The sequence below is a fragment of the Pseudomonas sp. CCI4.2 genome, from assembly GCF_034350045.1.
In the GTDB taxonomy this organism is placed as follows: domain Bacteria; phylum Pseudomonadota; class Gammaproteobacteria; order Pseudomonadales; family Pseudomonadaceae; genus Aquipseudomonas.
In genome coordinates, this window is sequence record NZ_CP133781.1 from 5,337,085 (window position 1) to 5,394,755 (window position 57,671).

Annotated in this window: 49 protein-coding genes, 4 tRNA genes and 1 pseudogene (1 of these 54 running past the window's edge); 18 read left to right on the forward strand and 36 right to left on the reverse strand. The window is 55.1% G+C overall.

What is annotated here, in order from left to right; genetic code table 11:
* The 9 genes from csy2 to dapA all read right to left on the reverse strand — a co-directional run.
* A protein-coding gene (gene csy2 / locus RHM65_RS24245) for a type I-F CRISPR-associated protein Csy2 (RefSeq protein ID WP_322168158.1) crosses the window boundary here: on the reverse strand, positions 1-122 show its 5' end (the start). It extends 823 nt beyond the left edge of the window; only the first 122 of its 945 coding nucleotides appear in the window; it begins with the start codon at positions 120-122; its stop codon lies off the left edge, out of view.
* A complete protein-coding gene (csy1, locus tag RHM65_RS24250; protein ID WP_322168157.1) occupies positions 115-1,413 on the reverse strand; it encodes a type I-F CRISPR-associated protein Csy1 in 1,299 nt (432 codons plus the stop codon). The genes csy2 and csy1 overlap by 8 nt, the downstream gene beginning before the upstream one ends.
* 62 nt (positions 1,414-1,475) lie before the next feature.
* Positions 1,476-4,715 carry a type I-F CRISPR-associated helicase Cas3f gene (gene cas3f, locus RHM65_RS24255; protein ID WP_322168156.1) on the reverse strand — a complete coding sequence of 1,080 codons (3,240 nt, stop codon included), beginning with the start codon at positions 4,713-4,715 and terminating at the stop codon, positions 1,476-1,478.
* The gene (cas1f, locus tag RHM65_RS24260; RefSeq protein ID WP_322168155.1) at positions 4,712-5,689 is read right to left on the reverse strand and encodes a type I-F CRISPR-associated endonuclease Cas1f; all 978 of its coding nucleotides are present in this window, start codon (positions 5,687-5,689) and stop codon (positions 4,712-4,714) included. Before cas1f ends, cas3f begins: the two co-directional genes overlap by 4 nt.
* A gap of 518 nt (positions 5,690-6,207) precedes the next feature.
* Positions 6,208-6,297: transfer RNA gene (locus RHM65_RS24265), tRNA-Ser, on the reverse strand.
* Positions 6,298-6,390: 93 nt separating this feature from the next.
* Entirely contained in the window at positions 6,391-7,101 is a 711-nt protein-coding gene (gene purC, locus RHM65_RS24270) for a phosphoribosylaminoimidazolesuccinocarboxamide synthase (protein WP_322168154.1), read from the reverse strand.
* 28 nt (positions 7,102-7,129) lie between these two features.
* A complete protein-coding gene (locus RHM65_RS24275; RefSeq protein ID WP_322168153.1) occupies positions 7,130-7,888 on the reverse strand; it encodes an MBL fold metallo-hydrolase in 759 nt (252 codons plus the stop codon).
* On the reverse strand, positions 7,889-9,004 hold the full coding sequence (gene bamC / locus RHM65_RS24280) for an outer membrane protein assembly factor BamC (RefSeq protein WP_322168152.1): 1,116 nt from the start codon (positions 9,002-9,004) through the stop codon (positions 7,889-7,891). It abuts the gene before it with no gap.
* A gap of 17 nt (positions 9,005-9,021) precedes the next feature.
* Positions 9,022-9,900, reverse strand: coding sequence for a 4-hydroxy-tetrahydrodipicolinate synthase (dapA, locus tag RHM65_RS24285; protein ID WP_322168151.1), 879 nt, complete (start codon positions 9,898-9,900; stop codon positions 9,022-9,024).
* Between the two features lie 326 nt (positions 9,901-10,226).
* Here dapA and RHM65_RS24290 point away from each other — a divergent pair, with 326 nt between their 5' ends.
* Both RHM65_RS24290 and RHM65_RS24295 read left to right on the forward strand, forming a co-directional pair.
* The gene (locus RHM65_RS24290) at positions 10,227-10,790 is read left to right on the forward strand and encodes a glycine cleavage system protein R (RefSeq protein ID WP_297836046.1); all 564 of its coding nucleotides are present in this window, start codon (positions 10,227-10,229) and stop codon (positions 10,788-10,790) included.
* 10 nt (positions 10,791-10,800) lie between these two features.
* Positions 10,801-11,274, forward strand: a complete 474-nt coding sequence (locus RHM65_RS24295) for a peroxiredoxin (protein WP_322168150.1) — start codon at positions 10,801-10,803, stop codon at positions 11,272-11,274.
* An 81-nt stretch (positions 11,275-11,355) separates the two neighbouring features.
* Here RHM65_RS24295 and RHM65_RS24300 read toward each other — a convergent pair whose 3' ends face one another.
* Positions 11,356-12,426, reverse strand: a complete 1,071-nt coding sequence (locus RHM65_RS24300; RefSeq protein WP_322168149.1) for an AI-2E family transporter — start codon at positions 12,424-12,426, stop codon at positions 11,356-11,358.
* A gap of 66 nt (positions 12,427-12,492) precedes the next feature.
* A complete protein-coding gene (locus RHM65_RS24305) occupies positions 12,493-12,744 on the reverse strand; it encodes a sulfurtransferase TusA family protein (protein WP_322168148.1) in 252 nt (83 codons plus the stop codon).
* 151 nt (positions 12,745-12,895) lie between these two features.
* Here RHM65_RS24305 and RHM65_RS24310 point away from each other — a divergent pair, with 151 nt between their 5' ends.
* Entirely contained in the window at positions 12,896-14,329 is a 1,434-nt protein-coding gene (locus RHM65_RS24310; RefSeq protein ID WP_322168147.1) for a M48 family metalloprotease, read from the forward strand.
* Between the two features lie 240 nt (positions 14,330-14,569).
* On the opposite strand, the gene nadA is transcribed toward RHM65_RS24310, so the two are convergent.
* Positions 14,570-15,628: a quinolinate synthase NadA gene (nadA, locus tag RHM65_RS24315; RefSeq protein ID WP_322168146.1), complete on the reverse strand. Its 1,059-nt coding sequence runs from the start codon at positions 15,626-15,628 to the stop codon at positions 14,570-14,572.
* A gap of 334 nt (positions 15,629-15,962) precedes the next feature.
* Between nadA and RHM65_RS24320 the strand changes: the two genes are divergently transcribed.
* Positions 15,963-16,451 carry a LysR substrate-binding domain-containing protein gene (locus tag RHM65_RS24320; protein ID WP_322170805.1) on the forward strand — a complete coding sequence of 163 codons (489 nt, stop codon included), beginning with the start codon at positions 15,963-15,965 and terminating at the stop codon, positions 16,449-16,451.
* A gap of 391 nt (positions 16,452-16,842) precedes the next feature.
* Here RHM65_RS24320 and RHM65_RS24325 read toward each other — a convergent pair.
* The 17 genes from RHM65_RS24325 to RHM65_RS24405 all read right to left on the reverse strand — a co-directional run bounded on the left by RHM65_RS24325 (position 16,843) and on the right by RHM65_RS24405 (position 30,575).
* Positions 16,843-16,918: transfer RNA gene (locus tag RHM65_RS24325), tRNA-Lys, on the reverse strand.
* Positions 16,919-16,976: 58 nt separating this feature from the next.
* Complete coding sequence (gene queC / locus RHM65_RS24330; protein WP_322168145.1) at positions 16,977-17,657, reverse strand: 7-cyano-7-deazaguanine synthase QueC; 681 nt, start codon at positions 17,655-17,657, stop codon at positions 16,977-16,979.
* Positions 17,658-17,667: 10 nt separating this feature from the next.
* Positions 17,668-18,315 carry a 7-carboxy-7-deazaguanine synthase QueE gene (queE, locus tag RHM65_RS24335; RefSeq protein ID WP_322168144.1) on the reverse strand — a complete coding sequence of 216 codons (648 nt, stop codon included), beginning with the start codon at positions 18,313-18,315 and terminating at the stop codon, positions 17,668-17,670.
* Positions 18,316-18,502: 187 nt separating this feature from the next.
* Positions 18,503-19,336: a tol-pal system protein YbgF gene (ybgF, locus tag RHM65_RS24340; protein WP_322168143.1), complete on the reverse strand. Its 834-nt coding sequence runs from the start codon at positions 19,334-19,336 to the stop codon at positions 18,503-18,505.
* 6 nt (positions 19,337-19,342) lie between these two features.
* Positions 19,343-19,843 (reverse strand): peptidoglycan-associated lipoprotein Pal, encoded by a 501-nt coding sequence (gene pal, locus RHM65_RS24345; RefSeq protein ID WP_322168142.1) that lies wholly within the window; start codon positions 19,841-19,843, stop codon positions 19,343-19,345.
* A 53-nt stretch (positions 19,844-19,896) separates the two neighbouring features.
* Positions 19,897-21,156: a Tol-Pal system beta propeller repeat protein TolB gene (gene tolB, locus RHM65_RS24350; RefSeq protein ID WP_322170803.1), complete on the reverse strand. Its 1,260-nt coding sequence runs from the start codon at positions 21,154-21,156 to the stop codon at positions 19,897-19,899.
* Positions 21,157-21,194: 38 nt separating this feature from the next.
* Entirely contained in the window at positions 21,195-22,286 is a 1,092-nt protein-coding gene (gene tolA, locus RHM65_RS24355) for a cell envelope integrity protein TolA (RefSeq protein ID WP_322168141.1), read from the reverse strand.
* Complete coding sequence (tolR, locus tag RHM65_RS24360; protein ID WP_322170801.1) at positions 22,286-22,741, reverse strand: protein TolR; 456 nt, start codon at positions 22,739-22,741, stop codon at positions 22,286-22,288. The genes tolA and tolR overlap by 1 nt, the downstream gene beginning before the upstream one ends.
* 23 nt (positions 22,742-22,764) lie before the next feature.
* A complete protein-coding gene (gene tolQ / locus RHM65_RS24365) occupies positions 22,765-23,460 on the reverse strand; it encodes a protein TolQ (RefSeq protein ID WP_322168140.1) in 696 nt (231 codons plus the stop codon).
* On the reverse strand, positions 23,450-23,917 hold the full coding sequence (ybgC, locus tag RHM65_RS24370; protein WP_322168139.1) for a tol-pal system-associated acyl-CoA thioesterase: 468 nt from the start codon (positions 23,915-23,917) through the stop codon (positions 23,450-23,452). Before ybgC ends, tolQ begins: the two co-directional genes overlap by 11 nt.
* 139 nt (positions 23,918-24,056) lie before the next feature.
* Positions 24,057-25,112, reverse strand: a complete 1,056-nt coding sequence (gene ruvB / locus RHM65_RS24375) for a Holliday junction branch migration DNA helicase RuvB (RefSeq protein WP_322168138.1) — start codon at positions 25,110-25,112, stop codon at positions 24,057-24,059.
* On the reverse strand, positions 25,113-25,721 hold the full coding sequence (gene ruvA, locus RHM65_RS24380) for a Holliday junction branch migration protein RuvA (RefSeq protein ID WP_322168137.1): 609 nt from the start codon (positions 25,719-25,721) through the stop codon (positions 25,113-25,115). It abuts the gene before it with no gap.
* A gap of 111 nt (positions 25,722-25,832) precedes the next feature.
* The gene (gene ruvC, locus RHM65_RS24385; RefSeq protein ID WP_299833790.1) at positions 25,833-26,357 is read right to left on the reverse strand and encodes a crossover junction endodeoxyribonuclease RuvC; all 525 of its coding nucleotides are present in this window, start codon (positions 26,355-26,357) and stop codon (positions 25,833-25,835) included.
* A gap of 125 nt (positions 26,358-26,482) precedes the next feature.
* Positions 26,483-27,229 (reverse strand): YebC/PmpR family DNA-binding transcriptional regulator, encoded by a 747-nt coding sequence (locus RHM65_RS24390; RefSeq protein WP_322168136.1) that lies wholly within the window; start codon positions 27,227-27,229, stop codon positions 26,483-26,485.
* Between the two features lie 137 nt (positions 27,230-27,366).
* The gene (gene aspS / locus RHM65_RS24395) at positions 27,367-29,142 is read right to left on the reverse strand and encodes an aspartate--tRNA ligase (protein WP_322168135.1); all 1,776 of its coding nucleotides are present in this window, start codon (positions 29,140-29,142) and stop codon (positions 27,367-27,369) included.
* Positions 29,143-29,385: 243 nt separating this feature from the next.
* Positions 29,386-29,727 carry a ribbon-helix-helix domain-containing protein gene (locus tag RHM65_RS24400; protein WP_322168134.1) on the reverse strand — a complete coding sequence of 114 codons (342 nt, stop codon included), beginning with the start codon at positions 29,725-29,727 and terminating at the stop codon, positions 29,386-29,388.
* 374 nt (positions 29,728-30,101) lie between these two features.
* Entirely contained in the window at positions 30,102-30,575 is a 474-nt protein-coding gene (locus RHM65_RS24405; RefSeq protein ID WP_322168133.1) for a Dps family protein, read from the reverse strand.
* 478 nt (positions 30,576-31,053) lie between these two features.
* Between RHM65_RS24405 and RHM65_RS24410 the strand changes: the two genes are divergently transcribed.
* Positions 31,054-31,659 carry a cold-shock protein gene (locus tag RHM65_RS24410; RefSeq protein WP_322168132.1) on the forward strand — a complete coding sequence of 202 codons (606 nt, stop codon included), beginning with the start codon at positions 31,054-31,056 and terminating at the stop codon, positions 31,657-31,659.
* Positions 31,660-31,738: 79 nt separating this feature from the next.
* On the opposite strand, the gene RHM65_RS24415 is transcribed toward RHM65_RS24410, so the two are convergent.
* Positions 31,739-31,945, reverse strand: a complete 207-nt coding sequence (locus tag RHM65_RS24415; RefSeq protein ID WP_299833777.1) for a SlyX family protein — start codon at positions 31,943-31,945, stop codon at positions 31,739-31,741.
* Positions 31,942-32,373: an HIT domain-containing protein gene (locus RHM65_RS24420; protein ID WP_322168131.1), complete on the reverse strand. Its 432-nt coding sequence runs from the start codon at positions 32,371-32,373 to the stop codon at positions 31,942-31,944. The genes RHM65_RS24415 and RHM65_RS24420 overlap by 4 nt, the downstream gene beginning before the upstream one ends.
* A 1,020-nt stretch (positions 32,374-33,393) precedes the next feature.
* On the opposite strand from RHM65_RS24420, the gene RHM65_RS24425 reads away from it, so the two are divergent.
* From RHM65_RS24425 to RHM65_RS24435, 3 genes are all read left to right on the forward strand, one after another.
* Entirely contained in the window at positions 33,394-34,737 is a 1,344-nt protein-coding gene (locus tag RHM65_RS24425; protein ID WP_322168130.1) for an OprD family porin, read from the forward strand.
* 169 nt (positions 34,738-34,906) lie between these two features.
* Positions 34,907-36,622, forward strand: coding sequence for a proline--tRNA ligase (locus RHM65_RS24430; RefSeq protein ID WP_322168129.1), 1,716 nt, complete (start codon positions 34,907-34,909; stop codon positions 36,620-36,622).
* 86 nt (positions 36,623-36,708) lie between these two features.
* Complete coding sequence (locus tag RHM65_RS24435; RefSeq protein ID WP_322168128.1) at positions 36,709-37,665, forward strand: hypothetical protein; 957 nt, start codon at positions 36,709-36,711, stop codon at positions 37,663-37,665.
* On the opposite strand, the gene dinB is transcribed toward RHM65_RS24435, so the two are convergent.
* On the reverse strand, positions 37,662-38,723 hold the full coding sequence (dinB, locus tag RHM65_RS24440; protein WP_322168127.1) for a DNA polymerase IV: 1,062 nt from the start codon (positions 38,721-38,723) through the stop codon (positions 37,662-37,664). The two genes, RHM65_RS24435 and dinB, sit on opposite strands and share 4 nt — an antisense overlap.
* Before the next feature lie 248 nt (positions 38,724-38,971).
* On the opposite strand from dinB, the gene RHM65_RS24445 reads away from it, so the two are divergent.
* From RHM65_RS24445 to RHM65_RS24460, 4 genes are all read left to right on the forward strand, one after another.
* Positions 38,972-39,048: transfer RNA gene (locus RHM65_RS24445), tRNA-Met, on the forward strand.
* 271 nt (positions 39,049-39,319) lie between these two features.
* Positions 39,320-39,396: transfer RNA gene (locus RHM65_RS24450), tRNA-Met, on the forward strand.
* Positions 39,397-39,666: 270 nt separating this feature from the next.
* A complete protein-coding gene (mprF, locus tag RHM65_RS24455; RefSeq protein WP_322168126.1) occupies positions 39,667-42,309 on the forward strand; it encodes a bifunctional lysylphosphatidylglycerol flippase/synthetase MprF in 2,643 nt (880 codons plus the stop codon).
* The gene (locus RHM65_RS24460) at positions 42,309-43,592 is read left to right on the forward strand and encodes a virulence factor family protein (protein WP_322168125.1); all 1,284 of its coding nucleotides are present in this window, start codon (positions 42,309-42,311) and stop codon (positions 43,590-43,592) included. Before mprF ends, RHM65_RS24460 begins: the two co-directional genes overlap by 1 nt.
* A gap of 103 nt (positions 43,593-43,695) precedes the next feature.
* Here the strand turns inward: RHM65_RS24460 and RHM65_RS24465 are convergent, their stop codons facing one another.
* Complete coding sequence (locus RHM65_RS24465; protein ID WP_322168124.1) at positions 43,696-45,594, reverse strand: potassium transporter Kup; 1,899 nt, start codon at positions 45,592-45,594, stop codon at positions 43,696-43,698.
* 268 nt (positions 45,595-45,862) lie between these two features.
* Between RHM65_RS24465 and rimO the strand changes: the two genes are divergently transcribed.
* From rimO to RHM65_RS24485, 4 genes are all read left to right on the forward strand, one after another.
* Positions 45,863-47,200 (forward strand): 30S ribosomal protein S12 methylthiotransferase RimO, encoded by a 1,338-nt coding sequence (rimO, locus tag RHM65_RS24470; RefSeq protein ID WP_322168123.1) that lies wholly within the window; start codon positions 45,863-45,865, stop codon positions 47,198-47,200.
* A gap of 151 nt (positions 47,201-47,351) precedes the next feature.
* Positions 47,352-48,224: a DUF4123 domain-containing protein gene (locus RHM65_RS24475; protein ID WP_322168122.1), complete on the forward strand. Its 873-nt coding sequence runs from the start codon at positions 47,352-47,354 to the stop codon at positions 48,222-48,224.
* Positions 48,221-51,757: a toxin VasX gene (locus RHM65_RS24480; RefSeq protein WP_322168121.1), complete on the forward strand. Its 3,537-nt coding sequence runs from the start codon at positions 48,221-48,223 to the stop codon at positions 51,755-51,757. Before RHM65_RS24475 ends, RHM65_RS24480 begins: the two co-directional genes overlap by 4 nt.
* Position 51,758: 1 nt before the next feature.
* Complete coding sequence (locus RHM65_RS24485; RefSeq protein WP_322184125.1) at positions 51,759-52,886, forward strand: hypothetical protein; 1,128 nt, start codon at positions 51,759-51,761, stop codon at positions 52,884-52,886.
* Positions 52,887-52,921: 35 nt separating this feature from the next.
* Here RHM65_RS24485 and tssI read toward each other — a convergent pair whose 3' ends face one another.
* Positions 52,922-54,340 (reverse strand): type VI secretion system tip protein TssI/VgrG, encoded by a 1,419-nt coding sequence (gene tssI, locus RHM65_RS24490; RefSeq protein WP_416195115.1) that lies wholly within the window; start codon positions 54,338-54,340, stop codon positions 52,922-52,924.
* A gap of 86 nt (positions 54,341-54,426) precedes the next feature.
* Positions 54,427-54,990 (reverse strand): annotated as a pseudogene (locus RHM65_RS25570) (contractile injection system protein, VgrG/Pvc8 family); the annotation flags it as partial.
* A gap of 197 nt (positions 54,991-55,187) precedes the next feature.
* Here RHM65_RS25570 and RHM65_RS24495 point away from each other — a divergent pair.
* Positions 55,188-55,652 (forward strand): GNAT family N-acetyltransferase, encoded by a 465-nt coding sequence (locus RHM65_RS24495; RefSeq protein ID WP_322168118.1) that lies wholly within the window; start codon positions 55,188-55,190, stop codon positions 55,650-55,652.
* A gap of 68 nt (positions 55,653-55,720) precedes the next feature.
* On the opposite strand, the gene RHM65_RS24500 is transcribed toward RHM65_RS24495, so the two are convergent.
* The gene (locus RHM65_RS24500) at positions 55,721-56,722 is read right to left on the reverse strand and encodes an alpha/beta hydrolase (RefSeq protein ID WP_322168117.1); all 1,002 of its coding nucleotides are present in this window, start codon (positions 56,720-56,722) and stop codon (positions 55,721-55,723) included.
* A 187-nt stretch (positions 56,723-56,909) separates the two neighbouring features.
* On the opposite strand from RHM65_RS24500, the gene RHM65_RS24505 reads away from it, so the two are divergent.
* Positions 56,910-57,620 carry an rRNA pseudouridine synthase gene (locus RHM65_RS24505; protein WP_322168116.1) on the forward strand — a complete coding sequence of 237 codons (711 nt, stop codon included), beginning with the start codon at positions 56,910-56,912 and terminating at the stop codon, positions 57,618-57,620.
* Positions 57,621-57,671: the final 51 nt, after the last annotated feature.

Sequence of the window (57,671 nt, forward strand, 5' to 3'; positions counted from 1 at the left end):
TGGACAAATCCGGTAAACGCACTAGGTGCAGGGAAGCCCCACGTCAAAGGGCTAGAAATGGCATTGGCGTTTTGCACATACAAGCGGGGCAACAGCAAGAGTCCTTGGGGGGCGTTATTCATCGTCGGCAACTTCCAGGCGGATCATCTTTAATTCGGCTTCAAGGTCGCTAAACCACTGCTGATATTCGCCATCACCCATGGTTTTGTTCTCGCTGTGCAATGCCGCATTCAACCATTTGGAAAAACGCGAGCACACCTCATCAACCCAATCACCACGGCGCCGCAGACTGGCAAAGTGCTCATCCGTTTGCCCACGATGGGGGTCCAGCCAAAGTGCCTCGACACTGTCCAGTTGGCAGCCGCTGGCAGCACTCCAACCGGCGGGCAACTCATGCAACTCGGCCGCGCACTGCAATACCTCATCGCACAAAGCCGCGACCCGTTGCCGACGAACCTCGCGAGTGGCTAGATTGCTGCGTTCGGTGCGCGCGAGAAATTCACGTAAAGCTTTACTCTGTTCGCGCACACGCGGACGACGGGCGAACCAGCCGAGAAAGATTGACGATACTTGGCTGGGCGGTTTGAGTCCTGATCGGCGCCAAGTGGGTGGCAACGACGGCAGCAAGTAAGCCTCGCCACGCCGCTCACTATTGAGTTGGCTAATGTTTTGCGGTTTGGTGCCACCGAAATTCTGAATGACCAGATTCGGATACTCCCGATAACCATGTGCCCAAGGGCGCTTATCTTTGTATGCGATGCGTGCAGCCTTGGCCTCATCGGAAAAGCGGTCACGCTGGATATCGCCGTAAACACGGTGCACCAGCGAGGTGGGGAACAGAGGGGCCAGCAGGTGATAGCCACCGTCGGGCAGCGGAAAATAGAGTTGTTTAGCCAATCGGTGAGAGGTTGGAGGCCCTTTGCTTTCGATGATACCTGCGAAGGCGTGCAACCACTCGGCCGCTTGCTCGGGATTATCGGATAAGGCCGCGCTTAGCGTCGAATCGCGTTCGTTTACCCGTTGCAACAAGGTCTTATCGGCATGCTCGAGCTTGAGGAACTTATATACGTCCAATGCTGCAGCATTGCCTACCACGTCGTCATCACGATCACTGCCCAGACTATGGGTACCCAACAATGTTGGGGCCTGCACGCTATCGCGCAAATACACGCTGCTGCCGCGAGCATCGGGGTGAGTGAATTTTAGGCCAAAATTGACTAACTGAATCTGCCCAACACGCCGGGCAGCATCGTGCAGCCAGGCCTCTGGGCGATGGGCTTCAAGTAATTGCTGATATTTGTCTTGCTCGCCTTCGCCGAGTTTTTCCAACTTGGCCTGTAAGCGTTCTTGAATAAATCCGTGGATCAGCGCTGTAAGGGCGCTGATTTCGTGTACATCCGCTGAGCTGTCCATAATCCGATGCGTTTCCTTACTTATTCCAGTAGAGGTTTTGACTGCTCATTTTATTTCTCGCGTTAGAACCCCCTAAATCCCAATGCCGGGTGGTAGCGCCAGCCCCTGTCAGCATTATTTTTGGCCAAATCAATCACGCCATACCGTCGTGCACAGGCAGCAAGTTCGAGGCCTCTCTCGTCGGCTAATTGGCTCAGCTCTGTCAGGTAATCCGGCTCCCCCCAGAAGCCAATGCGTGGCCCAAACTCCAGCGAGAATTTCTCCAGAAGGTTATCCGCAGAAATTAGTTGCCCATCGTCTTGCTGAAACTTGAAGTGCAGCACTTCATCTTCGTCGGGCTGTAGCACATAGCGCTGATGCCCCAAAGGATCATCACGAAAGCGCTGTTTACGCTGCAATTCGCCAGACAGCGCCGCTGGAGTTTGCCACCAAAGTGGAACCGGGAAGCCTGACTTTATGCTCTCACCGAGCATCAATGCGCGAAGCCGCACATGCTCTAGGTCGACCAGGTTGCTGCGCGGTTGCAACTCCGCTCGCTCGGCAATCCTTGGCCGCGCGTCGATCGTGCTCAGTTGCTGGACGCTCAACACGTCACTTAGGTTGTGACTGGCAAGCATAAAGTCAGGGCTCTCAAATCCAGGCCTACAGAACGCTGGCGCCTTCCCCTCTAACGCTTTTACATTGCGCTCCAGCAGATACACATTGGCCGACTGACACGGCCCCGGACGATGCCGCCGAATGCGACCGGCCAACTGAATGATCGAGCGCATAGAAGAGGGTTCAACGATGCCCCAGTCATAATCGTGGTCGCGCCCGACCTCTGCGACCGGTGACGCCAGCACTACAAAAATCTGCTCCGGCTCAGGGTTGACATCCAGCCATACCCGTAACTCAGGGTCGGCAAATAATGCGTCCGGATTGTGGCGATTTAACAGCCGATCCAAGCGTCGTTCGATAGCAGAGCGCATCAGCAACAGGTGGCGTGCGTGGTAACAGCACAGATGAATTCGGCAACCTGTTTCGGCACCCAATTTGAAAAGAGCTTGAGCGACGTCGATCATCGGGTCGATATTAGCCATGCGCAGCAAGCCAAAACTGACACGCTTTTGGCTAACCGGATCAACACTGTGATGCTCCCGGTGTAACTGATGAAGCATGCGGTGCAGGTGGACTGCCAGCTCATTGCGTATTTCTGAGGCGCCGCTTATGGTTATCGGCACGGGCTGAATCTTCGCCAATCGACGTACTTCAGCCTGTCCTAACTTGGCAATACGCTTTCCAACAAAAGTACTGTGAGCATCCGAAAATGACTCGGCAGTAGCCTGCTCACTCGCCTCTGAGGCAAACTCATCAAACCATGCGCAGCAAACATTTAGCGGCTGACCGGGTACTCCCCGATTGGCTTGAAAAGAGCGGCGCCCCTCCAGATATGCAGCGAACAATCCTTGAATTAGAGCGGGCGGCAGCGTTGCCGAAGACAGCAGTACCCGGCTGCCAAGCAAGCCGGCCCAATAAACCAGCCGACTCAACGCTGGCAAGTCGTTAAGGTCGAAATCATCGGGTTCGTCCAACACCAAATCAGCGGTCATCAGCCGCAACATCGGTGCGATCTGACGCCCGCCCCGCGTACCTTCAGTAGCAGGAATCAAATGATCAACCGTGCAGACTAAAACGGGAGCATCGAGCAAACGCAGTGCTGCGGAGTTTTTGCCCAACCAGTTTTTCAGCGCACCCTCCTCCAAGCTGCCTTGATAGTGCACATAGCTGTCGTCGTCCTGAAGCTGCTCGGCCGACTCCGAGCCACTACGATCCAACGCACCATTGTCGCGGTCGAATAGTTCTTTGACCGCTATACCGCCGACCACAATAGCCAGATCGTCGTCGCCCAATTTCAGTCGATCACGGTAGGCCTGACCGGTTTGCAAGGTCAGGCTACGCAGGCCCAGAGCGATAGAGAACCGAGCACCACGCTGTGGATCGGACAGGCCGTAAAGAATCCGGCCATTAGCCAACGTTTTACCGCACCCAGTAGATGCCATGTTGACGCCGAAAAAACCTTGTCGAGTAGAGCGGGCTTGTAACGCTGTGGCGAGGTCGTAGGCTTTGTCTTGCCAACGAAAGCGCTCATCGGCACTGCGTCGTTTAAAGCCTTTGTGCCGGGCAATACTAGGCAATCTACGCTCTAATTGCGGCAAGCTGTGGGCAATACGCCCACTGTGTACCGCAACACCGATCAGATGCTCATCCAATCGCTGTTTCAACTTCCCCGTCTCACGGTCAGTATTGGCGAACAAAGGATATTCGGCATCGCCATAACGTGAGTGCGATGGCTCACTGGAGTAGTGATGATCGGCCAACATCAAAATTAGTCGGGAAACATGGGTGACGTAGGGGTTTGCCAGCCAATCCGTTTCACTGAAACCGGTGCGCGCCAGCATGCGCCCAGCCAATTTTGCGGCGTGCTCACACCAGTGTTTACTATCCAATGGAAGCGAGTTTTTAAAGGTCCAGCAGGCGGTTTTTTCCTTTAGATCGGCCTGAAGACGAGCGGCGTTCCATTCTGACGTTAGCCCCAGCGGCAGGCGTCTCAGCGTTTGCGGGTGCAACCCCTCGTCAAAAGGCTGAACCGGCAAACGATGATGGCTGAGGATCAGCCAACCGATGGCTCGAGCCAACGTCGGTAGAGTATTGAAGGGGCTACGCGGTGCGGGAGTGCTGAGGCCGTCGCGGAACGTAATTAATCGCTTTTGCCAGCCGTTGTCCACCTTGCCGCTCGCTAAATCCGCAAGACGCTGCAACCAGATTTCATCGGTATCAGTCCCTACAAAGGCTTGAAACAAACGTAACGACACCCACTCATGTCGATAAGCATCGGCAAGCGGTTTTTGACTACTGAGCTTGTTCTGGAAAGCTTCGCTGGCCTTGCCAAAGTCATGGAATAACGCAGCCAAGCCAGCCAACAGGCGAATGTCTTCACCGGTATGCCAGTCATTTTCATGCTGGCTACGCAACACGTCACGCACGGTGCTATTTGTCGGTACCGCACCTTGAGCATTGAAACGGCTTGCATCTCCAACTATCCACAGCATTTCACTGTGGTCGCGGCCACGAATCCAATGGCAGGCTACAGAGGTATTTCGCCGGGCCGTCTTCCTCAGTAACCGCCGCAGGGTATCGAGACCTTGGTGGGTAATAGGTGTTTGCCAAGTACGTTCGCCACGGCGCTCGGCAAACTGGTCGAGAATACGACGGCTCTCACTTAAAGCTCGTTTATCGCACTGGCAGATCAGCAAAACATTCACTGGTGGGAATTCCCCAACTGCTGCGCAACGGCTTTAAGGCTGTCAATCATGAAGTCCAGAGCCTCGTTACGGGTGAGGCTTTCAATGCAGGCTTGGCGAAACTCCTGCTCATCATCCCCACGCATGGCGGAAATAAACGCTTGAGGCAAAATCATCGCGTCCTTGATCAGATCCGCTGCATCGAACACCAATCCACCTCGGCGCGTCTTGCCATGTAACACCGCCAAGCCGTGAGGCAGGCCGAGCACCCACGTTGCGGTGGCGGCCAAGCCGTAGGCTAGGTAATTACCATGGTCGAGAAAGCGATTAGCCGGATCGTTACCGCCACCACGCTTGGCGCGAACAAAATCTCCATATTTCATGGCGCGCGCTGCCAGTTTGAATAGTAACTTAGTCAGCCGCGCTTCCTCGGTCAGCAAAAAGGTGTGGTCCGGCGCCGTATTTAGATACATAAGGGACTGCTGCAGCGCAGCATCCAAGGCGGCAGCATCAATTTGAAAGCCCGCCTCTTTGAGCGCACGGTTGTTCAGCCAATGCTGCCGGACTCGTTCCAGACGTAGCCGTTGAAATGCCTTGGCTGCTTCTAGGCGTAACTCATCATCAAACCAAAAGCGCACCCAATATTGAAGATACTCGGTAGGCCGATACTCACTCTGCGGTGAAAACCACGCTACCTCAATATCGATTTCGTTGGCGCTGAACAGTGGCGTGCCTCCCCCACCAGCAAACCCTACCAGCACACCCGCCTTTGCCATTTCGCGCATCGCCGCTTGGGTGACCGAGGTTCCCGTTCCCAGTAGCACCGTTGTGGTGTTGGCAATAGGGATATTCCAGTACAGCGAACGCTTTCCTTCATCCGTCACATATTCGACACGCCCGCCATTAACCAAAACCCGACAATATTCGAGGTAATAAATGTTGGCACGTTTGGAGTGCAGGATCGATTTTAGGTCTGATGCGTTTAGATCATCCATGTACACACCTAGGGGCTATTGACGTTCACTGGCACTGCAGATGATGAAAAAAAACCCGCATAACAGAGGTTACAACACCGAAAATCCAGCGGGTTTGCAACAGTCAAAATGATGCTCAGTGACTCGGCAAGCCGAAGCTGGGATACCATGTTAAGTAAGGCATCACCAGAAGTCTGGTAGGCGATTTACCGTTTACGAATGTTATACCCGATAAACGGATTGGCAGCTTCATCCATGTCCTCGAACTGGCCTTGTGTATATCCCATGGGAAGCAGGTTGTTCCCCATACGCTACCAACTAACAAACAAAGCAAAGCGTCTCGGGCGCGCCAACCTAAAGCACACCATGCGATCTGGAAGAACTTTGGCGGACAAAGTCGTGCCAAATTCACCAGATCAAAATTTGATCAAAAAAAAGCCCCAATCCGAAGACTAGAGCTATTTTTTGGTACAAAGCGTTGGTATAGACCCGCCTTACCATATCCTTATAATCTATTGAATTATAAGGGTTTTTAATAATGGCGGAGAGATAGGGATTCGAACCCTAGGTACTGTCGCCAGTACAACGGATTTCGAATCCGTCCCATTCGGCCACTCTGGCATCTCTCCAACGGCGCGCATGATAACAGTTCATCTGCCGAACGTAACCCCCCTGCGGAGGAAATTTTCGCGTGCTATCAGGCGCTTGCGTAGCTTTTTGCGTTAAAGCGGGACGCCGAGGCGTTTGGCGACTTCTTCGTAGGCTTCGATGACACCACCGAGGCCTTGGCGGAAGCGGTCTTTGTCCATTTTCTTGCGGGTTTCTTTGTCCCACAGACGGCAGCCGTCTGGGCTGAATTCGTCGCCGAGGACGATTTCGCCGTGGAAGGTACCGAATTCAAGTTTGAAGTCGACCAGCAGCAGGCCAGCGTCGTCAAACAGCTTGGTCAGCACGTCGTTGACCTTGAGCGACAGCTCTTTCATGCGGATCAGGTTTTCTGCCGTGCCCCAACCGAACGCCACGACGTGGGATTCGTTGATGAACGGGTCGCCTTTGGCGTCGTCTTTGAGGAACAGTTCGAAGGTGTAAGGGTTGAGCTTGATGCCCTCCTCCACGCCCAGGCGCTTCACCAGGCTGCCCGCTGCGTAGTTACGCACGACGCACTCGACCGGGATCATCTCAAGTTTCTTGACCAGACATTCGGTGTCGCTCAGCAACGCGTCGAATTGGGTCGGGATACCGGCTTCTTCGAGTTTTTGCATGATGAAGGCGTTGAACTTGTTGTTCACCATGCCTTTGCGATCAAGCTGTTCGATGCGCTTGCCGTCGAACGCCGAAGTGTCGTCGCGAAACAACAAAATCAAGCGGTCAGCGTCATCGGTGGTGTAAACCGATTTGGCTTTGCCGCGGTAGAGTTCTTCACGTTTTTCCATGATGGGCTCCGCTTGCTAAGTAGTTGGGCTAGGCGATGTGTCGCCAGTCGAGCCCTGAATCTTGATCGGCCAATTGCAGCCAGTCCGGGTCGCACCCGAGGGTGTCGACAAAACATTGCCGGGCCAGCTGCGGCAGGTTGTTTTTGCTGCTGAGGTGGCCCAGCACTAAATGCTGTAACGACTGCCATCCCAACTCGCTCACCAGGTTGGCAGCCTGATGATTGTTCAAATGTCCCAGTTCGCCACCTACCCGCTCTTTCAAGAAATACGGGTAGCGACCTCTGGCCAGCATGTCGCGGCAATGATTTGCTTCAATCATCAACGCATCCAGTCCGTGATAACTCTGTAACACCGCAGGGCCGTAGGAACCAAGGTCAGTCAGCAAGCCGAATCGGCGCTGGCCGTCGTTGAATACAAACTGCGTCGGCTCAAGGGCATCGTGGGCAACGCACACCACATCAATGCTCAGTGCGCCCACCTGCAATGGTTGACCGCCTGACAGAAACCCTGCGGCTTCTACAGGTTTGCGCATCCCGCGCAAGGTGCCGTTACTGAGGTAGACCGGTAGATTGTAGCGCCGTGACAGCAAACTCACGCCATGCACGTGGTCGGCATGTTCGTGGGTCACCAGAATGGCACTCAACTGATGCGGGCTAACGCCTAAACGCGCCAGACGTCGCTCGGTTTCTCGCAGTGAAAAACCACAATCCACCAGCACATACGTGTCGTTACTGGCGACCAGCGTGCCGTTCCCTCGGCTACCACTGCCTAAAACAGCGAAACGCACTTAACCGAGGTTGTCTTGAATGATACCCAGCACGCGGCGCGCTACATCAGGAGGCGCTACGGTGTTGATATTTTTCTCGACTGTCACCTGCACGCTGTCACCCACCTTGCTCAAGCGAACTTGATAACGTTCGGCACGGGCTTCGATTTGTTCTTTATCCGGCGTGCTGCTGAACAGACGGCTAAAGAATCCAGGCTCGTTACCAGGCGTCTTCGCCTTCTCGGCCAAGTTGATGTAGTAAAGACCCAGGCTGCGGTTGATGTCTTCTACGCGCCAATCACCTTGATCCAAGGCACGGCCGACGCTTGACCATGCGCGGTCCAGGTCGTCAGCGACGTTCAATACCGGGTTACCACTGCCATCGACGCTCAAGGCAACGCGTTTCGGGGTATCGAAGTCACGCGCAGCAAGCAGGGAAACCGAACCGCCTTTTTCAGCGCTGCGGCTCATGCTGGCCAACAGATCGTCGGTCAGCGCGGAATCGAGGCCCAGGTTGGTGGTGTTCGCTGGGAAGTCGACGTCCGCCGTGCTGCCCACTGGCCGCGTAACGCTGACGACGTAGATTTCACTGGTGTTGCGCTGCACACCCGGTTCGATACGAACACGCACGCGAGTTTCGGTGTCGGCGCTGGCGCCACTGCCGGTCAGGCGCTTGGCCATCGCGGAAGAAAGCCCATCGATACGCTGCCAACTGGTGTTGAATTCACCGGTCTGCGGACGTTCGTCACCGATGTGGAAACCGTTGTCTTCAAAATACTGATGCGCGATCGGCCAAACTTCGGCAGGCGAACGCTGAGCCAGGATCGAGCGCGACTCACCGGTTTTCTGCAGGCTGAAATCGCTGGCAGTTGCGGTCACTGGCAATTGCTGAGGACGCGGAACGACAAACTCGCCCCTGGTTGTTTCGCTAGCCACGTTACGCGGGATCGGCAGCAAAGGATCAAGCCGTTTCACACCGGTGATGTCGGGTGGCAATTGCATAGGCGCCGCTTGAGGCGCCGCCAGATAATCACTGCCGCGATCACGGAAGTAACCCTCAGGGCCCCAAATCCAGCCACAACCGCTGGTACTGGAGATAATCAAGGCTAGTGCGGACAGTCCGGCCAATCGCTTCATTGCGTGATACTTCCTCATTAAAGCAATACACCGGACTGGCGCAGGGCCTGACGCAGCGGTTCGTGACAGGGCTCGCTGAGCCAGGTGAGCGGCAGACGGATACCGTCCGGCATCATGCCCATCTCATGCAGCGCCCATTTCACGGGAATTGGGTTGGATTCGATAAACAGGGTTTTATTAAGCGGCATCAGTTTTTCGTGAATCGCACGAGCAGTGGCAGCATCACCACGCATCGCGGCGGCGCACAAATCGGACATGGCACGTGGCGCCACGTTTGCCGTTACTGAAATATTACCTTTGCCGCCCATCAGCATCAGCTCGACAGCCGTCGCATCATCACCGGAATACACCAGAAAGTCGCTGCTGACCCGCGCCAGAATGTCTTTGGCACGTTGCAGGTCGCCAGTGGCTTCCTTGACGCCGATGATATTTGGCACCGTGGACAGACGCACAACCGTGTCTGCCAACATGTCGCACGCCGTTCGGCCTGGCACGTTATACAGAATCTGCGGAATATCGACTGATTCAGCGATGAGCTTGAAGTGCTGATACAGCCCTTCTTGCGTCGGTTTATTGTAATACGGTGTAACCAGCAGGCACGCATCAGCGCCTGCGGTTTTCGCGTTACGCGTCAGCTCGATCGCTTCGCGAGTAGAGTTCGCGCCTGTTCCCGCGATGACGGGGATACGCCCTGCAACTTGGGCTACCACGCGGCGAATCACTTCTATGTGCTCGCTGACGTCGAGTGTGGCCGACTCACCAGTGGTGCCGACCGCAACAATCGCGTTGGTGCCCTCTTGCAGATGGAAGTCCACCAGTTTGCTCAGGCTGTCCCAGTCAAGACGACCATTTGCATCCATCGGTGTGACCAGTGCCACCATGCTGCCCGCAATCATGCGACCGCTCCTGCCGGAAAAAGAGAGCCGTAATGGTACTGGCGCTATCAGGCTTGCACAAGCGAAGTACCGTGCTACGAGCATTCCCCTAAGCGATGCTTTTCGCTACCCTTTGTTCTTTGGTCAGTACGGGTCATCTGCGCAGCGCGTTCAATCGATCGAATTTTCCGTCGAAACCCTTGTTCCAACGAGGTCGCGACCCACCATGGCCTGGCCATGAAGGCAAGCGGCACCGGGGTTTGGGTTGCAGTCGACGAGAATTGGTTGTCGAATCAGCCGTGCAAGCCCAACGTATGTACTCACCGCTCATCGCCTAGGAATGCTGCATGTCGTCCACCCCCACAGTTCGCGAACAATTCCTTGTAATCAGTGCCCTTGGCGCCAACCCAATGGAGCTGACCAACGTGCTGTGCCGCGCCAGTCATGAAAACCGCTGTTCAGTGGTGAGTTCACGTCTGACTCGTCATGGCGAATACAGTGCGCTGATTCTTCAGGTTTCAGGCAGCTGGGATGCCCTGGCTCGTCTGGAAACCGGCTTGCCAAGCCTGTCGAAGAAGCACGCCTTCACTGTCAGCGTCGTGCGTAGCGCCAGCCTGGAAAGCCGTCCTGAGGCCCTGCCTTATGTCGCTTACGTCAGCTCGGCTTATCGCCCGGACATCATCAATGAGCTTTGTCAGTTCTTCATCGATCATAACGTCGAGCTGGAAAACCTCATTTGCGATACGTATCAGGCGCCTCAAACAGGCGGCACGATGCTCAATGCGACCTTTACCGTCACATTGCCTGCCGGTATCCAGATCAGCTGGCTGCGTGATCAGTTCCTCGACTTCGCCGACGCGCTGAACCTCGATGCGTTGATCGAACCTTGGCGTCCACAGGCTCCTATGTAAGGAAACATTAATGGCCGTTGCGTTGAATGAACCTGTTGCCGATTTTGAGGCGCAGGCCACCAGTGGGCAGACGATTAGTCTGGCCGGGCTTAAGGGCCAGCAGGTGGTGATTTATTTTTACCCGAAAGACAGCACGCCTGGTTGCACAACTCAGGGTCAGGGCTTTCGTGATCAACACGCTGCGTTCGAGGCGGCCAACACCGTGGTGTTCGGTGTTTCGCGCGACAGCTTGAAGTCCCACGAAAACTTCAAGACCAAGCAGGCGTTTTCGTTCGAACTGATTTCTGACAAAGACGAAGCGCTGTGCCAGCTGTTTGATGTGATCAAACTGAAAAAGCTCTATGGCAAGGAATACCTGGGCATAGATCGCAGCACGTTCTTGATTGATAAAAAAGGCGTATTACGCCAGGAATGGCGCGGCGTAAAAGTACCCGGCCATGTGGCTGCTGTACTGGAAAGCGCGCAAGCATTGAACAACGGTTAACTGTCGTCGAAGGGATTCGCTGCCTGCACACATTGAAGTAGCTTGCAGCGAAAGCGCCTTGCCCTCCTCTTCCAGAAAATCCTAAAGCAGCGGCGACACCGTAGGCTCATTACGGGGCCAGGCGTCCAACACGGCTTTGAACAGGGTGGCCAGGGGAATCGCGAAGAACACACCCCAAAAGCCCCACAACCCGCCAAACAACAGCACTGCGCAGATAATCGCGACCGGGTGCAGGTTGACCGCACCGGAAAATAACAACGGCACCAACACGTTGCCATCCAGCGTTTGAATGACGCCGTAGACCGCCATCAAGTAAATGAATTGATCACTCCAGCCCCACTGGAACAGCGCAATCATTGTCACCGGCACCGTCACGACTACCGCGCCGACATAGGGTACGACCACCGACAAGCCGACCAATAAAGCCAACAATGCCGCGTAGTTCAGCCCCAGGGCCATGAATGCCACGTAGGTGACGCCACCACAGAGAACAATCTCAATGGCTTTGCCGCGAATGTAGTTGGCTATTTGCCGATTCATTTCCTGCGCAACGCGGGTAATCAATGTTCGCTCACGCGGCAAATAACCGCTGACCCAACGCCCGATCAACTTTCGATCTTTGAGAAAGAAGAACACCAGAATCGGCACCAGTACCAAATAGATCATGGCATTGACCAGCAGTGGCAGGCTGGACAACGAAAATGTCAGTGCCCATTGGCCGAACTTGCCGGTTTCTCCGCGAGCAACCTCAATCGCTTGCAGCACTTGTTCGTCAGAGATCAAGTGCGGATAACGCTCAGGCAACAGCAGCAACAGCGATTGCCATTTGGCGAGCATGCCTGGCAGTTCGTTAAATAACGTGATCAGTTGATGCCAAAGCAGCGGTACAAGCACCAACAGAAAAACCAGCAACACACCCATGAACAACGCAAAAACCAACGAGACCGCGACCACTTCCGGCATCCGCAGACGCTCCAGAAGGCTGACCTGGCCTTGCATCAGAAACGCCAGCACCAACCCCGCCAAGACCGGCGCAAGCATGCCACCGAGCGTCAATACGATGGTGAACGCCAAGACCAACAATACCGCGAGCACCACGGCTTCCTCGTCGGAGAAGTACCGCTGTATCCAGTCGCGTAGCACCTTGAACATCAAAAATCCTTCAGGCAGTCATCGTCAGCAACGATCATTAAGAGGGGGAAATAAAATCACAGGGCATCAGGCTTTGCGTAACCAATAAAGGTAAACGCCCGCCTGGACCTCTTCGTGCAATAACGTGTGGCCGGCGAGCTTGGCAAAGGTCCGGAAATCGCGCTGGGAGCCTGCATCCGTTGAGATGACTTTGAGTACTGAACCACTGGTCAAGCGATTTAGCTCAAGCTTGGCTTTGAGCAACGGCAGCGGACAATTCAAGCCACTGGCGTCCACTTCAGCGTCACAGGCCTCGGGGCGCTCTACAGCGTCAGACATCATTTCTCTCCAGGCAGGCACATCGAATGGCGTTGCAACCACCCAATTAGCGTGGCGGACGCCTCAAACAGGCAACAAGAATACCTCACTCTGGTCAGCAAGCCATTGAGCCAGCTACAGTAAGGGCTCTTTAACGCCTAGAGCCTTGTGCATGAAATTTCTGCGCCCTACCTTGTTGACGCTCGCTTGCCTGCTCGCCTCTCCGAGTTTTGCTGACGACTTGCCATCACTGGGCGATGCCAGCTCTGCCATCGTCTCCCCACAACAGGAATATCAACTGGGCCGCGCCTGGCTTGGCATGCTTCGCGGTCAGGTGTCGCAACTATCTGATCCGCAGCTCAAGGACTTTGTGGAGACCACGGTTTACCGCCTTGCAGAAACCAGTCAGGTGCAAAACCCCCGGTTGGAATTCATTCTGATCGACAGCCGCGAGTTGAACGCATTCGCCGCCCCTGGCGGGATTGTCGGGGTTAACGGCGGACTTTTTCTCAACGCGCAAAATGAAGCCGAATACGCGGCAGTGCTCGCTCACGAATTGGCTCACTTGTCGCAACGCCACTTCGCGCGGGGCATTGAGGCGCAGCAACGCATGCAGATTCCGGTCCTGGCAGCCATGTTGGCAGGTATCGTCATGGCCGCGGCTGGTGCTGGCGACGCAGGCATCGCAACGATTGCAAGTACCCAGGCAGCGTCGATCCAGGAACAAACGCGTTTCTCTCGGGCAAACGAACAGGAGGCAGACCGCATCGGTATCATCAACCTGCAAAAAGCCGGTTATGACCCGCGAGCGATGCCCAACATGTTTGAACGGCTGATGCGCCAATACCGATTCGACGCCAAGCCACCCGAGTTTTTGTTGGATCACCCGGTCACTGAGTCTCGGATCGCTGACACCCGTAACCGCGCAGAGCAAGAAAAGCCCGGCGGCAAAGAAGACAGCTTGCAGTACCAACTGATGCGCGCACGTGTTGCGCTGTATTACGAAGAATCCACCGGCCTTGCTGCAAAACGCTTCCGCGCGTTATTGAATGAAAACCCTAAATCTGAGTACGCACGCTACGGGCTTGCCATCGCTCAAATCAAGGGCTCGCAGATCAATGATGCACGCGAGACACTCAAGCCGCTGTTAGTCAAAGATCCAAACAACATCACGTATAACTTGGCGCAGGTAGAAATTGATGTCGCCAACAGCAAGATGGTCGACGCCCAGCAGCGACTGGACCGGATGAAGGTGCAATTTCCGGATAACTACCCGCTGAACCAGGCCGGCGTCGATTTATTGATCAAACAGAACAAGCCTGCGCAAGCGGAAAAAGGATTGGACCAACTGCTGAAAAGTCGGCCATCCGATCCAGATATCTGGAGTCAGGTTGCAGACGTGCGCGGGTTGGCAGGCAATATGATTGGCTCCAACCAGGCGCGCGCCGAGTACTTCGCTTTGACCGGTGACTATCGTCAGGCTCAACAGCAGCTCGAAATCGCCAAGCGGCGGGCTAACAACAACTTTCAACTGGCCTCGCGCATTGATGCACGGCAGAAAGAGTTTGCTGAGCAAGAGCGATTGCTGAAAGAAATGATGAACTGACCCGTGCCCGGTAGGAGGGGCCACGTCTCGACGTACCACACTGGATGGGGGATTTGTGGCTTGAGGTTGCAGAGTGTCAGGATTGACGCTTTCCCGAATAAATTCGGTCCCTCCGGTGTTTCAAGCGATGCACAACACCTGTAGGAGCAACTTGTTGGCGAGCGGCTTATGGGGTTCACCAACTAAGCAGCCTCGCCAACAAGTTGGCTCCGTGATAATTGGCAATCTGTTCCACCGACGTCAGGCATTACCCGCCAGTTTCAGGCGTGCGGCGCGGGTGAAATCCAACATGCGCTGCAATGGGCGAATCGCGTGGGGGATCAATGCCGGGTCGACGAATATCTCGTTACTGCCCTCTCGCAGGCACTGCAAGGTGCGCTCAAGGGTGTTCATCGCCATCCACGGACAATGTGCGCAACTACGGCACGCGGCGCCGTTACCGGCGGTTGGCGCTTCGATGAAGATTTTGTCCGGGCACAGCTGCTGCATCTTGTAAAAAATGCCTCGATCAGTCGCGACTATAAACATTTTATTAGGCAGCGATTGCGCAGCAGCGATCAGTTGACTGGTCGATCCGACAGCATCTGCCAGATCGATCACTGACTCGGGCGACTCGGGATGCACAAGAATCGCAGCCTCGGGATAAAGCGCTTTCATGTCCTCAAGCTGCTTGGACTTGAATTCCTCGTGGACGATACATGCGCCGTCCCACAACAACATGTCGGCACCGGTTTCGCGCTGAATATAACGACCCAAATGCTTGTCCGGCGCCCAGATGATCTTTTCGCCGTTATCCATCAGGCTTTCGACGATTTCCAGCGCACAACTGGACGTCACTACCCAGTCGGCGCGGGCCTTCACCGCGGCGGATGTATTGGCATAGACCACCACCGTGCGCTCTGGATGCTGATCGCAGAAGGCCGCGAACTCATCAACCGGGCAACCCAAGTCCAACGAACAGGTCGCCTCCAGCGTTGGCATCAGAATCCGTTTTTCCGGGTTGAGGATTTTCGCCGTCTCGCCCATGAAACGTACGCCTGCGACCAGCACGGTTTTTGCCGAATGCTGATTACCGAAGCGCGCCATTTCCAGGGAGTCGGACACGCAACCGCCGGTTTCCTCGGCCAAGGCCTGGATAACGGGATCGCAGTAATAGTGGGCAACCAAAACGGCGTCTTGCGCTTTTAACTCAGCAGCAATCGCCGCGCGGTAGTGAGCCTGCTCTTCGACGCTCAGCGTTTTGGGCTGTTTGGCATCGAGATGGGCCTGGACCAGAAGGCGTTCGGAAATCTGCGTCATGTTCGCTGGACCTAAAAGCGCTTGTGCGCGGATGCCGAAGTTTACACCTGTGGCGCAGAGTCCTGAATCCCTTAATTACCAATTCAAAACTATCAAAACGATGATGCTTATTGCGCTTATACCGGATGCTTGGGCGTATGGGCGGGAAGTGTCCAGCGACGGTGGCGCCGCCGAACTGCCAGGGATCTAAGCAATTTCTCCCGCCAAAACCACTATCAGCTCATGACGGCAAAACATCCCGTTTCGCGTTCTGTGCTCGTAACGCGGGCGAAAGGCTTGAGTATTGCCGCGGCGTGTTGATGCATTGAGTGCTCGGAGCTCCCCTCCGCCGCCAGTGCCGCTGAGGCTATTTCCGGTTAGCAGCCCCACCTTGTTGCGCATAAGTGGGCGCACATTTAACCGTATCGAAGACCTTCGGCATCACACCTTGCTGCACCTGAGCGACACTCAAAATGCCTGGCCTTGGTTGCAGTGGTCTGAATGGCTAAAAGAAGCAGGAGCCCCCGGGCCTTTGGCCGATATCGGACTCCGGTTCAGCCATTTTGACCAGATGATTCACGCGGCGACGATGGGGCACGGTATTGCACTGGGCAGTTCGCCGCTGGTGGACTATCTGCTGAAGGAAGGGGCGTTGGTGGCGCCTTTAGTTAAGCGCCTGGTGAGTCCTCGATCGTTTTATATCTGTCGAGGTCCGCGCAGTGATGATGCGGTTTCGTCTTTGGTGGACTGGCTCATGACAGCAGTGGAAACGCCCGATGCCGAGACAGGCCCTTTAGAGACTCTAGCGGGCGCGGCAATCGACCTACGACCCTGGCTCGTCTAGAACCGTGTATCGACGACGGTAACAGGTCATTTGCACTACGGGCGTTACGGCCTCGCTTGGATTAACTGCACCTCTGTGGGACCGAATTTATTCGGGAAGCGGCCGATTCGATTACCGATCTGATCCCAGTATCTTTGTAGGAGCCAACTTGTTGGCGAAGATCCCCGCGCGGCGTGTCAGACACACCGCTTCGCGAACAGCTTGCCCGCGATCGGCTGCGCAGCAGTCGTAAAATCAGCGATTCTGCTCTTCAGTTGGAACCTGGCCAGCTTAACTGAACGCCATAGCCCCGCGTCGAGCAGCTGGAAGTAAAAACGTCGACGCAAAAAAAAAGCCGTAAAGCCTCATTTGCATGGGCCTTACAGCTTTTCAAAAACGTCGAACTTGAAAATGGTGGGTCGTGTGGGATTCGAACCTACGACCAATTGGTTAAAAGCCAACTGCTCTACCAACTGAGCTAACGACCCGACGTGGCGCGTATATTACTGATTTCTATGATTAATTCAACACTTAACTGAAATTAATTCAAAAATAGCGAGTCGGGTCGGCTACAGCCGCCGTGGCAAAGCCTTCTGCGCGCAAACGACAGCTGTCACATTTACCGCATGCGTGGCCTCGATCATCGGCCTGATAGCAGGAAACGGTCAGCCCATAATCGACGCCAAGGCGCATGCCGACTGAGACGATTTCGGCTTTGCTCAGATTCTGCAGCGGGGCCTGGATTCTGAAACCGTTGCCTTCCACGCCTGCCTTGGTCGCCAGATTGGCCATACGCTCGAATGCTTCGATAAATTCAGGGCGGCAATCCGGGTAACCCGAATAGTCCACCGCGTTGACACCGATAAATATATCTCGGGCGCCCAATACTTCAGCCCAACCGAGCGCCAACGAAAGAAACACCGTATTGCGTGCCGGCACGTAGGTGGCCGGAATACCTTCGCCCGGAGATTCTGGGACCGCAATCGAACTGTCGGTCAACGCAGAACCGCCTATGCCATTCAGGTCAAGGCCAATGACTTTGTGCTCGGCCACACCTAAATCGCGAGCGACACGCACGGCGGCATTCAACTCGGCACGGTGCCGCTGACCGTAATCGAAACTCATGGTGTAGCAGGTGTATCCGTCAGCCAACGCCATTGCCAACACGGTGGCCGAATCAAGGCCACCCGATAACAGGATGACCGCTCTTTTCTCAATCTTCGTCATTTCACTCACCTCAGCGTCCTGGCTCGTCGTCCCAGAGAATCTTGTGCAACTGCATTTGCAGGCGTACAGGCAGATTGTCGGCCACGATCCAGTCGGCCAAATCCCGCGCTTTCAAATCATGATGACTAGGGGAAAACAATACTTCGCCCGCGCGCCGCTCCAGGCCGTATTGAATGAGCTTGGACACAGCCCAGTCGTAGTCTTCGCGGGAGCAGATTACAAATTTGACCTGATCGTTAGGCGTCAACAGCTCGATGTTTTCGTAGCGGTTACGCCCGACCTCGTTAGAGCCTGGGGTTTTCAAATCGACCACACGACTGACGCGGGGATCAACCGCCGAGATATCAAGGGCACCACTGGTCTCAAGTGAGACTTCATAGCCAGCGTCGCATAGGCGTTTGAGCAGTGCGATCGCGTTCGGCTGTGCCAATGGTTCTCCGCCTGTCACGCAGACATAGCGAGGACGATAACTGGCCACTTGTTCGACGATGGCATCAAGCGCCTGGATGCTCCCGCCGCTGAAGGCGTAAGCGCTGTCGCAGTATTGGCATCGCAAAGGACAGCCCGTAAGCCGCACGAATACCGTAGGCAAGCCCGCGGTGCGCGTTTCTCCCTGCAATGAATAAAATATTTCAGTGATTCGTAACGTTTCTTGCATATGAGCCACGGGCGTAATAGCTAAACAGGCCATCCGCCTCCGTTAGGCACTTCAACGACCCTGCAAACGCATGGTCCAGAGAAGCGTATGTATTACCGAAATTTCGGGTGCGAGATTCTAACGAAAAAAGCCGCGACAAGCGCGGCTTTCTTTAATCGGTGGTCAGCCCAGCCTGGTTAGCAGCGCATCACATGCGTTGCAAATCACGTTGCGCGAGCTGCGCAGCGGAGGTGCCAGGGTACTGGGAAACCACTTGTTGCAAGATACCTTTGACCTTATCGGTATGACCGAGACGGCGTTCGACATCAGCAAGCTTGTATAGAGAGTCAGGTACTTTGGCGTGCTTCGGATACAACTGACTCACTTTAGCGAAGGCCTGACCGGCACCTTGAAGGTCACCTTTGGCCAGGTTCACTTCACCCAACCAGTACTGAGCGTTGCCCGCGTACTGGCTGTTTGGGTATTTGCGCAGAAAAGCCGTGAAGGCCTGACTGGCTTTGTCGAAATCCTTGGCTTTGATCAGATCGAAGGCAGCATCGTAATAGATCTTTTCCTTCGCCGGATCGCCCGGTTCCGCGCTTGCCGCCGGAGCCTGCGCTGCAGGTGCCGTAGGCGCACCACCGGCATTTACATCACCGTTGGCTTGAGAATTGTCGGTAGCTGCTGCGGCAGGTGTTCCGCCCGCTCCAGCTCCAGCAGTGATGCGTTGATCAAGTTCTTGATAACGCTCCAATGCTTCCTGCTTCATCCGGTCGATATCGTTCTGTTGAACCTCGACCGTACCGCGTAATTTCGCGATCTCGTCCTGCATTTGTTGCAGCTGCATGAACAGCTGACCCTGTGCCGAGGCAGGGGTCGCAACCCCTCCCCCGGCATAGGCGCCGGACGTGCCATAACCCGCTGGCGGATAACTGTTGCTGCTACCAGAGCCAGAATTGTTATCGACCACAGGAACCGCGCCCCAAGCAAAAAGCGGAAGGGCGAGAGTCAAAACGGTTAAAGCACGACGGCACGTTCGCATGTCAAATTACTTACGCAGTTCGACGCGACGGTTTTGAGCCCAAGATGCTTCGTCGTTGCCGGTAGCAACTGGACGCTCTTCACCGTAGGAAACCAATTCCAGCTGTGCTGGGGAAACACCTTGCAGTACCAGGTAGCGTTGAACGGCTTTCGCGCGACGCTCGCCCAGTGCGATGTTGTACTCACGAGTACCACGTTCGTCGGTGTTGCCTTCCAGAACGACTTTAGCGCCATTGGCTTTCAAGTCTTTAGCGTGAACGTCCAGGGAACGCATAGCTTCTGGTTTCAGGTCCGAACTGTCGTATTCGAAGTAGAAAGTGGTGATAGCGCGCAGAGCAGCTTCTTCACTCAGGCTGCCATCAACAGCGCCAGTGTTAGCGCCGTAACCAGCGTTTGGATCTACAGCAGCGCCTTGGCCAGCGTTATCGCCACCTTTGGACGAGCAACCTACAGCTACAGCCATGGCCAGAGCCAGCGCAGCAAATTTACCAATCTTCAGCATTTCCATCGTAAAACTCCTAATGAACCCCAAGTGTGTTAAGCAAAACGTGTAGCGCCGCGTCAGTTCAGGTAAGGGGACCAGGAAGGTTCTCTGACTTCGCCTTGAGCGGTAGGAAGCTGGACCCTTACGCGTCCGTTAATGGACACGAGCATCAAGACTCCCCGGCCCTGCTGGCGGGTGGCGTAGATTACCATGGTGCCGTTGGGCGCGACAGTAGGCGACTCATCAAGGTTGCTGTCTGTGAGGATTTTTAATGTGCCGCGCTGCAAATCCTGCACTGCTACCTTGAAATTTGTGAAGCCGTCCTGACGGTGAATCATTACCAGCGTCTTTTCATCCGCTGACAATTTCGGGTTGGCGTTGTAGTTACCGATGAACGTTACGCGCTCGGCACCACCACCATTAATGCTGGTTTTATAGATCTGTGGCTTACCACCACGGTCTGACGTGAAGTACAGCGTCGAGCCGTCCTTACCGAAAAACGGTTCGGTATCAATGGCCGAATCATTGGTCACGCGGGTGATTTGGCGACTGGCCAACGTCATGACATAAATTTCCGGGTTGCCGTCTTTGGAAAGCACGAAGGCCAACTTGGTGCCATCCGGGGACCATGCAGGCGCACCGTTGATGCCTTCAAAGTTAGTCACCTGCTCGCGGCGACCGGTATCGATATGCTGGATGAAGATACGCGGACGCTTCTGCTCGAACGACACATAGGCAATACGTTTGCCATCCGGCGCGAATCGCGGCGACAGAATCGGCTCGCGCGATTGCAACAAGGTCACGGCACGAGCGCCATCGTAATCAGAACGCTGCAAGGTAAACCGCGTGTTGTCGACAGAGAAACGTTCAGCGGTTACATAAAGGAGGCGCGTTGAAAACGCACCTTTGATGCCTGTTAGTTTTTCGAATGCCTGATCAGCGATGTAGTGCGCCATGTCACGCAATTGGTCGGTGGTGCCAGAAACGTTACCCGTCATCACCTGTTGCTCGGTGGCAACGTTAAACAACGCGTACTGAATCTGCAGACGACCGCCCGAAGGAACGATGCTGCCGACCATCACGTATTGAGCGCCAAGCGCTTTCCAGTCGCGATAAATGATTTCACTGGCCTGGGTCGGCAAGCTGATCATGTTCTGCTTTGCCAACGGCGAGTAATAACCTGAGTTACGCAGGTCGTTACTGATGATGTCGGCCATGTCCTCGGGCAAGACGGCACCGCCTTGCAACCCGAACGGAACGACCGCTATCGGCGCAGCGCGGTCACTACCGGTGGTGACCATGATGTTCTTTTCATCTGCTGCGGCCATTCCCGCCATACAGCAAAGAACGATAAGCAGTCCTCGAAAAATGTTAATCACAAGGCTAGATCCTCAGGTGTGAATGTCATCTTGAATGAACGGTAGGGGTTGAAATCACTCGGTTTCAGACCCTGCATTTCTGTCAATCGACCAATATTTTTAACTGCCGCCACCGCTGAGCTATCAAACGGCGCGTCTCCGCTGGACTTAAGGACACTGACCGAAGTCACTGTTCCGTCAGGCAACATCCCAATGTGCAACACAACGACCATGCCTTTTCTTGCTGAAGGCGGTCGAGCCCAGCCTTCGGCAGCGCGTGAACGTATCAGGTCATCAAAATTGCCCGCCGTCTCGTCGCCCTGCTCATCTGCCAACGCCTGTTGCCGTTCCGTTTTATCGGAAAGCAAATCAGCCAAGGCTGCGGCTTTTTGATCTTCATTCGATTTCCGAGCAGCGTCTTGCTGTTTCTTGGCCGCATCGGCTGTGGACTTTTTCTTGGCGTCCGCTATGGCTTTCTTCTTCGCATCGTCAGCCGCTTTTTTCTTCGCGTCTTCCACTGCTTGTTTCTTCGCGTCGTCTGCAGCCTGTTTTTTAGCGTCGTCAACCGCGGCTTTTTTCGCGTCTTCTTCAGCTTTTTTCTTGGCGTCGTCTTCGGCTTTTTTCTTGGCTATATCCGCCGCTTGCTTCTCTTCAACTTTTTTAGCTTCCGCTACCTTTTTGGCTTCATCGGCTTTCTTGGCGTCGTCTGCCTTTTTCGCCTCAGCTTTGGCTGCGTCGGCTTTTTTCGACTCTTCAGCTTTTTGATCTTCGGCTTTTTGAGCCGCGTCTTCTGCGGTTTGTTCCGCAGCTTTCACAGCATCTTGTTTTAGCTGCTCGATTTTTTTCTTTTCCAACTGTTCGGTTTCAGTCTGTCGGGCGGCCGTTTTTTGCGCTTCACCAGCAATTTTCTGATTGGTCTGGACTGTTGCACGGCTTTTGGATTTCAGCTGATACAGGGTCGCTTGAACAATAGGCTTGGATTCCGGCAAATCCGGGGTCATGGCAAAGCTGACGAAGAGCATCCCAAATATCAGGATATGCAGGGCCACTGCCCAAACGCTAGGCCAGAAGAAGCTCTCCGAGGCGGACGGCTCTCGCTGTTGGTGCATCAGGGCGCCTCGGTAATCAAGCCAACATTACCGACCCCTGCTTTCTGCAGCCCACCCATTGCGCCCATTACAGAGCCGTAATCAACGGTTTTGTCGCCACGGATAAAGACCTGCGTCTGCTTGCCGCCTTCACGACCGGCCTTGATGATTTTGGTCACCGCGTCAGTCATCTGCGGCAAGGTCATGGCCTTGTCCTGCTGTTTTTCGGTATCGACTTCACTGCCAAGGTTCCAGTAATAGGTCTTGTCAGCTTTGATCGAAATGGTCAAAACCTGGGTGTTGTTGTCCTGCGGCAAGGCCTCACTGGAGACTTTGGGCAGATCGACTTTCACACCTTGGTTGAGCATCGGAGCGGTAACCATGAAGATGACCAGCAATACCAACATCACGTCGATGTAAGGCACTACGTTCATTTCGGCAACCGGCTTGCGGCGTTTGCGACGAACTCGAGCGATTAAAGCCATGAAGGATTACCTGCTCACTCTTCGCTGGTGTGCACTTTACGGTGCAGGATCGCCTGAAATTCATCGGCGAACGTGTAGTAACGATTGATCAACGTTTCGCTGCGAGCAGAGAAGCGGTTGTAGGCGATTACTGCGGGGATGGCGGCGAACAGACCAATAGCGGTAGCGACCAGAGCTTCCGAGATACCCGGCGCAACCGTCGCCAGAGTGGCCTGTTGCACAGTGGCCAGACCACGGAAGGAGTTCATGATCCCCCATACGGTACCGAACAGGCCGATATAGGGACTGGTGGAACCCACCGTCGCCAGAAACGGCAAACTCTGTTCGAGTTTTTCTTCTTCGCGAGAAATGGCGACGCGCATGGCCCGAGCCACACCTTCCATCACAGCATCAGGGTCGACGCCTGGCTGCTGACGCAGACGGGAAAACTCTTTAAAGCCTGCACGGAAGATTTGCTCAACACCCGAATCAGGGTCCGGGTTGCTGCCAGCCTGACGGTAGAGCTTGGACAGATCGATACCCGACCAGAAGCGCTCTTCAAAGCTCTCCAGTGCCCGACGAGCCGCGCGTATCATACTGCTACGCTGAAAGATCATGATCCAGGAGGTGATTGAAGCACCCACCAAAATCAGCATGACCAACTGAACAACGATGCTGGCATTGCTGACCATACTCCACATGGAGGAATGGTCGACTACGTTAGCTTCCACGCGCTATCTCCTGCTCTAAATGTGTACCCGCGCCGCCCTGGTCGGCAAAGGCCGCACGCAAAGCTTCGGGAATGGCCCGGGGTTTCAAACTGTCGGCGCGCACACACGCCACCAAAAACTTTCCTTCGCAAAGCAGCGTTTCGTCCGCAGCCAATCTGACCTGTTGACGAAATCGCAGGCTGGCGCGGTTCAACTCAATGACTTCAACGCTTATCAACAGCTCATCGTCCAATCGCGCCGGCTTGTGATAACGCGCCTCGCAGGAATGAACGACAAACAACAGATCGTCCCCTACCAGCTGCGACTGGGCAAAACCCAACGCTCGTAGCTGCTCGGTTCGAGCCCGCTCCATGAATTTCAAATAGTTAACGTAATAAACGATGCCGCCCGCATCGGTGTCCTCGTAATAAACGCGACAGCGATGGACGAATGACTGAACCCCGTTTTGCGCGCGCATACTCTAGTGCTTACTCCTCGGAATGCCAATCCGCCAGACAACTGTTTTTCATTTTTTGCCGCTTAATGTTGGTCTGATCAGCGCATCTGCCTGTCAGACCACCAAAACCCCGAATAAATCAGCACCTTGTGCGTTTTATTTAATCGTCTGCGTCATCAACAAAATCACTGGCGACGGGCATGTCGCCCATTCGCGATGGAATGTTCAATCCAAAGTGCAGGTACGCGTGTCGAGTGACGACCCGACCACGCGGGGTACGCATGATATAGCCTTGTTGGATCAAATAGGGCTCAAGAACATCTTCAATGGTATGGCGCTCTTCGCTGATGGCGGCAGCTAAGCTGTCGACACCCACCGGACCACCGTCAAACTTCTCGATCATGGTCAACAGCAGACGTCTGTCCTGGTGATCGAAGCCACGCTCATCGACATCGAGCAGGTTCAATGCCAGGTCAGCAGTTGCTTTTGAGATGTGACCGTTGCCCCGAACTTCTGCGTAATCTCGCACCCGACGAAGCAGTCGATTGGCGATTCGCGGCGTGCCCCGGGCACGACGGGCAATTTCAAAAGCGCCCTCTGCTTCAATCGGCAACCCCAGGATACCGGCCGAGCGGGTGACAATCGTGGCCAAGTCTGCGGTGTTATAGAACTCGAGACGCTGGACAATACCGAAGCGGTCACGCAACGGGTTAGTCAACATGCCTGCACGGGTGGTAGCCCCCACCAGCGTAAACGGCGGCAAATCCAGCTTGATCGAGCGCGCGGCAGGACCTTCGCCGATCATGATGTCAAGCTGGAAATCTTCCATGGCCGGGTACAGCACTTCCTCGACGATAGGCGAAAGCCGATGAATCTCGTCGATGAACAGCACGTCGTTGGGTTCAAGATTGGTCAGAATCGCTGCGAGATCACCTGGGCGTTCCAACACCGGCCCGGAGGTGCTCTTGATCGAGACGCCCATTTCTTGGGCAATGATATGCGCCAACGTGGTTTTGCCCAGACCGGGCGGTCCGAAAATCAACGTGTGGTCCAGTGCTTCGTTGCGGCCTCGCGCAGCTTGGATGAATAGCTCCATCTGCTCGCGCACCACCGGCTGACCAATATAGTCGGCCAAGCTCAGCGGACGAATTGCACGGTCCAATTGTTCATCCCGGTCGCGGCCGGTAGCGGTTATCAAGCGGTCAGCGTCGATCACTTAAGCCATTCCCTTCAAAGCACGTCGAATCAGGTCTTCGCTGCTCAAGTTTTTATCTTTGATCGCAGAAACCGCCTTACTGGCTTCCTGAGGCTTATAGCCCAGGGAAATCAAAGCGCTGACGGCATCGGATTCAGCACTGGCCACCTGTGGCGCTGCAGTAGGACCATTGGAGACCAAGGTGAAACTACCGGGTACCGATTCCCACGCTTTGAATCGATCCTTGAGTTCGACCAACAAGCGTTCGGCAGTTTTTTTGCCGACCCCAGGGATTCGAGTCAAGGCAGAAGTATCCTGCGCCTGAACGCAACGAACCAGCTCATCCACTTCCAGCCCCGACATCAGCGCCAACGCCAGTTTCGGACCTACGCCATTAAGACGAATCAGCTCACGAAACAGTTCACGCTCACGCTTTTCAAAAAAGCCGTACAGCAGATGGGCGTCCTCACGAACCACCAGATGGGTGTGCAAGGTCACAGGCTCGCCCAAATGAGGCAGGCGATACAACGTACTCATCGGCACTTCCAGCTCATAGCCGACGCCGTTGACATCCAGAACCAGATGCGGCGGCTGTTTTTCAACCAGAAAACCGCGTAACCGTCCAATCACGTATCAGATCCTTTCTTATGGTCAGCCGCAGCCATCAGGCTGACACAAATAATGGTCGCCATCATTACAGGAGTGACGCAACCATGGGAAAAAAGTTAAGCGAATGATGCATCAGAGACGCAAACGACCGCTGCGACTGCGGGCAGCACTTAATCCATGAGGAATAAGGCTCGAACGGGTGTGCGCATGACACAGCGCAATGGCCAGCGCGTCTGACGCATCAATCTGAGGTTTTTGGGTCAGCTTCAATAAATGCATGACCATCATCATCACCTGCTCTTTATTGGCCCCACCTGTTCCCGCCACTGCCTGCTTGACCTGGGTGGCCGTGTATTCAGCAATTTCCAGACTTTCTTCGGCGCCCGCCACAATCGCAGCGCCTCGCGCCTGCCCAAGTTTGAGCGCCGAATCGGCGTTACGCGCCATAAATACTTTTTCGATGCCCATGGTCACTGGACCGTACGTCTGAATGACTTCCCGAACGCCTCGATAGACAATTTGTAACCGTTCATGCAGCAGACCACTGCCGGTCCGAATACAACCCGATGCCACGTACACGCAGCCGCGGCCGGTGTCCCGCACTACGCCATAGCCGGTAATTCGCGAACCGGGGTCGATACCAAGGATAAGAGTCATAACGCCTGCAGCTTAAGAAGTGACGCACAATTAGCGCAGCATAAAGGCAGAAACCGGAAGCCGATAGCGATGTGAGTACCGCGGCTTCGCCCCTCCTGCTTCAAGAACGCACTGATAGCGATTGATCAGCCGAGCTGCTCCAGAACGTCGTCTGGAATTTCCGCATTGGAGTAGACGCTTTGCACGTCGTCCAGATCTTCAAGCATGTCGATCAACTTGAGCACTTTTTCTGCAGTGTCGAGATCAAGCACGGCACTCGTGGTGGGCAACATGACGATCTCTGCGTCGGCGGCCTTAAAACCTGCGGACTCCAGCGCATTACGCACGGCATAGAAACCGGTGAACGAGGTGAAGACGTCAATCGAGCCATCGTCGTTGCTCACCACATCATCGGCGTCCGCTTCCATCGCAGCCTCTATCAGGGCGTCTTCATCAACACCTGCCGCAAAAGAGATTTGCCCCTTGCGGTCGAAGAGATAAGCCACCGAGCCGTCGGTCCCGAGATTACCACCGCATTTGACGAACGCATGACGCACGGCCGCGGCAGTGCGGTTACGGCTGTCGGTCATGGTTTCGACCATAATCGCTACACCACCTGGACCGTAGCCCTCGTAGCCAAGCTCTTCGACATCATCACCTTCGGCAGCGCCGGCGCCACGGGCGACAGCACGATCGATGGTGTCACGGGTCATGTTGGCGCCCAACGCTTTGTCCAACGCCAGCCGCAAGCGTGGATTAGTGCCTGGATCGCCACCACCCTGACGTGCTGCGACGGTCAGTTCACGGATCCACTTGGTGAAAATCTTGCCTTTCTTGGCATCCTGACGCTCTTTGCGGTGCTTTATGTTCGCCCACTTAGAATGACCTGCCATCTCTCGCTCCGAATTCTTTTAAAACGCTCACACTCTTTGCCGGCTAAACGCGGGCAAAAGCTCAACTATTCTGTGGCCGGATGGATCGGGGCGCAGCAACACGGGCTTTCACCCAGGCGATGCGCCCGGCTCGGCTATTACTCAGCTTTTGGCTGTTCGCGCAAACGAATGTGCAGCTCACGCAGTTGCTTGGCATCAACCACGCCCGGTGCCTGGGTCATGACGTCAGCCGCGCTCTGGGTTTTCGGGAATGCGATCACTTCACGGATCGATTGGGCGCCGGTCATCAGCATCACCAGACGGTCAAGACCGAAAGCCAGGCCGCCATGGGGTGGCGCACCGTATTTCAGAGCATCAAGCAGGAAGCCGAATTTCTCTTGCTGCTCGTCTTCACTGATACCCAACAGACGGAACACCGCTTGTTGCATTTCCTTTCGGTGAATACGAATCGAACCGCCGCCCAACTCGGTACCGTTAAGGACCATGTCGTAGGCACGCGACAACGCCGTTGCCGGGTTGGCTTCGAGTTCTTCCGGGCTGCATTTGGGTGCAGTGAACGGATGGTGCAACGCAGTGAAGCTGCCGTCGTCGTTCTCTTCGAACATCGGGAAATCGACGACCCACATTGGCGCCCATTCACACGTGTGCAGTTTCAGGTCGTTACCGACGCGGATACGTAACGCGCCCAAGGCTTCGCTAACGATCTTGGATTTATCTGCACCGAAAAACACGATGTCGCCATCGACAGCACCAACGCGGTCGAGAATGACCTTGAGGTTTTCCTCAGGAATGAACTTGACGATTGGCGACTGCAGGCCTTCGGCGCCTTTGGCGCGATCGTTGACCTTGATATAAGCCAAGCCCTTGGCGCCGTAGATGCTGACGAACTTGGTGTAGTCGTCGATCTGGCTACGCGGCATGCTGGCGGCGCCGGGTACTCGCAACGCGGCAACACGGCCTTTCGGATCGTTGGCCGGGCCACTGAACACCTTGAATTCTACGGCACTCAACTGGTCGGCAACGTCTACCAGTTCCAGCGGATTACGCAGGTCCGGCTTGTCGGAGCCATAACGGCGCATGGCTTCGGCGAAGGTCATGTGCGGGAATTCACCGAACTCCAGGTCCAGGACTTCCTTGAACAACTGACGGATCATCTTTTCAGTGATGCCGATGATATCGGCCTCATTGAGGAAGCTGGTCTCGATGTCGATCTGAGTGAATTCCGGCTGACGGTCAGCGCGCAGGTCTTCGTCGCGGAAGCACTTGGCAATTTGGTAATAACGATCAAAGCCGGCAACCATCAACAGCTGCTTAAACAGCTGCGGCGATTGCGGCAAAGCAAAAAAGCTGCCTGGGTGTGTGCGGCTAGGCACTAAATAGTCGCGAGCGCCTTCCGGCGTTGCGCGAGTCAGAATCGGCGTCTCGACATCGAGGAAGCCGTTCTCATCCAGGTAGCGACGGATGCTGGTGGTAACACGCGAACGCAGACGCAGCTTTTCAGCCATTTCTGGACGGCGCAAATCAATGAAGCGATAGCGCAGACGCGTCTCTTCGCCCACGTCAGAGAATTCGTTCAGTGGGAACGGCGGGGTTTCCGATTCGTTCAACACTTCAAGCTCATAGCCCAACACTTCAATAGCGCCAGAAGCCATGTTCGCGTTTACTGCGCCTGCTGGACGCGCACGGACCTTGCCGGTGACTTTGACCACGTATTCGCTGCGCACGCGGTCGGCGGCGGCGAAGGTGCCAGCGCGATCAGGGTCGAACACCACCTGAGCCAAGCCTTCACGATCACGGATATCGAGGAAAATAACCCCGCCGTGGTCGCGACGGCGGTGAACCCATCCGCAAAGGGTAATTTCCTGACCTTCCAGGCTCTCGTTCAGTTGGCCGCAATAATGGCTGCGCATCATGATGGTGTTTTCACTTCTCGTAATTCGGAATTCGGTGGAGCCCTTGCCCTTCGCTTTCGCTCAATAGTGCAAGAACCCTGGCGTGCAGTTCAACCCGACGGCCTGCGCCCCGTAGTAAGGCGGGGGATTATATAGGGTAAATTGACGCAGTGCAGCCGCACGAACTGATCGCCACGACATAAGTGTGCTGCCCATGGCGAACCCCTGCCGAACCCACGCCCCCGACAGGCCCAAGCGCCACCGTTACGCGGGTGACATGACTATCGATTCGGCCTTTAAAAGGTAAGCCACACAGACCACCCGGATCAGCCCACTAAAATTTTTCACGCCACCATGGCGCAGATGCACTTCACGATCGACGTACGACAGTACCGCGTTAACTGAACAACTATTGGCGCGGGCAATATTGGCGAGAATATTCCAATACACCTCCTCCAGACGCAAGCAGGTGGCTAATCCATTCAAGCGAACGGACTTGGAATGAGGCCGCGCAAGATTCATATTAAAATCCTCTACAAAAGGATCATCTTGTATCTTCCCGTAACGACTGAACTCTTTATTTTGATACCCACTGCGCTGAACCATTATCGACTCTCCCCTGAATTATTTAACAATTCCCTTGAGCACAAACAAATGCAAAATCCACTTGCATGTAAAGCCAATGAACGGTTTCTAGCCAGTAGAAGAAACACTTCAAACCTGTAGGACACAGCGACATTTCTACGAGGATTGTAGAAACTCGAAAATCGTTAACTCAAATCATTCAGGCGTGTGTCATCAATAGTTATATTTTAACTGCCAAGACACGGGGAGCACCATCGACGGCTGCGGCGAGGCACCAAGCAGGCTGAGCGCCAGCCGCGGATGGCAGAGGCCAAGCGAGACTGAGGGCGAAACAAACCCAATGCGACGGCATTAGGCGATGCGAGTGACATTGAGGTGTCACTCGCGAACGTTTATTACTTTGTTTCAAGTAGCGAGCGAAGCATCCATGCAGTCTTTTCATGAACTTGCATACGTTGGGTCAACAGATCGGCAGTTGGCTCATCACTCACTTTATCGACCAGAGGAAAAATGCTGCGGGCGGTACGTGAAATCGCTTCTTGCCCTTGGACCAATTGCTTGATCATGTCTTCAGCACTTGGTACCCCTTCCTCTTCTTTAATAGAAGTCAAACGCGCGTAAGCGGCGTAAGTGCCGGGAGCCGGAAAGCCCAACGCACGGATTCGCTCAGCGACCAGATCTACCGCCAGTGCAAGTTCGTTATATTGCTCTTCGAACATCAAATGCAGGGTGCGGAACATTGGACCGCTGACGTTCCAGTGAAAGTTGTGGGTCTTCATATAAAGCACATATGTATCCGCCAATAGACGAGAAAGACCGTCCACAATTTCTTTGCGATCTTCTTCGTTGATACCGATATCGATTGCCATGCTTTTCCCCTTTATATGATGGTGTTACGTGACACGTGCAGGACCACTCTACCAAGAGAACCGAAGCAACGCAGCCATCGATTGGGCTATCGCCTGCGACAAAAAGGTCGCAGGGAAGCACATACCATCTGCGCCGCGGGCCGAACGACAAGCGTTCTCGTCATTTTTTGAAACTGATGCTTACGATCCAGACAGCACCTAAGAGAGGCTAAGCCTTGCCGCTCTAGATCGGGCATCGGCGGAGTAATACGGCCTTACTTTAACGGATCCGCCGAGCGCCACCGAGGTTGCGCCAAGCGCTTGATTTGAGTAGCCCCCAGCTTTGCTGTTAAATACACGCGTGTCGCTACTGACCTGCCGTTTTTGAAGTAGTGCATAGGCTGACCCACCGTCCGTGCAGCACGCCTCCTTTTATTTAGAAGCGTACCGAGCGTAATCAGCTATTTCCTCGTAATCCGTCTCAATGTGAGTTATCAAAATGTTAAAAATCGTCCACCTGCTAACGGGAGCAGCAGCCCTGCTGCTTTCCTTCATCCCTAGCCTGCGTAGTGAAGCGCTGTCTACGTACCTTCTGCAACCCGATGCTCTTTATCTGGCGCTTTTCGGTTTACTCAACCTGGTACTTGCTCCAGTAATTCCATACTGGAACCGGGGCACACGTCATCAGCTACAAAACCTGGTCAGCGCGTTGCTCGTGCTCGCCGTCATCCTCCAAACGTTGACCCTGCTTGTTCCGCTACAAACTATTGCTGGCCAACCGGCGATCATCGTCAGCTTGCTCAGTGTCTTCATCGCCGTGGTGCTGCATCTGGCCGTCAGCTTCTACCAATCGTCACCCTCACCCTCCGCCCTTAGCCACGATATGACCAACCGCGATACCGGGACCGTCAAGTGGTTCAACACGTCCAAAGGATTCGGGTTTATCTCCCGAGACTCCGGCGACGATATTTTCGTGCACTTCCGTGCCATTCGCGGCGAAGGCCACCGCGTTCTGGTAGAAGGTCAGCGCGTGGAATTCTCTGTAATGAACCGCGACAAAGGTCTGCAGGCTGAAGATGTAATCGCAGCCCTGCCGCGCCGCTAACACCCAACACGTCACCAGAAAGACAAAACCCGCGTCTCTCAATAGAGCGCGGGTTTTTTGTCGCATAGTGAAAAGCGCCTCAATAATGCGGCGGCGGAGCGTCTTCCTCGAATGTGTCGAACTGACTGCCCATTTCTTCCTGACGCTTGAGCAGCGCGGCCATCTGTAACTGCAGGCGCTCAACCACACGCTGCTGGCTGACCAGCACATCGTTCAGCGACTGGATGGTGTCATCCTGAAAAGCCTGCCGACTTTCCAATTCGTTAATACGTTGCTCAAGGCTCATGCCCGCTCCTCTTCAAAACGAAAATCAGTCATCAACACGTCCCGCAACCGGTGACGAACGGCCGCGAGTTCTTCACGACTGTAAGGTTTTGCAGGGTGCTTACCCCAAACAGGCGCAGGCCAAGCGGCATCGTTGCGGAAGCGGACGACAACATGCACATGGAGTTGGCTGACGACATTACCCAGCGCGGCCACATTGAGCTTATCGGCACTAAAGGACTCGTTGAGCAGCTGCGCTAGCACAGTGGCTTCTTGCCAAAGCTGCAATTGATCGGATGCTTCCAGCTGAAACAACTCACTGATACCCGGCCGACGCGGTACAAGAATGAACCACGGGTAATTCGAATCGTTGGATAACAACAAACGGCACAACGGAAAGTCTCCGATAGCCACTGTATCTTGCGCAAGACGCGGATCTAAAACGAACACCGCAGACCTCCTGATCAATCGGTTGATTTTGTGCTTTTTTTTGAGGCGAGAAACACCCCCGAGCAATGCCGAGCAGGATACTCGGGTATGGATTATCGATTACGGGCAATCGGTTGTCATAGACTAGTAGATAACGTCCAACAATCTGACACGCTACACCCCCTAATGAACACCTCCATGCACCAGCACAGCACGCAATCAGCAGGTTTGCACCGATATGGATCAATTTCCCCTCCGAGCGCAAACTGAGCAACACCTCTTTAACAATCCTCAGGCTCAGGGTGCAAGTGGCGCGTTTGCGGCTAACCGTCGTTTTGAATAAAAAAACACCGTTCACCCGCTGGCTAGCGCCTTATCACCAATCACCCAAGCCCAACATCAAGCATCTCAACCTCCCAACGCACCAAAACGACTCACATCTCGTCGACAGCAGTGCTACCTCATCCGCCGTTTACCCATTTCTAACGTCACTCAGGTAACGCTTTGGGGATATTCTTCCTGGCCAATGGCCTTTTGTGAAATTTTCATGTCGCAAAAAAAATAAAAAAATATCGTTAAAAAACAAATGGTTAAGAAATATATTCATTGGCGGATTGACCAAATGTGAAAAAAAAGTAAATGCTTAGGAACTTTGTGCACGGTTGTTGCTATGACTCACATAAGAGTTTGAAGAGCCACCGGTGTTAAAAGCGGAGCTTTGAAAACGAAAAAAAACGGAAGCGTTGGATGCAAAGGAGTGTTTTTGAATGGCTGCTCATAGATTGTTTCTACCTATGCTCAAGCCTTCAAAAAGCACTGTTGTAGTTACGGAGCTTGATAGCGGGAAGCTACGTGATTGCGACATGGACAACCTACATTTGCGACAAGGCCGTAAAGATAACGAAAGGATAGGTTTGCAACTATCGCCAACATGGTCAGCGTGATATAAGTTTGCGCCGACACAAAAAACGAAAGAGCCTCCCAGATAAAAAAACAGGTGGGATGGCGGTAACTTATTAAAAACCAAAGGAGCAAGTCACGATGAAAGTGATGAAGTGGAGCGCAATCGCCTTAGCAGTTACTGCGGGTATGACTCAATTGGCATCGGCGGCAGCATTCGTCACTGACCAAGCTGACGCAAAGGGTTTTGTAGAAGACACAACACTGAACGTGTTGCTGCGGAACTACTACTTTAACCGTGACAACAAAAACGGCGCTCATGACTCCGTTGACTGGACTCAAGGCTTCCGGGGCAACTTGAGCTCTGGCTTCACCCAGGGCACTGTAGGTTTTGGCGTTGACGCATTCGGCTACCTCAGCGTTAAGCTGGACGGCGGCGACGGCACTACCGGCACTAACAACACTGCTTTGAGCGCTAATGGCAAGACTCAGGACAGCATGGGCAAAGCGGGCGCAGCACTGAAAATCCGCGTATCGAAAACCCTGTTGGAAATCGGTCAGCAACAACCGACTACTTCACCTGTATTCGCTGTAGGCGGCTCGCGCGTTCTGCCGCAAACCGCTACTGGTATCTCGTTGATGAGCAGCGAGATCAAGGGCCTGGACGTAGAAGCAGGTCACTTCACTTCGGCATCCAGCGAAAGCCAGATGAACAGCAACGGTGAATTGTGGTCCGAGTACGGCACCATTGCTGGTGCACACGCCAAGTCTATGAATTACGTCGGCGGCAAGTACGCAATCAGTGACAGCCTGTCGGCCTCCCTGTACGCAGGCAAGCTGGAAGATATCTGGAACCAGTACTACACCAACGTGAACTACGTACTGCCAATCACTGACACTCAGTCAGTGGCATTTGACTTCAACTACTACCTCACTCGCGATACCGGCGACGCAAAACTCGGCAACATCGACAACAACTCGTACTCGTTGCAAGCCGCTTATTCGTTCATGACTGCGCACACCGTAACTCTGGCGTTCCAGAAAGTTAACGGTAACACGCCGTTCGACTACGTCGGTGTGGGTGACAACGACCGTGGTGCGGATTCAATCTTCCTCGCCAACTCCATCCAGTACTCCGACTTTAACAGCCCGGGTGAAAAATCGGCTCAGGTCCGCTACGACATCAACATGGCGTCCTACGGCGTTCCTGGTCTGAGCTTCATGACCCGTTACGTTTACGGTTGGGATATCGACTACAGCAAAGTTAACCCAACTGGCGGCTACGGCGGTTACTACAGCGCCACTGCTACCGACGTATCGCACCACGAGACCAACCTGGAAGCCAAGTATGTTCTCCAGACAGGTCCAGCGAAGAACCTCTCGTTCCGTATCCGTCAAGCTTGGCACACTGCCGATGCTGGCCAGATCGACGGCGACACCAAAGAGTTCCGCCTGATCGTCGACTACCCGATCTCGATCTTGTAATCGCAGTCAGCTAACTCGTTTCAAAAAAACCCGGCTGATGCCGGGTTTTTTTATGGGTTCAAAATCCCATTATCCCGACTTTGCTACCTCGCCCTGCCCTGTACGCGACCGGATCACCACCGTACAATGCCGGGTCATTTATAGTCTCAGCAACCGACAACGGCCTACCATGCGCACCAGTCAATATTTGCTCGCCACACAGAAAGAAACACCTTCCGACGCAGTCGTCGTCAGCCACCAGCTAATGCTGCGTGCCGGCATGATTCGTAAACTCGCTTCTGGCCTCTATACCTGGCTCCCCATGGGTTTGCGCGTCTTGCGCAAGGTCGAAGCTGTCGTTCGCGAAGAAATGAACGCCGCGGGTGCGCTTGAAGTGTTGATGCCTGGCATCCAGCCCGCAGAGTTGTGGCAAGAGTCCGGACGCTGGGAGCAATACGGACCGGAATTGCTGCGCATGAAAGACCGACATGATCGTGAATTCTGCGCGGGCCCGACCCACGAAGAAGTCATCACCGATCTGGCGCGCAATGAGCTAAATAGTTACAAGCAGCTGCCGATCAACATGTATCAGATCCAAACCAAATTCCGCGATGAAATTCGTCCACGCTTCGGTGTAATGCGCGGACGCGAATTCATCATGAAAGATGCGTACTCATTCCATGTTGATCAAGCTTCATTGCAAGCCACCTACGACCGCATGCATTTGGCGTACTGCAATGTCTTCACGCGCCTGGGCCTGAAATTTCGCCCGGTTGAAGCGGATAACGGCTCGATTGGCGGCGCTGGCTCCCACGAATTCCACGTACTTGCCGAGTCTGGCGAAGACGACATTGCGTTCAGCGACAGCTCCAACTACGCCGCCAATATCGAGAAAGCCGAAGCCGTTCCTCGTGAACAGTCGCGTCAGGCACCCACGCAAGCGATGCGCCTGGTCGATACACCACATGCAAAAACCATTGCGCAGTTGGTTGAGGGTTTCAATCTGCCCATCGAAAAAACCATCAAGACCCTGGTGGTGCACGCGGCAGAAGAAGGCAAGCTGATTGCGCTGATCATTCGTGGCGATCACGAGCTCAACGAAATTAAAGCGGCAAACCTGCCCCAAGTCGCCAGCCCTTTGGTTATGGCCTCTGAATCCGAGTTGCGTGACGCCATTGGCGCGGGCGCCGGTTCCCTCGGTCCTTTGAATCTGCCGTTGCCCTGCGTCATTGATCGCTCCGTCGAACTGATGAGTGACTTCGGCATTGGTGCCAACATCGATGACAAGCACTATTTCGGCGTCAACTGGGAGCGCGACCTGCCTGTTCCAGCGGTAGCCGACTTGCGTAACGTTGTGGCTGGCGACCCAAGCCCGGATGGCAACGGTACGTTGGAAATCAAACGCGGCATTGAAGTCGGGCACATCTTCCAGCTCGGAACCAAATACAGCGAAGCCCTGAAATGTCAGGTACTCGGAGAAAACGGCAAACCCGTAACGTTGTCCATGGGCTGCTACGGGATTGGTGTTTCTCGCGTGGTGGCTGCCGCCATCGAACAGAACAACGACGCAAACGGGATCATCTGGAATGATGCGTTGGCACCCTTCCAGATCGCGCTTGTGCCATTGCGCTATGAAACCGAAGCGGTTCGCGAAGCCACCGACACGCTGTATGCCGAATTGACCGCAGCTGGTTTTGAAGTACTGCTGGATGATCGCGACAAAAAAACCAGTCCGGGCAACAAGTTCGCTGACATGGAACTGATCGGCATCCCGCACCGCATCGTCGTCAGTGATCGTGGTCTGGCCGAAGGCAATCTTGAATACAAGGGCCGTACCGAAGCGGCGCCACAAGCACTGCCTGTCGCCGATGCACTGTCCTTTCTTCAGGCCCGTATCCGCCGATAAAAACCGAAGGCGCGCACGCCATAACGTGCGCGCCCCGGCTATCTGCGCATATCGAGGCAAGATACGCCCCCTCATCAAGAGATCACATGCTCAAGCGAAGTTCCTTAAGCCTGCGCTGCGCTGCACTTTGCGGCACTTTATTCGTGAGTGGTTGCGCCAATCATTTGTCGCAACGTAGCGAACATGAAGAACGCGTCGAGCGAAAATTGCTTGAGCACACACTGCAAATCGACATCGGCGAACCCACGTTGCTGGAGTTACCGCAACGCCGGGTACGAATCAACGAACAGAAGACGTTCGAAGTCACAGAATTCGAAGTCACCCGCAACTATGATCGCTACACGCCTTATCAGCCTTGGCGCGAATTGTATGAAGTCCCGCTGGGCGCTGTGGCCCTGGTCGCCGGCACCGGCGCCAACATTCTCAATGTGTTCATGCTCGGCCACTTGCCGGGCACGGTGACCAAAGACTGGATCGACTACGGCGTCGCCGGAATCAATCCATTCATGAATGTGCAGTCCCATGGACGAGCGCAACAGAACCTCGCCAGCATCGATGAAATTCAGCACGACAAGCGCACCGAACACACCAGCCTTCCCTGGAGTGAACGCCCGGTCAACGTTAATGCAGGCGCCAAAACCTTTACGTTGACGACTGATCACAACGGCGTATTGCGCCTGAACCTGTTGGACACCCCGTTTGCCGAGCAAGACCTCACTCACCTCGCCCGCCTACAGATCAACGTCGAGGATGAGCAGGACAGTGTTCGAGCCGATGCCACCTTACCGATCAGCACTTCGTTGAGGGGCAAGCTGCTCCAAGCGCATGCGTTGATTTACGACGACCTTGAAGAGGATGGCGTCAGCCAGTGGGTTTACCGAGTCAAACGTCTTTCACAATTGGGTCTAGAGGAAGAGGCCAGCGAACTGGAACAAAACCTGATTGAACTGACCCACAACGATCCAGAGCTTCAAAAGCAACTCCTCAAATCGTTGACGCGAGACGCAGGCCGCTTGGTTGCCGACCCTGAAGCAGACGACTAAAGCGTGAACAATTCCAACTGCTCATGGGCACCCCGCAGGTCTAGCAAGCGCACACCAATGCCCAGCAAACGAACCGGCTTGCCGCCGCGCGCAAAAGCCTGAGTCAGCAACTGCTCAAAACTCTCAAGATCACGCCCTGCCCCAGACTGCTCAAGAGTGGTCTGAGTAAAATCGTGAAACTTCACTTTAACGAACGGCTTGCCAGCTCGGTAACCGTCACCGATTCGAGCCATTCGCCCTGCGAGGGTTTCGAGCAGGTCAGGGAGTTTTGCCAGGCAACTGGTCAGATCAGGCAAATCTGCATCGTAGGTATTTTCGACACTAACCGACTGACGGCGACTGTCGTTTTGCACCGGTCGCTCATCAATACCTCGTGCCAAATTCCACAACCGCTCACCGAATGTGCCAAATTCGCGCATCAGGGCCAATTTGTTCCAATCGCGCAGATCAGTGCAACTGACAATGCCCAATCGTCCCATCTTGTCCGCAATCACCTTGCCGACTCCGTGAAGCTTGGTGACCGGCAAGGTCGCGACAAAGTCCTCCACTTGGTCCGGCGTGATGACAAACAGACCGTTAGGTTTTTTCCAGTCACTGGCGATTTTAGCCAGAAATTTATTGGGCGCTACGCCAGCCGATACCGTGATATGCAATTGATTGGATACTCGACGGCGAATATCCTGAGCCATTCGAGTAGCACTCCCACCAAAAAGGCCGCTTTCAGAAACATCTAGAAACGCTTCATCTAACGACAAAGGCTCGATCTGATCGGTGTAATCACGAAAGATCGTCTGGATCTCGCGAGAGGCTTCTTTATAAGCCTCCATCCGCGGTTTGACTATGGTCAGGTCCGGGCACAGCTTCAGCGCATGCCGAGACGACATCGCTGAGCGCACTCCATAGGCCCGCGCTTCATAGTTACAGGTCGCAATCACCCCCCGCCGGTCCGCAGAACCACCCACTGCCAACGGCTTGCCGGCCAAGCGGGGATCGTCGCGCATTTCAATGGCGGCATAAAAGCAGTCACAGTCGACGTGGATGATTTTGCGCTGCGTCATGGGCGTGCAGGTTTAGAGGCTATTGGCCGGGCAGTATCTCACCGAGATGGGATGCTGGCATCTACGATGCTACACGGGACGTGCGAAAGCGCCGAAATAGCTCTGGAAATATGCTGACACGACCGCACGCCAAGGCCCATGCCCATTTATTGACAGCTGCATCGTAGCTAAGCAGTTGAAGGAAAAGCATTTTTTTAGAATTAACCATTGACAGCCAGCTGTTCCGCTGTAGAATGCCGACACACAGACGCGGGATGGAGCAGTCTGGTAGCTCGTCGGGCTCATAACCCGAAGGTCGTCGGTTCAAATCCGGCTCCCGCAACCAAACATCAAAAAAGGCTACTCGAAAGAGTGGCCTTTTTTGTATCTGCAATTTGACCCCCTCTTCCTATCAGGCAACGCATAACTAATTGAGTTTTAAATTAGGAGCTGCCGAAGGCTGCGATTCGACCCCTGCCAGGAAACGTATTGCGCCTAACAAGCCCGCTAACATCGATAACCTAACCGTCCGGTCAGCTCATTTTCAGTTATTTATCATTTGTTTAGCTTTATTGATTGACACTCAGCCATTCGGCTGTAGAATGCCGCCACACAGACGCGGGATGGAGCAGTCTGGTAGCTCGTCGGGCTCATAACCCGAAGGTCGTCGGTTCAAATCCGGCTCCCGCAACCAAACATCGAAAAAGGCTGCTCGAAAGAGTGGCCTTTTTTGTGCTTGCCGGAAAGGCTCAGGAACAGTAGCCCAAAAAGCTTGTCAGAAATGTCGATCCCAAGGATGGTGTCGATAGGTGTCTACCGTCGGTTAAAGTATCGACTGAAACGAATCCGCTACATTCGCTCGTTAAACTATGACGCGCTAATATTTCGAAAATATTTTTTGCGTAGGGATTGGTAACTTGTCTGTATACCTCCATCCTGTCGCGCACGATCCAAGGAGTGATTGATGCGCGCCTCGTCCGAAGAAACCAATGAAGCTGTCACGGTTCCCCATCCGATCGCGCCCGCGCGCCTGCGGTGGCTGGAGCTGCTGAGCAAATATCGCCAGCCTTTAGGGCTCGCAGTGACATTGTTGCTATTCACCATCGCACTGATCGCCTGCCGCCATCTGTTGAGCGAACTCGATCTTTATGCGCTACACGACTCATTGCTGAGCGTTCCAAAGCCCGCACTGGCCGGCGCGTTTGCCGCAGCAGTTGTCGGTTTTATCGTGCTGCTCGGTTATGAGTGGTCGGCAAGCCGATACGCCAACATTACACTGCCCACGAAGACCTTGATCCTTGGCGGATTTACGGCGTTCGCCATTGGCAACGCTGTCGGGCTGTCTTTGCTTTCAGGAGGCTCTGTTCGTTATCGGCTGTATGCACGCCATGGGTTAGGTGCGGCAGAAGTCGCACGCATGACTTTATTTGCCAGTCTTTCATTGGGTTGCGCCCTGCCCCCGCTGGCCGCGCTGGCCACGCTGAGTAATTTACCTGCTGCCTCTGCCGCCTTGCACCTGTCCATCACGCTCCTGGCCGTAGTCGCTATCAGTATCCTGTTACTCAGCGCTTTATTGGCAGTCGGCATTTATCGCCGGCGCCTGCCGGAGCAGCCAATCCCCCACAACCTGCTGGTTCGTGCCGGACGCCGAACTATCCGCCTGCCAGGCCTGCGCCTGACCTTGATGCAGTTGGTCATTACTGCATTGGACGTCGCCGCCGCCGCGACAGTGCTTTATTTGCTGTTACCCGACGCGCCTCCCTTTGGCGCGTTCGTGCTGGTTTATCTGTTGGCATTAGCTGCAGGGGTACTGAGTCATGTGCCAGGTGGCGTCGGCGTGTTCGAGGCGATTCTGCTCGCCGCGTTTGCCGACCAATTAGGTTCTGCACCACTGGCTGCGGCCTTGTTGCTCTATCGCCTGATCTATGTGGTATTGCCTCTGCTGCTAGCCTGTCTGGCATTGCTGTTCACCGAAGCACAACGCTTGCTGCCCACCCGCCAAGCGATGCGCGTGGCGTCGGGTCTGGCTGCACCGATCTTGGCCCTGTTGGTTTTTCTGTCGGGTGTGGTCCTGCTGTTTTCCGGCGCCACGCCAGAAATCGACTCACGCCTGCGGCACCTCGGGTTTTTAATCCCGCATCGCTTGATTGACGCGTCCCACTTCGGCGCGAGCCTGATCGGCGTCCTGTGCTTGCTGTTGGCTCAAGGTTTACGCCGCCGCCTTTCTGCCGCCTGGATGCTGACTACCGTGCTGTTAGTGGTCGGCGCCTTGCTGTCGGTGCTTAAAGGGTTTGATTGGGAGGAGGCATCCCTACTGGTCTCTACGGCCATCTTGCTGGCGATCTTCCGTCGCTCGTTCTATCGCCAAAGCCGGCTGCTTGAGCTTCCGTTCTCACCGCTGTACCTGGTCGCCAGTGTGTGCGTGCTTGCCGCGTCGATTTGGTTGCTGTTGTTTGCCTACCAAGACGTGCCTTACAGCCAAGAGCTTTGGTGGCAATTCACGCTTAACTCCGATGCACCGCGCGCCTTGCGGTCTGCGCTGGGCAGCGCGGTATTGTTAGTGGTCGTCTCGTTGACTTGGCTGCTGCGTACCGCGCGTCCGGTGATTACGCTGCCCAATGTCGAGGAACTGGCTAAGGCCGCACAAATCGTGAATGCTTCCGACCAGCCGGACGGAGGGCTTGTATTGACCGGTGACAAGGCGCTGCTCCTTCACCCTAGTGGTAAGGCGTTTATGATGTACGCCCGCCGTGGTCGAAGCCTGGTGGCACTGTACGACCCTATCGGACCTACGCAGCAACGCGCCGAGCTGATCTGGCAATTCCGCGACCTGTGCGATCTGCACCATGCGCGACCCGTGTTTTACCAGGTGCGCGCAGAGAATCTGCCCTTCTATATGGACATCGGCTTGACCGCGATCAAGCTGGGTGAAGAGGCACGGGTCGACTTGCAGCGTTTCGACATTGAGTCGAAGGGCAAAGAGATGAAGGACCTGCGTTACACCTGGAACCGGGGCGGTCGAGACGGCTTGTCGCTGGAGATTTATGAAGTCGGTCAGGCCCCCCTGGACGAACTGAAGGTAATCTCCGACGCATGGCTTACCGGCAAGAACGTCCGTGAGAAGGGCTTCTCGCTTGGCCGCTTCAGCGCAGCTTATTTAAAACATTTCCGCATCGCGATTATCCATTTCGAAGGTAAGCCAGTAGCATTCGCCAACTTGCTGGAAACCTCTAGGCACGAACTGGCCAGCCTGGACCTGATGCGGGCCCACCCGGATGCGCCGAAGCTGACCATGGAGTTCATGATGGTTGGCCTGATTTTGCATTACAAAGAACAGGGCTACGGGCGCTTCAGCCTGGGAATGGTGCCGCTGTCGGGCCTGCAACCACGTCGCGGCGCCCCCCTGACCCAACGGCTTGGGTCGATGGTCTTTCGCCGTGGCGAACAGCTGTACAATTTCCAAGGTCTGCGCCGTTTCAAAGATAAATTCCAGCCCGACTGGGAACCCCGCTATATGGCCGTACCCGCCGGACTTGATCCGCTCGTGGCACTGGCTGACACCGCCGCCCTGATTGCGGGCGGCCTGACTGGATTGGTGAAACGCTAATGATTCAACGCTACTGGCGCTTTTTGCTCGCAGCCCTGATTGTTCTCGCACTGGTACTTGGCTTTTGGCTGTGGAACCGCCCGGCTCCTCAGCCGGTTCTCGAACACCTGACCTTGGAAAATGGTACGGCGCTGATCCATGTTTCGCCCGGTACTCAGCCCAAAGCTCGGGTTGGCCTTGCTGCTCTTGCCGATGAAGGGTTAACCGACAAACAGCTGCTGGCGTTGAGCCAAGACGGTAACGCCGAAGTCGTTCAAGTCACGCTGCCCAAGGATGATTGCGCGCTGCAGGATAAAACCCTAACAGCCGCACTGACGAAATTAGACGGTCCAGCAACGCTGGTAGGCGGCGTTGGACCGGGCGCGACCCTGGCTTGGCGCTGGCTGGCAGGGCAAAACGATGACAATGCAAAAGCGGTATCGGTAGGTTTTAGCCTTGACCCACCTGCGTGCGTAGACAACGTGCCAAAAAGCGCAGCGCACGGTCACTGGTTAGTTGCTTGGAACGATGGACCAGACGACGCTGCCGCTACCCTGGTGCGTGATCAGCCCAACGCTGAAAACAGCATCAGCGACTACGATGTGCACCTGCCGCAACTATTCAACAGCCAACTGCGCCAACAATTGGTCCAGGATGACCAGAGCGGCGGTTTGAAGATCCCCGTAGTCGAAGTTCCGGCTGGAACAACCACCGACACCGTGACACTTTTCCTGTCAGGCGATGGCGGCTGGCGTGACCTTGACCGTGACGTGGCGGGGGAAATGGCCAAAAAGGGCTATCCGGTGGTTGGTATCGATACGCTGCGCTACTACTGGGAGCATAAAACGCCCGAGCAAACCGCTCTGGATTTAGCCGAACTGATGGATCACTACCGCCAGAAATGGGGTACTAAACGTTTCGTACTGATGGGTTATTCGTTCGGTGCCGATGTACTGCCCGCCATTTATAACCGCTTGGCGCCGGACGAGCAAAAGCGTGTTGATTCCATCGTCTTGTTGGCTTTCGCGCGCACTGGCAGCTTTGAAATTCAGGTTGAAGGCTGGCTAGGTACAGCAGGTAAAGAAGCACCTACCGGTCCCGAGATGGCTAAGCTGCCCCCTGAAAAAGTGCTGTGCGTGTATGGCGCCGAAGAAACAGCTGAAAGTGGCTGCACCGAAACAACCGCCGTGGGCGAAAAGCTCATGTTGCCCGGCGGCCACCACTTCGATGAGAACTACCCCGCACTGGCCAAACGCATGACTGATGCTATTGATAAGCGGCGAGGGACAGGGCCGAAGGCATGAAGTTTAGCGGCAAACTTCAAGCTGCAAGCCTCAAGCAAAGAGCGGCAAGGATAGAAACTTGCCGCTTGTAGCTTACAACTTACCGCTTACCGCTACTCCTCCCTTACATCTCTACTTGGGTACCCAGCTCAATCACCCTGTTGAACGGCAGGTTGAAGAACCGCAGGTTACCGTTGGCGTTCTTCAGCATGAAGGCGAACAACGCCTCACGCCAACGCGCCATACCGTCCAGCTTGGAGGCAATGATTGTCTCGCGGCTGAGGAAGTAGGTGGTGCGCATCGGGGCAAAGTCCAGTTCAGCCAGATGGCACAGCTTCAGAGCAGCCGGTACGTCTGGCTCATCGATGAAACCAAAGTGCAGCACCACACGGTAGAAGCCCTCGCCATAAGCTTCGACTTCAAACCGTCGGCTCGCCGGCACCCGGGGAGAATCTTCATAGACCACTGTTAGCAGGACTACTTGCTCGTGCAACACCTGGTTGTGCAACAGGTTATGCAATAAAGCATGCGGCACCGCATCAGGACGGGCAGTCAGAAACACCGCTGTGCCTTGCACTCGATGAGGCGGCTGTACGCGAATGCTGCTGATGAAGATGGGGAGAGGCAGACCACCCTCCTCCAATCGCTCGACCAACAGTTGTTTACCGCGTTTCCAGGTCGTCATCAGAATGAACAACACTATTCCCGCCAATACAGGAAACGCCCCGCCCTGAGCTATTTTCGGCACGTTAGCGGCGAAGAACAGCCCGTCGACCAGCAGAAAACAAAGCAGAACCGGTACTGCCAAGAGCGGTGGCCATTTCCACAACAACAGAACGACCGCCGCCACCAGAATCGTCGTGATCAGCATTGTTCCTGTGACCGCAACACCGTAGGCCGAGGCCAGCGCCGTGGAGGATTCAAAACCGAGCACCAACAAGATCACACCTATCATCAGTGACCAGTTCACCGCGCCAATGTAAATCTGGCCCTGTGAAGAACTGGAGGTGTGTTGAACGTGCATTCGGGGAATGTAACCCAGTTGAATGGCCTGAAGCGTCATGGAGAACGCCCCCGATATGACTGCTTGCGAAGCGATCACGGTGGCCAAGGTCGACAAAAAGACCAGTGGCACCAGTGCCCAGCTCGGCGCCAACAGATAAAACGGGTTACGTGCGGCTTCAGGATTGTCGAGCAGCAGTGCACCTTGGCCGAAGTAATTCAAGACCAGTGCCGGCAACACCAACGCGAACCAGGCCCGCGCAATAGGCTTGCGACCGAAGTGCCCCATGTCGGCATACAGTGCTTCAGCGCCCGTCAGTGACAGAACGACTGCGCCCAGAATGGTGACGCCAATGCCCGGATGAGCCACAAAGAACCGCACCGCCCAAATTGGGTTAAGCGCTTTGAGCACTTCGGGGTTCTGCATGATTCCGTAGACACCCAGCGCTGCCAAGACCAGGAACCAAATAACCATCACCGGACCGAACAAAATTCCGATCCGCGCCGTACCGTGCCGCTGAATCAGAAATAATCCCACCAGTACGACCAGCGACAGCGGCACAACCCAGTGCTCGACGCCTTTGAACGCGAGTTCCAGACCCTCTATCGCAGACAATACCGAAATGGCCGGGGTAATCATGCTGTCGCCATAGAAAAGCGCAGCACCGAACAAACCGAAGACCACCAACGTACTGCGCAATTTTGGATACGAAATGGACGCCCGACGCGCCAGCGCGGTCAGCGCCATAATTCCGCCTTCGCCTTGGTTATCCGCACGCAGAATGAACAACACGTACTTAAGCGAAACCACCCAAATCAGCGACCAGAAGATCAGCGCCAGAATACCAAGCACACCCACATGGTCGACTTGAACCCCATACCCCCCAGTAAATACCTGCTGAAGGGTATACAACGGGCTGGTGCCGATATCGCCGTAGACCACCCCGACGGCTGCAATCAACAAACTCAACGGCTTTGCCGGATGATGCTCCGCCTCTACCTGACTAATTGCCTGACCCATTAACCACTCCTACCACCAAGACCTGGGCCTCAAAAACACATTGATGTGTTTGAGCAAGCTCCGTTTTTACAAACACTGATTAACGCCATCGCCATGATTGGACGCAACGCCGCGAAGCATAGCGCAGCACTCGTCGTAATTCTCTGCATAAAGCTGGTCAATCTACGGTCCCACCGCTAGAATTGCGCACTTTTTGATCAGAGGCGCACCAAGCGCCCGTCGACGCCCCGGCCATTTGCCCGGCGTCAGCCCAATGCCGAGGTTCGCCATGTCCACCGTCACCACGCCTTCCGCCCCTAAGGTTGGCTTCGTTTCACTGGGTTGCCCAAAGGCCCTGGTCGATTCCGAGCGCATCCTTACCCAGTTGCGCATGGAAGGCTACGAAATCGTCGCCACCTACCAAGACGCCGACGTGGTGGTGGTTAACACCTGCGGATTTATCGACACCGCCAAAGCTGAATCACTGGAAGTCATCGGCGAAGCCCTCGCTGAAAACGGCAAGGTGATTGTCACCGGCTGCATGGGCGTCGAAGAAAGCGCGATTCGTTTGGTCCACCCAAGCGTGCTGTCCGTCACCGGGCCGCAACAATACGAACAAGTGGTCATGGCCGTTCACGACGCCGCGCCGCCTAACCTCAATCACAACCCGCTGATTGATCTGGTGCCGCCGCAAGGCATCAAACTGACGCCGCGCCACTACGCCTACTTGAAGATTTCCGAAGGCTGCAACCACAGTTGCAGCTTCTGCATCATCCCGTCCATGCGCGGCAAACTGGTCAGCCGCCCGGTGGGCGATGTCTTGGACGAAGCTCAGCGCCTGGTCAAGTCCGGCGTAAAAGAGCTGTTGGTCATTTCTCAAGACACCAGCGCTTATGGCGTCGACATCAAGTACCGCACCGGTTTCTGGAATGGCCAACCGGTGAAAACACGGATGACGGAACTCTGCGAAGCCCTCAGCTCGCTGGGTGTTTGGGTGCGCCTGCACTACGTTTACCCTTACCCCCACGTCGACGAGCTGATTCCGTTGATGGCGGCCGGTAAAATCCTGCCGTACCTGGACATTCCGTTTCAGCACGCCAGCCCGCGTATCCTCAAGGCCATGAAACGCCCAGCCTTCGAAGATAAAACCCTGGCGCGGATCAAAAACTGGCGTGAAATCTGTCCGGATTTGGTCATCCGGTCGACCTTTATCGTCGGCTTTCCCGGGGAAACCGAAGAAGACTTCCAGTACCTGCTTGAATGGCTGACCGACGCGCAACTCGACCGCGTGGGCTGCTTCCAGTATTCCCCGGTAGAAGGCGCCTCTGCCAACGCCTTGGGCGATCACGTTCCGGACGACATCAAACAAGACCGCTGGGACCGCTTCATGGCGCACCAGCAGGAAATCAGCGCCGCTCGCCTGCAGATGAAAGTCGGCCGGGAAATCGAAGTACTGGTGGATGAAGTGGACGAAAACGGCGGTGCTGTGGGCCGCTGCTTCTTCGATGCCCCGGAAATCGACGGCACCGTGTACATCGACAGCGACCAAGACCTTAAGCCGGGCGATAAAGTAATGTGCCGGGTGACTGAAGCTGATGAGTACGACTTGTGGGCTGAAACGATCTGATTGTTTCGCTTTGCTGACTAAGCCCTGCCCTGATCGGCGGGGCTTTTTTTGTTCGGAAAGGTCCTACATATCGTATCGCACCCCACCGACATCGTTAGATCAGGAATCCAGCCACAGTCGCCGTTTTCGTCAAACGCGAAGGATTGTGCGCATGAACTCGGCCCCGGCTACACATTCACGAACTGGTCTGCCTGACGATATCCCTTGGCACCAAACTGTTGGCTTGCTGCTGGACCCGGTTCAGATCGAGGATCTATTGAAGCGTCTGTATCAGTGGGTTGACTCTCCTTGCGTCAACGTACTTTACCTCGGTACCCGCTTTGCTGCGCTCAAGGACGTGTCGCCGTGTCTGGTTCAGATTGAAGGGGAATACGATCCAATACTTGCTCAGTTCCTGGAAAACCTTGATCGACACTGGGGTTATCTGCTGATCAGTGAGGGGCCATGGGAACAGGTGGTGGCACATATACGTTGGCTAATCAGCATCGAACATCCCTCGGGCCAAGAGATGCTGCTGCGGATTGCATCTACAGACGTAGCAGATGCCCTGTTTGAATCAGCCGACTCAGCGCTATTCGGCCCTTGCCAACGCATCATGACCGCCGACCTTGTAAACGGCGGATGGCGTGAATACACCCGATCGGGCGAGATCCATAAAACCGACCGGGATACGCCTTATCGCCTAAGCGAAAAACAATGGCTCAGCCTTGACCACGCCAGCGCTCGTAAAATCTTGAGCGAATTGTCCGAGCACATGGCCCGCTACTTCCCGGAGTACTACGCCGACGTAACAGATCATGAGCGCAATCAACACCTACAGGCATTGGTACACCGTGCCGCCGAACATAATTTCGAGAGCGAAAAAGAACTGTATTTGTACTGCAATGCCCTCGGTTTTGTCGGCGAGCAACGGCTAAGCGACCACGCATTTGCGCTGGATCTGCAACCCCATAGATCCGATGCAGGCGACACATGGCGTGCAGAAGGGCTTGCCCGCTTGGCTCAGAAATGGAGTCGACCATGACCGACTTCATGACCCCACGCGGTCACATGGCCAATCTGGTTGCCCTGTCCAAAAGCGCCACCCCTTTCGGCGAAATCGGCGTGTGTCCGCTGACGAAAACCACTATCCAACTGCTGCCGATGCGTTACGGCTTGGTCGAACCGGGCCTTGATCCCCGCGCTGATATGGCAATGCCCTACACGCTGCAAAGCCGACCCTTGGGTTTGCGGATGCTGCGCGATGGCTTTTTGTACGTAATCGACAGCGCCACCGGTCTGTTGAGCGAATACACCGTCAAAGACGGCTCCCTGGAGTATTGGCTGTTTACCGGTAAAGACATCAAGGAACATCGCACGCCGCTGGGTGACCCACCGGAAATGATTTTCTCCCGGCGTAGCGTACTGCATGTGGCTTATGCGGAAACACAATGGACGGTCGCCAAATGCCGGCAGGTGCTGGACAACGCCAGCGAGCGCGAGCACTTCATGCAGCGCGTTGACCTGACCCAGGCCAACAGCGAAAACATCGTCGCCCCCCTGATCCATCAGCGGCACGTGAAGAAATGGCTGGCGGAGGTGGTGCGCGATCACCCGATGCCGCAGGACGGGATCACCCCTGACGAAAACCGCCCCTATCAGTGGGAACACCCGCCACTGTTTCGCCAGACCATTATTGAAGAGCTGACCAGTCAGGTTAACAACGCACAGAAAATGGACTACCTGTTCCTCGCCGTCCGCGATGATCTAGGCGTCATGCGGGATTTGGCGAACTATCAGGACACGGTGGTGGGCTGGATCGGTGACTGGGCCAGCAGCGGTGAGCAGGCCGGCAATACCGAGCGCGATTATTTGCTGGCTTGCTATATCGAGTCACTGAGTCAGATCAGTGTGGCGAATCTGACTGCAATGGCGTTGGACAGTCCTGATCCTGCGGTTAAGGCGTTGATGCACGATCTGGAGAAACTGCCCGAGCCTCAGCGCGGGCAAACCGCAAAGGCGCTGGTGGATTTTCTCACTGAAGACCCTGTTGCCCATCCGTTACCCGGCGTTTCCGATCAGAACCTGCCGGCGGACCTGGAAGCCCAATTGCAAAAAATCCGCCTCACCGCCGACCGTAACAACGCTTACAGCGTGTTACCCAAGCTGGAGCAGACGATTGAGCGCTATTTCCTAAAACAAAAGCTGGCCATAGCGGGGCCCGATTTCATTGCCCGCCACGGCCTTGCCATTCTTCAAATAGACCGGCAACAGGACAAGCGCCTGCGGGACTTACTGTACGGCGCAGGCTTCGGTCGGCGCGGAATCAACGACCTGATTGACCGCCCGCGCATGGACGCCTTTCTCAAGGAGCAACGTCCCAAGCTGGCGCATTGGAATGCCCTGCTGGAGCGCATCACCGAGGACCGGTTGGAAATGCTGGTTCAAGGCCGGTTTCATCGTGCGGCCTGGTATTTCGATGCCCGCGACTCGGAGCAAATCGACCAGGCATTTATCGCCCAATACGCCTGCCTCAAAGACATCGGGCGCAGTGACACCGCCTTGGAGAAAGTCCTGGAATGGCTCGACGACGCTCCGCATCAGAGCCGTCCGCTGTTTTATACCTTGCCACTGAGCGTTCAAACCGAACTGGGCACCCAATTCGCGGTGTTTGCCAACGCCGGCTGGAACTTGCTCAAAAACGCGCCGGAATGGACCGAGAAACTTAAGACCCTGTTTGACGGCCATCTTCCGGACGCGGACACCCTGCCCCACACCTCGCAAATCTACGCCACCGCCGCCTGGGGAACCCTCGCCCCTGCCATGCAATGGGGCGTGCAAAACGCGTTACACGCGTTCATGCAGGCCTTGGACAAAGGCCAGATGCCGGACACCGAAGCGCTGCTTCGTTACATGCCCAAGACCCTGGGCGTTTCGTTGCTCGATGCGGCACGAAGGGAAAAGGTCAGTTTTCAAGTGGCTGACGCGGATGATTTGAGGGCGCTGGGTGAGACGGTCAAAGAGGTGCAGGAAGAACGCAAACATCTGCGTTATTTGAATAATGAAATACGCCGCTATAAAACCGAGAAACATCACTCAAATGCTCAGTACTTGCAGGCCAAACGGCCGCAAACTCAAGAGCGCCTTAACGTTTTGGAAGAACGGCTTGCTCGAATAATGAGCCCGATTTCAGCGTTACCAGAGGGGGCGGTGCATGTGCAAACGGCGACGTCGGTCAGGCCTGGATTGGCGTTGGTGCTTCCAGACGAGCAACACATGCACGTGCGCTCGTTGCTGGACAACTACCGGCTAGGGCTGAAGGTTGCGCCTAAAGCAGGGTTGATTGGGGATGGGGTCGGGTTGTTGGTGTTTGTGGCGCAGTTGGTGAATTTGGTGCAGATAACTAAAGAACTATTCGCTCAATCGAGTCAGCAAAGAGATCAAAATCTGTTGTGGAGTCCGGTTTTTACAACCGTAGCTGCCGGATTTGGTGCTGCCCAAGGGATAGCCGACACCGCTCTCAGTGCTCAATCAACTCAACTGGGCAGATCGCTAAAAGCAGCAGAGCTGAAAGGCATACATGTGCAGATGGGAAAATTGCATATCGGTCTAGGTCTGGTTGCCTATACAGCGGGCGCAGTAACTTCGCTGATAAATCTAAACGCCTCACACAGTAACTGGCTAAATGCTGCTCGCGAAGGCAACGTTGGTGCTCAGGCAGGGGCCGCTCTAAGCATGTCGGGTAACAGCGCGTATTTTCTGAATAATGCTTATGGCCTGCAACACAGTGCTAACGCCTTAAAAGCCGTCCTGGCGGTTATCCGGCAGCCTGAAGCTCGTGCAGCGGCGTGGGCAATCGCCGGCCCTCGCTTGGCTACGGTGTTTTTCCGTACCAGCGTGGCCGGCATCTTATTCACTGCCCTGGAGCTATCGGGCACTTGGTTTTACAACCGTTATCAGCTTAGCCGCCATGATCGATGGCTGCACACGACACCATGGAGCCAAGACCCGGACAAACGTTTATCCCTGACAATCGATGAGTACCAAAAAAACCTACACGTTCAGGTCAAGGCCCCCAAAATCCGAGTGACGCCGAACCTAGCCGACAAGCTGGGCAACCTGACAGCGACCCGACTGATGCTGCACCTGCCTACCACCTCCAGCAACGATCTGATGAGGCCATTAGGCGGAAAACCGGCCAGAACCGTGCTCAGAATTGGCTGTTATGCAATAAGGATTCATCCTGCGAAACCTACCTCCGTGGAACGCTGGACCGTAGCGACAGAGGCCGTGGTGGAGACACTACGGATCAAACAAACATTCCCGCTGATACTGGAATTTGAAGCGCCTGCTTGTGAGCATCGCCCCATCGCTGGCGAACAAGACCACGTGGTAGTCGTCGTGGAACTCGGCGATTTACGCCCAGACGTTGAGATTCATGACCTCAATGTTTATTACTTGCGCGTATCGCTCAGTGGTTACAGCGGCGAGATTTCTGACAATAACCTCACCCCTAAGGGAGAAATATGTTCTTACTACCGGATTGAACCCCTACTTCTGCCGCAGGAGGAAGACTGATATGGCTAAGTCATCCTTCGGCGGTCCACCCCCTATTAACCGTGAACCCTATGCCGGGATGATCGAAACCTTTGCTAGTTCCCAGATTAGTTATTTGGCACCGACTCCATTGCCTACCGATAGACCAGCTAAGGACTATGGCGGTGCCGTAGGTGCGGTCAATGATAGTCATTTGGATTTCGGCATAGGTTTACCAGCAGTATTTGGCTGGCAAGTGACAGTAGGCTTTCCACTATTCTGGTACTTAATGTGCGTAGGGCTGTTGCCACTGTTGGTTGGACTGACGGTTCTAGCTATCGGCGGGAACCCGGAAGAAGCGGGCGAATTTATATTCAGCTTGATGCCGGCTGGCTCACAGTTTGGGGCCTGGGGCGGCGGAGCCGTTCTTGCAATACTCCTCATCACCACCTTCAACAACCTAGCCAAATACGAAACCCTCGTCCCCACCCGTTTCAACCGCCAACGCCGCGAAGTCTGCTTCGTCCCTGCCGGCCAAACCGAACCGATCTTCGTCCCGTGGGAATCCCTCTGCGCATGGGTCATACAATCCCAATCCGTGACCCAATACGGCGCGACGCTCCACTACGCCATGGGCATCGGCTTTTACCACCCGCCCGACGATCAGCAATACACCCTGGAATTTCAATGCGGCGGCTTTGAACTGGCGGTCTGTAATTGGGAAGCCATCCGCGCTTACATGGAATACGAGGTTCATACCCTCAAGGACATCCAGGACCCACTCGACCTACAAGGCCCCGACGACCCGCCCCATGAAGGTTTACACACCTTCTACAACGCCCGCGAACGCATGCGTCGTCGGCGTAAAGCTGGGGAAGTCGGCTGGAGTTATCCGTTCTGGTGGTACCTGTATCACGTCATGACCTTGTGGACGTTGCCCAACCACCTGACTGAATGGGAAATCCGCCGGATCAAAAGCATAGGCCACGCCGCCGTACCCGAGGCCATGCAAGCATGGTCGGCGCCGTTGCCGGAAAGTGAATGGGCCAAGCCCAGCGATAAGCTTCAGCGCATGAGTAAAAAACTCAAAGACCTGCGTGAAAAAGAGCCGCAGGTTTCATTGATTCAGCATTTTGTTGACGTGCAAGTCGCAGAAGCAAAGCGCGGCTAGGCGCTTGCTCCAGGGATAAGCGTCAGACGTTCATTTCAATCACCCACTGGCTTAACTTGAGCGCACAACGGAGACGTCAGCTCCCCTTCCATTATTTTGTCGATCTGCCCTTGGGTGGCCAATAGAACGTTGCCGATCAACGACTGAGTGTCGCCCGGCGCTAACGGCATCGCAGGCGTTCCCGGCAGCGGAACGCCGCCGAGCAAGATCGGTACGCTGGAAAAAATACCTGCGGGGTTGAGAACCAGGTGTTGACCGCCAGCGCTCAGCGACAAGATCAGGCCGGCGCCGACAACTACGTGTTCGCCGGCAGAGATATGTACCTCTTGCGCAGCTTCTACAACCAATGCTTGAGTAATGCGGGTATGGCTGGACCCCGCCACCTGCAAATGATCCCCCGCTGACAACTGCACCTTGCGCGCGCCAGTGACTTTGAGGTGTTGCTCGGCCTTGATAACGGTGGTGCTGTTGCCTTTGATCGTCTCCAGCCGCTGACCGCGCACTTCAAGGCGGCTATCGTTCTGAATCAATTGCTCCATGTCGCGCTGGGCACGCAGGTAGACCCGTTCAGCGCCATCGCGATCTTCAAAAGAGACTTCATTGAAGCCCTGGCTTGCCTTGGAGCTGCGGCTGCGGAATACGCTTTTGGTCTTGTTCGCCGGTAACTCATACGGCACCGGATTCAGACTGTTCGGCAAACAGCCCATGACCATCGGCCGATCCGCGTCGCCTTCCAGGTAGGAAATCAACACTTCCATGCCGACTCGAGGCAAGGTCACCGCGCCATGACTGTTGCCCGCCCAACTCGACGCCACCCGCACCCAGCAGCTGGTGGTTTCGTCATTCAGCTCGCGGCGGTCCCAGTGAAACTTGACCTTTACCCGGCCGAATTTATCGCAGTGGATTTCTTCGCCTTCCGGGCCGGTGACTTTGGCGGTTTGGGTGCTGTGAATCAGTGGTTTGGGGTGGCGCAAGGCAGGGCGAAACTGGATCGTTTCGGGGATGGCGGTGAAGGAATTCCGATAACCCTGAGCGATTTTTCCGGCGGCGACCGGGGCGTCAGCGCCCAATTCTTCCAACACCTGCGGCTGCCGCCCTTCGTGCTTGATCGAAATCAGCACCCACGGATTATTCCATTTCAGCTGCGGGTGTTCTTCCAGCTGGATCACCGTCCCGCTGCGCAACACCGGGTGATCGCTGCTGCCGTCGGCCAGCTGGAAATCCGTGCGGTGCCGTTCCAGGTCACGGTTGGATAATCGTCTGCCGTGATCGTCCTCCAGAAAGCGGCCGGGATACACGTAATGCTCAAGCTTGGGATCGACATGCAGGGCCTCACCCCTTTGGACTTGGGCTGGGGTCGCCTGCGGACTTCTAACGCTTTCCAGCAAATAACCGGCTTTCTGGAAATCATAATCGCGATGCACCACGTGGCTGGTGCGTGCCGCCAAGCGCACGCCGAAGGACTGAATCGAATAGTCCTCGGCACCATGCCGTTAAGTGGTCTGAACGGCAGCACAACCCGCGCCGCGTGGGGAAACATTATTTCGTCATCGGCGAAAATCAACCGATGGCCGTCAGCCGAATGCTCAAAACGGTAAAACCAGCCGTCTTCTTCGCACAGCCGATTGACGAAGTGCAGGTCGCTTTCGTCGTACTGAACACAGTACTCACGGACCGGAGCGCGGGTCACGTCACTGTCGAACTGCACATCCAGGCCGTCAAACAGGCCATGCTCTTTGAGCACTTCAAGAATAATTGCGGGCACGCTCATCTGCTGGAACGAGCGGCGGTGGCTGCTGTGTTCCAAGTACGCGAGAGAGGGTTTGAGCACCGCGACGTAGTGGGTCAGCCGGGCGTTGGAATCGCTTTTGTGGATGGAGTGAATCTGCCCGTGAATGCCTTCGCCGTCCGGGCCGAAACCGAGAAAAGCCGCCTTGTGCAGCAGGTCCGACAGCTCAATACCAGACGACCGACTGACCAGTTCGACGGTGATGGCGTACGGCGTGCTGACGGCTTCGGTGCCATCAAACGCGAGCACTTGAAAATGGCGGGGTTCAACACCTTTCACGCTCAGCGTAAAGGTTGGGACGGCGGCGTGAGGCATTGGCAGATTCTCCACATCGAAAGATGACGAAAGTCTGCCCGGCACTTGATCTGTTAACAGCCAGCGAGGTCCTATATAGCTGTAGGGCGATTCTTGTAATTCGAGCACACTAGAAGAATCCACCCCTGCCTCAGCTATCGACTTCAGGCGCTGTCGAAAATTATCGATCGACGCGCTGGCCTCAGGAGAAAGGTTGTATGCGTAATCACTCTGTCATTCATACGCCCAAACAAAGCGACTACCCGGAACTCGCTCGCCTGTGGGAAGACTCAGTGCGAGCCACCCATGATTTCTTGCCCGACTCCTATATCCTGATGCTCAAGCGTCTGGTGCTTGATCAGTATTTGGATGCTGTGATGTTGATTTGCAGCAAAGACACTCAGCAACGAATTACCGGTTTCGCGGGGATCGCCGCTGGTAAGGTCGAGATGCTGTTCATAGACCCCGAGCATCGGGGCCAAGGCCTCGGAAAGCTGCTGTTAAACCACGCCATCGATCATTTTCATGCCGAGAGACTGGACGTCAATGAGCAGAATCATCAGGCGCGGGGTTTCTATCTCAAGCTGGGATTTGAAGTCATCGGTCGGGAGGAGTTTGATGGCATGGGCCAGCCTTATCCGTTGTTGCACATGCGTTTGAAATCAGTCGGAGCGAATCTGTAGGACCGAATTTATTCGGGAAGCGTTATATCTGGCACACCGCGTCAAGCCATTCGCGAACAAGTTCGCTCCTACAAGCTGGGCATCAGGCCATCAAGCAACGCCTTGTTGAACAGCGCCGGGTCCTGAGTCTGCGGTGAATGGCCCAAACCAGCGAACTCCACCAGGGTTGCATGGGGTATGCGCTTGGCGACCGCCTTGCCCAACTCGGGATAGTTACCCAACGTGCTGCGCAACGGTTCCGGCGCGAGGTCCTTGCCAACGGCGGTGTTGTCTTTCTGACCAATCAACAGCAGGGTCGGCATTTGCAGTTTCTCAAACTCGTAAAACACTGGCTGATTAAAGATCATTACGTAGGTGCGCGCGGACGCCCGGGCAACCTCTTCACGGCCGCTGCCGGTGTACATGCCGGCTTGCATGTTGACCCAGCGATCAAACTCGGGACGCCACTGGTTGGCGTAATAGGTCGCTTGTTGGTATTTACGAATGGTTTGCGCAGTGGTTTTAAGGTCACGGGCATACCACTGCTCAAACGTAATGGCCGGTACGCCTTTGGCTTTCCAATCTTCCAAACCTAGCGGGTCGACCAATACCAGTTGATCCACTTGTTTCGGGTAGGTCAGCGCAAAACGAGTGGCGAGCATGCCGCCCATGGAATGCCCCACGATTGTGGCGTGGTCGATACCCAGACTGTTAAGGAGTCCTCGGGTGTTCTGCGCCAGCTGTTTAAAGCTGTAGGTGTAATCCTCAGGCTTGCTTGAGCGGCAGAAGCCAATTTGATCGGGCACAACCACTCGGTAACCGGCCTCACTCAACGGCTTGATCGTCCCTTCCCAGGTCGCGCCACAGAAGTTTTTCCCGTGCAGCAAAACCACCGTCCTCCCATTGGGTTTGGCAGACGGCTTAATGTCCATGTAGCCCATTTGTATACGCTGACCCTGAGACTCGAACGCGTAATTTTTTGCGGCATAGGGATAATCAAACCCTTCTAGTTGAGGGCCGTAAGACGGCCTTTCGGCAGCGAAGAGCGGCAAACTGACACTCATCATGACGACGACAAACCATTTGCTCATAAGACCGGACTCCAGAAAAAAAACGCCAACCGTCTCAGACAACTTAACCGATGATGGGTCCTTGATGATTTTTCCCTAGTGAAATCACCGCAGGCTCCGCTATATCAAGGCATTTTCAATGTAGCCGCGATTAACCGGGCGAGCGCGGGTACAATAGCCGCCTATCCCCTTAGTACGGCTCTTTGTCATGACAGAACCCATTCGCCTTTCCAAACGCCTTGTCGAGCTGTTCGGCTGCTCCCGCCGGGAGGCTGAACTGTTTATTGAAGGCGGTTGGGTCACGGTTGATGGCGAAGTCATTGAAGAGCCCCAGTTCAAGGTTGACGCGCAGAAGATCGAACTGGACCCACAGGCCAAGGCTACCGCGCCCGAGCCGGTCACTATTCTGCTGCATCAACCGGCAAGCTTTGATGCTGAAAGCGCGCTGCAACTGATCAGCCCTGACACGTTGTCCGAAGAGCATCGCTACGGTAAGCGCCCGCTCAAAGGGCATTTCATGCGCCTTTCACCGATTTCCACCCTGCAAGCCAACTCCAGCGGCTTGATGGTGTTTAGTCAAGATTGGAAGGTATTACGCAAGCTGACCGACGATCGCAGCAAGATCGAACAAGAATACGTAGTCGAGATTTCCGGCGACATGGTCGCCCACGGGCTCAATCGCCTAACTCATGGATTGACCTACAAGGGCAAGGATCTGCCAGCAGTCAAAGCCAGCTGGCAGAACGAAAACCGACTGCGCTTTGCGATGAAGAACCCGCAGCCCGGTGTCATCGCTCAATTATGCGAAGCCGTTGGCCTGAAAGTCGTTGCCATTCGGCGTATCCGTATCGGCGGCGTCTCCATGGGCAAGCTGCCAGAAGGCCAGTGGCGTTACCTGTCCAGCAAGGAAAAGTTCTAGCCCTTCGCTGACCCACCTTTGAGCGGCGTTCGGATTTCCGTGCGCCCCTCA

Bases quoted from the DNA above. Each gene is read 5' to 3' on its own strand.
- RHM65_RS24410 (WP_322168132.1), top strand. From the start codon at position 31,054: ATGTTAAAAATCGTCCACCTGCTAACGGGAGCAGCAGCCCTGCTGCTT.
- ybgC (WP_322168139.1), bottom strand. From the start codon at position 23,917: ATGCGCGCGCAAAACGGGGTTCAGTCATTCGTCCATCGCTGTCGCGTT.
- rimO (WP_322168123.1), top strand. From the start codon at position 45,863: ATGTCCACCGTCACCACGCCTTCCGCCCCTAAGGTTGGCTTCGTTTCA.
- queC (WP_322168145.1), bottom strand. From the start codon at position 17,657: ATGACGAAGATTGAGAAAAGAGCGGTCATCCTGTTATCGGGTGGCCTT.
- tolA (WP_322168141.1), bottom strand. From the start codon at position 22,286: ATGCACCAACAGCGAGAGCCGTCCGCCTCGGAGAGCTTCTTCTGGCCT.
- RHM65_RS24295 (WP_322168150.1), top strand. From the start codon at position 10,801: ATGGCCGTTGCGTTGAATGAACCTGTTGCCGATTTTGAGGCGCAGGCC.
- RHM65_RS24430 (WP_322168129.1), top strand. From the start codon at position 34,907: ATGCGCACCAGTCAATATTTGCTCGCCACACAGAAAGAAACACCTTCC.
- queE (WP_322168144.1), bottom strand. From the start codon at position 18,315: ATGCAAGAAACGTTACGAATCACTGAAATATTTTATTCATTGCAGGGA.
- bamC (WP_322168152.1), bottom strand. From the start codon at position 9,004: ATGAAGCGATTGGCCGGACTGTCCGCACTAGCCTTGATTATCTCCAGT.
- RHM65_RS24465 (WP_322168124.1), bottom strand. From the start codon at position 45,594: ATGGGTCAGGCAATTAGTCAGGTAGAGGCGGAGCATCATCCGGCAAAG.
- RHM65_RS24495 (WP_322168118.1), top strand. From the start codon at position 55,188: ATGCGTAATCACTCTGTCATTCATACGCCCAAACAAAGCGACTACCCG.
- RHM65_RS24405 (WP_322168133.1), bottom strand. From the start codon at position 30,575: ATGGCAATCGATATCGGTATCAACGAAGAAGATCGCAAAGAAATTGTG.
- RHM65_RS24400 (WP_322168134.1), bottom strand. From the start codon at position 29,727: ATGGTTCAGCGCAGTGGGTATCAAAATAAAGAGTTCAGTCGTTACGGG.
- cas1f (WP_322168155.1), bottom strand. From the start codon at position 5,689: ATGGATGATCTAAACGCATCAGACCTAAAATCGATCCTGCACTCCAAA.
- purC (WP_322168154.1), bottom strand. From the start codon at position 7,101: ATGGAAAAACGTGAAGAACTCTACCGCGGCAAAGCCAAATCGGTTTAC.
- ybgF (WP_322168143.1), bottom strand. From the start codon at position 19,336: ATGCGAACGTGCCGTCGTGCTTTAACCGTTTTGACTCTCGCCCTTCCG.
- dapA (WP_322168151.1), bottom strand. From the start codon at position 9,900: ATGATTGCGGGCAGCATGGTGGCACTGGTCACACCGATGGATGCAAAT.
- RHM65_RS24425 (WP_322168130.1), top strand. From the start codon at position 33,394: ATGAAAGTGATGAAGTGGAGCGCAATCGCCTTAGCAGTTACTGCGGGT.
- RHM65_RS24390 (WP_322168136.1), bottom strand. From the start codon at position 27,229: ATGGCAGGTCATTCTAAGTGGGCGAACATAAAGCACCGCAAAGAGCGT.
- RHM65_RS24480 (WP_322168121.1), top strand. From the start codon at position 48,221: ATGACCGACTTCATGACCCCACGCGGTCACATGGCCAATCTGGTTGCC.
- RHM65_RS24485 (WP_322184125.1), top strand. From the start codon at position 51,759: ATGGCTAAGTCATCCTTCGGCGGTCCACCCCCTATTAACCGTGAACCC.
- mprF (WP_322168126.1), top strand. From the start codon at position 39,667: ATGCGCGCCTCGTCCGAAGAAACCAATGAAGCTGTCACGGTTCCCCAT.
- dinB (WP_322168127.1), bottom strand. From the start codon at position 38,723: ATGACGCAGCGCAAAATCATCCACGTCGACTGTGACTGCTTTTATGCC.
- pal (WP_322168142.1), bottom strand. From the start codon at position 19,843: ATGGAAATGCTGAAGATTGGTAAATTTGCTGCGCTGGCTCTGGCCATG.
- RHM65_RS24305 (WP_322168148.1), bottom strand. From the start codon at position 12,744: ATGTCTGACGCTGTAGAGCGCCCCGAGGCCTGTGACGCTGAAGTGGAC.
- tolB (WP_322170803.1), bottom strand. From the start codon at position 21,156: ATGGCGGGAATGGCCGCAGCAGATGAAAAGAACATCATGGTCACCACC.
- ruvC (WP_299833790.1), bottom strand. From the start codon at position 26,357: ATGACTCTTATCCTTGGTATCGACCCCGGTTCGCGAATTACCGGCTAT.
- RHM65_RS24500 (WP_322168117.1), bottom strand. From the start codon at position 56,722: ATGAGCAAATGGTTTGTCGTCGTCATGATGAGTGTCAGTTTGCCGCTC.
- nadA (WP_322168146.1), bottom strand. From the start codon at position 15,628: ATGACGCAGATTTCCGAACGCCTTCTGGTCCAGGCCCATCTCGATGCC.
- RHM65_RS24475 (WP_322168122.1), top strand. From the start codon at position 47,352: ATGAACTCGGCCCCGGCTACACATTCACGAACTGGTCTGCCTGACGAT.
- RHM65_RS24310 (WP_322168147.1), top strand. From the start codon at position 12,896: ATGAAATTTCTGCGCCCTACCTTGTTGACGCTCGCTTGCCTGCTCGCC.
- aspS (WP_322168135.1), bottom strand. From the start codon at position 29,142: ATGATGCGCAGCCATTATTGCGGCCAACTGAACGAGAGCCTGGAAGGT.
- RHM65_RS24290 (WP_297836046.1), top strand. From the start codon at position 10,227: ATGTCGTCCACCCCCACAGTTCGCGAACAATTCCTTGTAATCAGTGCC.
- csy1 (WP_322168157.1), bottom strand. From the start codon at position 1,413: ATGGACAGCTCAGCGGATGTACACGAAATCAGCGCCCTTACAGCGCTG.
- RHM65_RS24460 (WP_322168125.1), top strand. From the start codon at position 42,309: ATGATTCAACGCTACTGGCGCTTTTTGCTCGCAGCCCTGATTGTTCTC.
- RHM65_RS24505 (WP_322168116.1), top strand. From the start codon at position 56,910: ATGACAGAACCCATTCGCCTTTCCAAACGCCTTGTCGAGCTGTTCGGC.
- RHM65_RS24415 (WP_299833777.1), bottom strand. From the start codon at position 31,945: ATGAGCCTTGAGCAACGTATTAACGAATTGGAAAGTCGGCAGGCTTTT.
- RHM65_RS24435 (WP_322168128.1), top strand. From the start codon at position 36,709: ATGCTCAAGCGAAGTTCCTTAAGCCTGCGCTGCGCTGCACTTTGCGGC.
- RHM65_RS24300 (WP_322168149.1), bottom strand. From the start codon at position 12,426: ATGTTCAAGGTGCTACGCGACTGGATACAGCGGTACTTCTCCGACGAG.